The sequence below is a fragment of the Chryseobacterium sp. UYP7 genome (assembly GCF_056279225.1).
In genome coordinates this window covers 173,014-230,684 of record NZ_JBWBQW010000004.1, presented here as the reverse complement: position 1 = coordinate 230,684, position 57,671 = coordinate 173,014, and the positions used below count along the sequence as shown (strand labels likewise).

The 57,671-nt window shown below is 36.9% G+C and carries 54 protein-coding genes and 1 tRNA gene (1 of these 55 running past the window's edge); 33 read left to right on the top strand and 22 right to left on the bottom strand.

From position 1 onward, the window contains the following. Nucleotides 1-111 precede the first annotated feature (111 nt). The gene (gene fbp, locus ACZ9HT_RS10460) at nucleotides 112-1,122 is read right to left on the bottom strand and encodes a class 1 fructose-bisphosphatase (protein WP_476040430.1); all 1,011 of its coding nucleotides are present in this window, start codon (nucleotides 1,120-1,122) and stop codon (nucleotides 112-114) included. 264 nt (nucleotides 1,123-1,386) lie between these two features. On the opposite strand from fbp, the gene ACZ9HT_RS10455 reads away from it, so the two are divergent. The 7 genes from ACZ9HT_RS10455 (at nucleotide 1,387) to ACZ9HT_RS10425 (ending at nucleotide 8,855) form a co-directional block, all read left to right on the top strand. After that, nucleotides 1,387-2,625 carry an aspartate kinase gene (locus ACZ9HT_RS10455; RefSeq protein WP_476040429.1) on the top strand — a complete coding sequence of 413 codons (1,239 nt, stop codon included), beginning with the start codon at nucleotides 1,387-1,389 and terminating at the stop codon, nucleotides 2,623-2,625. 6 nt (nucleotides 2,626-2,631) lie between these two features. Continuing rightward, on the top strand, nucleotides 2,632-4,470 hold the full coding sequence (locus ACZ9HT_RS10450; RefSeq protein WP_476040428.1) for a lysophospholipid acyltransferase family protein: 1,839 nt from the start codon (nucleotides 2,632-2,634) through the stop codon (nucleotides 4,468-4,470). Between the two features lie 86 nt (nucleotides 4,471-4,556). Further along, nucleotides 4,557-4,629 (top strand) — tRNA-Phe (locus ACZ9HT_RS10445). A 300-nt stretch (nucleotides 4,630-4,929) separates the two neighbouring features. Beyond that, the gene (locus ACZ9HT_RS10440) at nucleotides 4,930-5,712 is read left to right on the top strand and encodes an MlaE family ABC transporter permease (RefSeq protein WP_476040518.1); all 783 of its coding nucleotides are present in this window, start codon (nucleotides 4,930-4,932) and stop codon (nucleotides 5,710-5,712) included. A gap of 3 nt (nucleotides 5,713-5,715) precedes the next feature. Next, entirely contained in the window at nucleotides 5,716-6,468 is a 753-nt protein-coding gene (locus tag ACZ9HT_RS10435) for an ABC transporter ATP-binding protein (protein WP_476040427.1), read from the top strand. A 3-nt stretch (nucleotides 6,469-6,471) separates the two neighbouring features. Then, nucleotides 6,472-7,470, top strand: a complete 999-nt coding sequence (locus tag ACZ9HT_RS10430; RefSeq protein ID WP_476040426.1) for an MlaD family protein — start codon at nucleotides 6,472-6,474, stop codon at nucleotides 7,468-7,470. A 35-nt stretch (nucleotides 7,471-7,505) separates the two neighbouring features. Then, complete coding sequence (locus ACZ9HT_RS10425; protein ID WP_476040425.1) at nucleotides 7,506-8,855, top strand: SLC13 family permease; 1,350 nt, start codon at nucleotides 7,506-7,508, stop codon at nucleotides 8,853-8,855. A gap of 662 nt (nucleotides 8,856-9,517) precedes the next feature. Here the strand turns inward: ACZ9HT_RS10425 and ACZ9HT_RS10420 are convergent. The 4 genes from ACZ9HT_RS10420 to msrB form a co-directional block, all read right to left on the bottom strand. After that, a complete protein-coding gene (locus tag ACZ9HT_RS10420) occupies nucleotides 9,518-11,668 on the bottom strand; it encodes an endonuclease MutS2 (RefSeq protein ID WP_476040424.1) in 2,151 nt (716 codons plus the stop codon). Nucleotides 11,669-11,829: 161 nt separating this feature from the next. After that, the gene (locus ACZ9HT_RS10415; RefSeq protein WP_476040423.1) at nucleotides 11,830-12,603 is read right to left on the bottom strand and encodes a molybdopterin-dependent oxidoreductase; all 774 of its coding nucleotides are present in this window, start codon (nucleotides 12,601-12,603) and stop codon (nucleotides 11,830-11,832) included. After that, nucleotides 12,590-13,258, bottom strand: coding sequence for a cytochrome b/b6 domain-containing protein (locus ACZ9HT_RS10410; RefSeq protein ID WP_476040422.1), 669 nt, complete (start codon nucleotides 13,256-13,258; stop codon nucleotides 12,590-12,592). The genes ACZ9HT_RS10415 and ACZ9HT_RS10410 overlap by 14 nt, the downstream gene beginning before the upstream one ends. Before the next feature lie 12 nt (nucleotides 13,259-13,270). After that, nucleotides 13,271-13,810 (bottom strand): peptide-methionine (R)-S-oxide reductase MsrB, encoded by a 540-nt coding sequence (msrB, locus tag ACZ9HT_RS10405; protein WP_476040421.1) that lies wholly within the window; start codon nucleotides 13,808-13,810, stop codon nucleotides 13,271-13,273. A 262-nt stretch (nucleotides 13,811-14,072) separates the two neighbouring features. On the opposite strand from msrB, the gene ACZ9HT_RS10400 reads away from it, so the two are divergent. The 3 genes from ACZ9HT_RS10400 to ACZ9HT_RS10390 all read left to right on the top strand — a co-directional run bounded on the left by ACZ9HT_RS10400 (nucleotide 14,073) and on the right by ACZ9HT_RS10390 (nucleotide 15,888). Beyond that, a complete protein-coding gene (locus tag ACZ9HT_RS10400) occupies nucleotides 14,073-14,501 on the top strand; it encodes a DUF6799 domain-containing protein (RefSeq protein WP_476040420.1) in 429 nt (142 codons plus the stop codon). 142 nt (nucleotides 14,502-14,643) lie between these two features. Next, nucleotides 14,644-15,150 carry a GNAT family N-acetyltransferase gene (locus tag ACZ9HT_RS10395; protein ID WP_476040419.1) on the top strand — a complete coding sequence of 169 codons (507 nt, stop codon included), beginning with the start codon at nucleotides 14,644-14,646 and terminating at the stop codon, nucleotides 15,148-15,150. Between the two features lie 96 nt (nucleotides 15,151-15,246). Further along, a complete protein-coding gene (locus tag ACZ9HT_RS10390; protein WP_476040418.1) occupies nucleotides 15,247-15,888 on the top strand; it encodes a uracil-DNA glycosylase in 642 nt (213 codons plus the stop codon). Here ACZ9HT_RS10390 and ACZ9HT_RS10385 read toward each other — a convergent pair. The 3 genes from ACZ9HT_RS10385 to ACZ9HT_RS10375 are packed head-to-tail and all read right to left on the bottom strand — an operon-like array spanning nucleotide 15,875 to nucleotide 18,168. Next, nucleotides 15,875-16,516, bottom strand: a complete 642-nt coding sequence (locus tag ACZ9HT_RS10385; protein WP_476040417.1) for a hypothetical protein — start codon at nucleotides 16,514-16,516, stop codon at nucleotides 15,875-15,877. The genes ACZ9HT_RS10390 and ACZ9HT_RS10385 overlap by 14 nt on opposite strands. A gap of 4 nt (nucleotides 16,517-16,520) precedes the next feature. After that, nucleotides 16,521-17,012: a DUF456 domain-containing protein gene (locus ACZ9HT_RS10380; RefSeq protein WP_476040416.1), complete on the bottom strand. Its 492-nt coding sequence runs from the start codon at nucleotides 17,010-17,012 to the stop codon at nucleotides 16,521-16,523. Between the two features lie 10 nt (nucleotides 17,013-17,022). Then, nucleotides 17,023-18,168 carry a carboxypeptidase-like regulatory domain-containing protein gene (locus ACZ9HT_RS10375; protein WP_476040415.1) on the bottom strand — a complete coding sequence of 382 codons (1,146 nt, stop codon included), beginning with the start codon at nucleotides 18,166-18,168 and terminating at the stop codon, nucleotides 17,023-17,025. Nucleotides 18,169-18,297: 129 nt separating this feature from the next. Here ACZ9HT_RS10375 and ACZ9HT_RS10370 point away from each other — a divergent pair, with 129 nt between their 5' ends. From ACZ9HT_RS10370 to ACZ9HT_RS10345, 6 genes are all read left to right on the top strand, one after another. Continuing rightward, the gene (locus tag ACZ9HT_RS10370) at nucleotides 18,298-19,557 is read left to right on the top strand and encodes a mechanosensitive ion channel family protein (RefSeq protein WP_476040414.1); all 1,260 of its coding nucleotides are present in this window, start codon (nucleotides 18,298-18,300) and stop codon (nucleotides 19,555-19,557) included. 4 nt (nucleotides 19,558-19,561) lie between these two features. After that, entirely contained in the window at nucleotides 19,562-20,281 is a 720-nt protein-coding gene (locus ACZ9HT_RS10365; RefSeq protein WP_476040413.1) for a pyridoxine 5'-phosphate synthase, read from the top strand. Nucleotides 20,282-20,314: 33 nt separating this feature from the next. Then, entirely contained in the window at nucleotides 20,315-21,103 is a 789-nt protein-coding gene (locus ACZ9HT_RS10360) for an alpha/beta fold hydrolase (protein WP_476040412.1), read from the top strand. 47 nt (nucleotides 21,104-21,150) lie between these two features. Further along, nucleotides 21,151-22,167: an SDR family NAD(P)-dependent oxidoreductase gene (locus tag ACZ9HT_RS10355; RefSeq protein ID WP_476040411.1), complete on the top strand. Its 1,017-nt coding sequence runs from the start codon at nucleotides 21,151-21,153 to the stop codon at nucleotides 22,165-22,167. Nucleotide 22,168: 1 nt separating this feature from the next. Beyond that, nucleotides 22,169-23,932: an AMP-dependent synthetase/ligase gene (locus ACZ9HT_RS10350; protein WP_476040410.1), complete on the top strand. Its 1,764-nt coding sequence runs from the start codon at nucleotides 22,169-22,171 to the stop codon at nucleotides 23,930-23,932. 94 nt (nucleotides 23,933-24,026) lie between these two features. Next, nucleotides 24,027-25,082 carry a diphosphomevalonate decarboxylase gene (locus ACZ9HT_RS10345; protein WP_476040517.1) on the top strand — a complete coding sequence of 352 codons (1,056 nt, stop codon included), beginning with the start codon at nucleotides 24,027-24,029 and terminating at the stop codon, nucleotides 25,080-25,082. A gap of 512 nt (nucleotides 25,083-25,594) precedes the next feature. Here ACZ9HT_RS10345 and ACZ9HT_RS10340 read toward each other — a convergent pair. From ACZ9HT_RS10340 to ACZ9HT_RS10300, 9 genes are all read right to left on the bottom strand, one after another. Next, complete coding sequence (locus ACZ9HT_RS10340; protein ID WP_476040409.1) at nucleotides 25,595-25,789, bottom strand: hypothetical protein; 195 nt, start codon at nucleotides 25,787-25,789, stop codon at nucleotides 25,595-25,597. Nucleotides 25,790-25,800: 11 nt separating this feature from the next. Further along, nucleotides 25,801-26,397, bottom strand: coding sequence for a MarC family protein (locus tag ACZ9HT_RS10335; protein WP_476040408.1), 597 nt, complete (start codon nucleotides 26,395-26,397; stop codon nucleotides 25,801-25,803). 43 nt (nucleotides 26,398-26,440) lie between these two features. After that, nucleotides 26,441-28,183, bottom strand: a complete 1,743-nt coding sequence (locus tag ACZ9HT_RS10330; protein ID WP_476040407.1) for a BatD family protein — start codon at nucleotides 28,181-28,183, stop codon at nucleotides 26,441-26,443. Next, the gene (locus tag ACZ9HT_RS10325; RefSeq protein WP_476040406.1) at nucleotides 28,183-28,917 is read right to left on the bottom strand and encodes a tetratricopeptide repeat protein; all 735 of its coding nucleotides are present in this window, start codon (nucleotides 28,915-28,917) and stop codon (nucleotides 28,183-28,185) included. Before ACZ9HT_RS10325 ends, ACZ9HT_RS10330 begins: the two co-directional genes overlap by 1 nt. 88 nt (nucleotides 28,918-29,005) lie before the next feature. Further along, complete coding sequence (locus ACZ9HT_RS10320) at nucleotides 29,006-30,013, bottom strand: vWA domain-containing protein (RefSeq protein WP_476040405.1); 1,008 nt, start codon at nucleotides 30,011-30,013, stop codon at nucleotides 29,006-29,008. A 204-nt stretch (nucleotides 30,014-30,217) separates the two neighbouring features. After that, nucleotides 30,218-31,222, bottom strand: coding sequence for a vWA domain-containing protein (locus ACZ9HT_RS10315; protein WP_476040404.1), 1,005 nt, complete (start codon nucleotides 31,220-31,222; stop codon nucleotides 30,218-30,220). Between the two features lie 9 nt (nucleotides 31,223-31,231). Continuing rightward, nucleotides 31,232-32,128 carry a BatD family protein gene (locus ACZ9HT_RS10310; protein ID WP_476040403.1) on the bottom strand — a complete coding sequence of 299 codons (897 nt, stop codon included), beginning with the start codon at nucleotides 32,126-32,128 and terminating at the stop codon, nucleotides 31,232-31,234. Nucleotides 32,129-32,361: 233 nt separating this feature from the next. After that, nucleotides 32,362-33,225 (bottom strand): DUF58 domain-containing protein, encoded by an 864-nt coding sequence (locus ACZ9HT_RS10305; RefSeq protein ID WP_476040402.1) that lies wholly within the window; start codon nucleotides 33,223-33,225, stop codon nucleotides 32,362-32,364. Nucleotides 33,226-33,297: 72 nt separating this feature from the next. After that, on the bottom strand, nucleotides 33,298-34,302 hold the full coding sequence (locus ACZ9HT_RS10300; protein ID WP_476040401.1) for an AAA family ATPase: 1,005 nt from the start codon (nucleotides 34,300-34,302) through the stop codon (nucleotides 33,298-33,300). A gap of 348 nt (nucleotides 34,303-34,650) precedes the next feature. Here ACZ9HT_RS10300 and ACZ9HT_RS10295 point away from each other — a divergent pair, with 348 nt between their 5' ends. From ACZ9HT_RS10295 to ACZ9HT_RS10270, 6 genes are all read left to right on the top strand, one after another. Next, nucleotides 34,651-35,121 carry a DinB family protein gene (locus ACZ9HT_RS10295; RefSeq protein WP_476040400.1) on the top strand — a complete coding sequence of 157 codons (471 nt, stop codon included), beginning with the start codon at nucleotides 34,651-34,653 and terminating at the stop codon, nucleotides 35,119-35,121. 84 nt (nucleotides 35,122-35,205) lie between these two features. Next, the gene (gene rlmB, locus ACZ9HT_RS10290; protein ID WP_476040399.1) at nucleotides 35,206-35,955 is read left to right on the top strand and encodes a 23S rRNA (guanosine(2251)-2'-O)-methyltransferase RlmB; all 750 of its coding nucleotides are present in this window, start codon (nucleotides 35,206-35,208) and stop codon (nucleotides 35,953-35,955) included. Nucleotides 35,956-36,038: 83 nt separating this feature from the next. Beyond that, entirely contained in the window at nucleotides 36,039-36,488 is a 450-nt protein-coding gene (locus ACZ9HT_RS10285) for a hypothetical protein (RefSeq protein WP_476040398.1), read from the top strand. A 72-nt stretch (nucleotides 36,489-36,560) separates the two neighbouring features. Next, a complete protein-coding gene (locus ACZ9HT_RS10280) occupies nucleotides 36,561-37,199 on the top strand; it encodes a DoxX family protein (protein WP_476040397.1) in 639 nt (212 codons plus the stop codon). 40 nt (nucleotides 37,200-37,239) lie between these two features. Continuing rightward, entirely contained in the window at nucleotides 37,240-37,749 is a 510-nt protein-coding gene (locus ACZ9HT_RS10275) for a nitroreductase family protein (RefSeq protein WP_476040396.1), read from the top strand. 58 nt (nucleotides 37,750-37,807) lie between these two features. Then, on the top strand, nucleotides 37,808-38,101 hold the full coding sequence (locus ACZ9HT_RS10270) for a TM2 domain-containing protein (RefSeq protein ID WP_476040395.1): 294 nt from the start codon (nucleotides 37,808-37,810) through the stop codon (nucleotides 38,099-38,101). Between the two features lie 53 nt (nucleotides 38,102-38,154). Here ACZ9HT_RS10270 and hemB read toward each other — a convergent pair whose 3' ends face one another. Continuing rightward, nucleotides 38,155-39,147, bottom strand: a complete 993-nt coding sequence (gene hemB / locus ACZ9HT_RS10265) for a porphobilinogen synthase (protein WP_476040394.1) — start codon at nucleotides 39,145-39,147, stop codon at nucleotides 38,155-38,157. Nucleotides 39,148-39,270: 123 nt separating this feature from the next. On the opposite strand from hemB, the gene ACZ9HT_RS10260 reads away from it, so the two are divergent. The 7 genes from ACZ9HT_RS10260 (at nucleotide 39,271) to ACZ9HT_RS10230 (ending at nucleotide 46,960) form a co-directional block, all read left to right on the top strand. Continuing rightward, nucleotides 39,271-39,627 (top strand): T9SS type A sorting domain-containing protein, encoded by a 357-nt coding sequence (locus tag ACZ9HT_RS10260; protein ID WP_476040393.1) that lies wholly within the window; start codon nucleotides 39,271-39,273, stop codon nucleotides 39,625-39,627. 89 nt (nucleotides 39,628-39,716) lie between these two features. Further along, nucleotides 39,717-40,979, top strand: coding sequence for an NAD(P)/FAD-dependent oxidoreductase (locus ACZ9HT_RS10255; RefSeq protein ID WP_476040392.1), 1,263 nt, complete (start codon nucleotides 39,717-39,719; stop codon nucleotides 40,977-40,979). Further along, nucleotides 40,976-41,650: a tRNA (guanosine(37)-N1)-methyltransferase TrmD gene (gene trmD / locus ACZ9HT_RS10250; protein ID WP_476040391.1), complete on the top strand. Its 675-nt coding sequence runs from the start codon at nucleotides 40,976-40,978 to the stop codon at nucleotides 41,648-41,650. The genes ACZ9HT_RS10255 and trmD overlap by 4 nt, the downstream gene beginning before the upstream one ends. A 60-nt stretch (nucleotides 41,651-41,710) precedes the next feature. Further along, on the top strand, nucleotides 41,711-42,673 hold the full coding sequence (locus ACZ9HT_RS10245) for an endonuclease/exonuclease/phosphatase family protein (protein ID WP_476040390.1): 963 nt from the start codon (nucleotides 41,711-41,713) through the stop codon (nucleotides 42,671-42,673). A gap of 10 nt (nucleotides 42,674-42,683) precedes the next feature. Next, nucleotides 42,684-43,154, top strand: a complete 471-nt coding sequence (locus ACZ9HT_RS10240) for an Lrp/AsnC ligand binding domain-containing protein (protein ID WP_476040389.1) — start codon at nucleotides 42,684-42,686, stop codon at nucleotides 43,152-43,154. Nucleotides 43,155-43,307: 153 nt separating this feature from the next. Next, entirely contained in the window at nucleotides 43,308-44,306 is a 999-nt protein-coding gene (deoC, locus tag ACZ9HT_RS10235) for a deoxyribose-phosphate aldolase (RefSeq protein ID WP_476040388.1), read from the top strand. Between the two features lie 260 nt (nucleotides 44,307-44,566). Beyond that, on the top strand, nucleotides 44,567-46,960 hold the full coding sequence (locus ACZ9HT_RS10230; protein ID WP_476040387.1) for an aldehyde dehydrogenase family protein: 2,394 nt from the start codon (nucleotides 44,567-44,569) through the stop codon (nucleotides 46,958-46,960). Between the two features lie 68 nt (nucleotides 46,961-47,028). Here ACZ9HT_RS10230 and ACZ9HT_RS10225 read toward each other — a convergent pair whose 3' ends face one another. Next, nucleotides 47,029-47,358, bottom strand: a complete 330-nt coding sequence (locus tag ACZ9HT_RS10225) for a hypothetical protein (protein ID WP_476040386.1) — start codon at nucleotides 47,356-47,358, stop codon at nucleotides 47,029-47,031. Between the two features lie 120 nt (nucleotides 47,359-47,478). On the opposite strand from ACZ9HT_RS10225, the gene ACZ9HT_RS10220 reads away from it, so the two are divergent. Next, a complete protein-coding gene (locus tag ACZ9HT_RS10220) occupies nucleotides 47,479-48,342 on the top strand; it encodes a glycoside hydrolase family 25 protein (protein ID WP_476040385.1) in 864 nt (287 codons plus the stop codon). A gap of 50 nt (nucleotides 48,343-48,392) precedes the next feature. Here ACZ9HT_RS10220 and ACZ9HT_RS10215 read toward each other — a convergent pair whose 3' ends face one another. Together ACZ9HT_RS10215 and ACZ9HT_RS10210 are read right to left on the bottom strand one after the other, a co-directional pair. Further along, the gene (locus tag ACZ9HT_RS10215) at nucleotides 48,393-49,571 is read right to left on the bottom strand and encodes a thioredoxin fold domain-containing protein (RefSeq protein ID WP_476040384.1); all 1,179 of its coding nucleotides are present in this window, start codon (nucleotides 49,569-49,571) and stop codon (nucleotides 48,393-48,395) included. Nucleotides 49,572-49,729: 158 nt separating this feature from the next. Then, nucleotides 49,730-50,176, bottom strand: a complete 447-nt coding sequence (locus ACZ9HT_RS10210) for a ferritin-like domain-containing protein (protein WP_476040383.1) — start codon at nucleotides 50,174-50,176, stop codon at nucleotides 49,730-49,732. A gap of 242 nt (nucleotides 50,177-50,418) precedes the next feature. Here ACZ9HT_RS10210 and ACZ9HT_RS10205 point away from each other — a divergent pair, with 242 nt between their 5' ends. The 3 genes from ACZ9HT_RS10205 to ACZ9HT_RS10195 all read left to right on the top strand — a co-directional run bounded on the left by ACZ9HT_RS10205 (nucleotide 50,419) and on the right by ACZ9HT_RS10195 (nucleotide 55,490). Further along, nucleotides 50,419-52,299, top strand: coding sequence for an ABC-F family ATP-binding cassette domain-containing protein (locus tag ACZ9HT_RS10205; protein ID WP_476040382.1), 1,881 nt, complete (start codon nucleotides 50,419-50,421; stop codon nucleotides 52,297-52,299). 345 nt (nucleotides 52,300-52,644) lie between these two features. Next, on the top strand, nucleotides 52,645-54,864 hold the full coding sequence (locus tag ACZ9HT_RS10200) for a TonB-dependent siderophore receptor (RefSeq protein WP_476040381.1): 2,220 nt from the start codon (nucleotides 52,645-52,647) through the stop codon (nucleotides 54,862-54,864). Nucleotides 54,865-54,971: 107 nt separating this feature from the next. After that, complete coding sequence (locus ACZ9HT_RS10195) at nucleotides 54,972-55,490, top strand: hypothetical protein (RefSeq protein WP_476040380.1); 519 nt, start codon at nucleotides 54,972-54,974, stop codon at nucleotides 55,488-55,490. Between the two features lie 412 nt (nucleotides 55,491-55,902). Here the strand turns inward: ACZ9HT_RS10195 and ACZ9HT_RS10190 are convergent, their stop codons facing one another. Continuing rightward, nucleotides 55,903-57,671, bottom strand: partial view of a TonB-dependent receptor gene (locus tag ACZ9HT_RS10190; RefSeq protein WP_476040379.1) — the 3' portion only. 388 nt of this gene lie beyond the right edge of the window; only the last 1,769 of its 2,157 coding nucleotides appear in the window; its start codon lies off the right edge, out of view — the gene reads right to left on this strand; its stop codon occupies nucleotides 55,903-55,905.

The window sequence follows — 57,671 nt, the reverse complement described above, 5'->3', positions numbered from 1 at the left end:
TGTTTTTCCGCAGAAAATAAAAAGACTCGCCTGTCGGCAGACAGGTAAAGTGGAGAGCGGGATTAAGCTCCTAAAAAACTGAAACTTATAAGTAAGTTGATCAAGGAAAAACTATTGATTATTTTCCATAAACTCTTCTGCTTTTTCTACCATTTTAATGCTTCCACAGAAAAAAGGAACGCGCTGATGAAGTTCGGTCGGTTCAATTTCTAAAATTCTTCTGAATCCATCAGTACATTTTCCGCCTGCCTGTTCAGCAATCATTGCCATTGGATTGCATTCATATAAAAGACGCAGTTTTCCGTTGGGTGACTGTGATGTTGAAGGATAAATATAGATTCCACCTTTGATCATATTCCGGTGAAAATCTGAAACTAAACTACCAATATATCGCGATGTATACGGTCGGTTATCTTCTTCTTCCTGACAAAATTTGATGTATTTTTTTACTCCTTGGGGGAATTTTGCATAATTTCCTTCATTAATAGAGTAGATCTGCCCTGTTTGCGGGAATTTCATGTCTGCATGTGAAAGATAATAAGTTCCCAGACTCGGGTCGAGTGTAAATCCGTTCACGCCGTTTCCTGTTGTATAAACGATCATTGTGGAGGAGCCGTAAACCACGTAACCTGCAGCTGCCTGATTGATTCCTTTTTGTAAAAAATCTTCGATACCAACGGCAGTTCCAGGCTCTGTAACCCGGCGGTAAATAGAGAAAATAGTTCCTACCGATACATTTACATCGATATTTGAAGAACCGTCTAAAGGATCGATCAACACCACATATTTGCTTAAATGTGCATTAGGACCCGTTTTTATTTCGATGTAATCATCATTTTCTTCAGAGGCGATCCCGCACACCACTTCGCGCTGCGACAAAGCTTCAATAAAAATATCATTTGCCAAGACATCTAATTTCTGCTGCTCTTCGCCCTGAATATTATCGTTACCGGCTTTCCCAATTATATTGGCGATCCCGGCTTTGTTTACTTCGCGGTTTACGACTTTTGAAGCGAGTCGGATCGCACTTAAAAGACTGGAAAGTTCACCTGTCGAATACAGAAAATCTTCTTGTTTATCAATAATAAATTCACCGAGCGTCTGAAAATTTTGTTCTGACATTTTTTTGCTTTTTGGGATTCTTACAAATTTCGGAAATTTCTTTGAATTTACCGGCTTTTCTTTTCAATAAAATCGCGCTTTAAAGCTTTTTTTAAAGTAAAGCAGTTTGTATCAGGCTGTTTTTAGAAATATACATCGATCTAATATTTTATTATTAATTGGACAAGTTTTTTTATTTCACCTTAAAATGATATTTTTGAAATTTAAAACTATTTCTTCCTGAACGGTTTTAAGGATATAAATTATTGAAAATTAAATATTTAGATGAAAGTTTTTAAGTTTGGTGGTGCTTCTGTAAAAGATGCCGAAAGTGTAAAAAATGTCTCTGTAGTTTTAGGATCGGAAGGTTTTGAAAATTGTTTGCTCGTAGTTTCTGCCATGGGAAAAACAACAAATGCTTTAGAAAAAGCCGTAGAAAATTACTTTAACAAAATAGATTACCAAACTGAAATAGAAAAAGTTAAGCTTAATCATTTAGAGATTTCGCATGGTCTGTTTCAGGATCATCATCCGGTTTTTGCAGAGATCTCGTTGTTTTTTAATGATATTGAATCTTTTTTGCGCCGTAACAAATCACCCAATTACAATTTTGTTTACGACCAGGTGGTGAGTTGTGGAGAAATGATCTCCTCCAAGATTGTAAGCGAATATTTAAATGATATTCAGTTTAAAAATCAGTGGCTGGATGCACGGGATCATATTAAAACCGACAGCAATTACCGCGAAGGAAACATTAACTGGGAAGAAACTCAAAGAAAAATTTCTGAGCTCGATCGCGATATCTGTTATGTGACGCAAGGATTTATTGGATCAGAAGCCAATAATTTCACGGTGACTTTGGGCAGAGAAGGTTCCGATTATTCCGCTGCAATTTTTGCCTACTGTTTAAATGCCGAAGCCATGACCATTTGGAAAGACGTTCCCGGCGTAATGACAGGTGATCCTCGAAAATTCGAAGATGTGAATCTTTTGTCTCACATTTCTTACGAAGAAGCGATTGAAATGGCTTATTATGGCGCTTCTATCATTCACCCGAAAACTTTACAGCCTTTAAAACAAAAAAATATTCCTTTTTATGTAAAATCTTTCCTTGATCCCAAAAATCCTGGAACCAAAGTGGGCGTTTCAGAGAAAAATGAGCAGCAGGAAACTTATATTTTAAAGGAGCATCAGCATTTACTGCATATTTCGACGCGGGATTTCTCCTTTATAGCCGAAGAACATTTAAGTCAGATCTTTGCGCTTTTAGCAAAAAATAAAATTACAATTTCTTTAATGCAGACATCTGCGATTTCCCTGGCGCTTTGCATTGAGGATAAATATGATGCGATCGATCATCTTAATCAGGAGTTACAAATCAACTTTAATACAGAAATGGTAAAAAGTGTTTCTCTCTTTACCGTAAGAAATGCTAAATTAGAGGACTTAAATAAATTTTACGCTAATAAAAATATACTATTAGAGCAAATTTCTAAAAAAACGATTCAAGTCGTAACTAACTAATAACCAATGAGTCTCATTACGAAGAGTGATTTAATTAATGCATCGGGTCTAAGCAGGATCGGATTTCTGAAGAATCCTGTGGCGTCCGCAATTATGCGTTTAACAAAAATTACAGAGGTCAATAAGCTTTACGACAGCCTGAAAGACAAAAGTGGCAAAGATTTTTTTGATGCTTTTGTGCGCGAAAGGAAATTAAAGTACATCGTCTTTTCCGAAGATCTGGCAAAAGTCCCAAAAACGGGACCTTTTATTTTGGTTTCTAACCATCCGCTGGGTGGAATTGATGGCATTCTGATGACCAAGATCCTAACAGAGATTCGTCCGGATTTTAAAATTATGGGTAATTTTCTTCTGGAAAAGATCGAGCCTATGAAACCTTTTGTGATTCCGGTAAACCCTTTTGAAGGGCGAAAAGAAGCGCGGAACAATGCTGTTGGAATGCGGGAAACATTAAAGCATTTGCAGAGTGGCGGGTGTGTGGGAATTTTTCCTGCCGGCGAAGTATCTAATAAAAATAATAAGTTCAGCGAAATTTTAGATAAATCCTGGGAGAAGCCAGCTCTAAAGCTGATTAAAATGGCAAAAGTTCCTGTGGTTCCGATGTATTTTCACGCGAAGAACAGTCGGGTTTTTTATCAGTTTTCTAAATTGCATCCCGACTTACAAACGCTGTTGCTTCCTGCAGAAATGATGCACAATAGAGAAAAACCTATTCGGATCCGCATCGGGAAACCGGTTTCTGTAAAAATTCTGGAAGATCACGATTCGATCGAAGAAATGGGCGAGTTTCTGCAGAAGAAAATATACATGCTGAAATCGTATTACGAAAAACGAAGAACGATTGCAGAACAGCTAAAACTCCCTAATTTAAAACTGAATTTCCCTTTAACCAAAGAGGAAAACGTGGTACAAAATATCATCGACGAAACACCACAAGAAGATGTGATCAAAGATATTGAAGCCCTTTACAAAAAAGACAAGATGCTTTTTCGGAACGGTGTTTACGAAGTTTTCTTCGCCACTTATTCCGAAATGCCTTCGATCATGCGCGAGATCGGGAGACAGCGCGAACTTACTTTTAGAAAAATTGGCGAAGGCAGCAACCTTCCTTTTGATTTAGATACATACGATGAACATTATCACCATCTTTTTCTGTGGGATAACAAAGCTCAAAAAATAGCGGGAGCCTATCGAATGGCTTTGGGAAGCGAGGTCATGAAGAAACATGGAATAGAAGGGTTTTATACGAGTTCGCTTTTCGAATTTGATCAGGAGTTACAACCCTTTTTCCGAAAAGTTATCGAGATGGGAAGAGCCTATATTTCGACAGAATATCAGCAGAAACCTTTGCCTCTTTTTCTTTTATGGCGCGGAATTGTTCATGTTTGCCTAAGAAATCCTGAACATAAATTTCTGATGGGCGGTGTGAGTATTTCCGATAAATTTTCTGAATTCTCCAAGTCTCTGATGATCGAATTTATGCGCTCAAATTATTATGATTCTGCCGTAGCGCAATATATTCATCCGAAAAAAGAATTCAAAGTTAAACTGAAAGACCGCGATAAACACTTGTTTTTCGATGAGGTTGAGGCGGATTTAAATAAACTCGATAAGATAATTGATGATCTGGAGCCTGAAATGCGATTGCCGGTTTTAATTAAAAAATACATCAAGCAGAATGCGAAAGTGGTTTCTTTTAATGTAGATCCAAGTTTTAATGATGCGATCGATGGATTAATGTACATTCGAATTAGTGAGCTTCCGGAAAGTACCATCAAGCCTGTTTTGGAGGAAATGAGCGAACAAATCCAAAAAGAAGAAAACAATCACGTTGATAATCAATAATATTGGGGTTTTTTCTTAAAAATCTTTCAGAATGATTTGTGAGATAAGAAGAAAGTTGCTATTTTTGCACCACTCAATTAACGAAAGGTCTCTTAGCTCAGTTGGTAGAGCAATGGATTGAAAATCCATGTGTCCCTGGTTCGATTCCTGGAGAGACCACTTTAATTTAATCACCTGCAATTTTGCAGGTGATTTTTTTGACTGCATTTTTCTGAGAAACTTTACAATTTCACTATTTTCTGCTGTTCCTAAATCATCAAGTTGGAAAGTGATGAAATTCAAAATGTTACCGATTCTACTATTTAACGGATCTGGCCCAAAAAATTTTCAAGAAAGCAATTATCAACCAAACATTTATCAATAGTATAAAGGATAACGATTTCAGGTCCAACTCGATAATATCTCTTTTTTACAACGAATGCCATTTAAATTAGACTACATTTGAGTATTAAGAATTGTATGTTTAATCCATCGTCTTTACTGGCTTCTTCGAAAACCTTTTTCTCCGAAATTGGAGATATTACATTGTTTGGTGCCCGATTTTTTCGGGAAGTGTTTATGCCGCCTTTTGAATTTAAAGAATTGATACGCCAATGTTATAATATTGGCAATCGGTCTTTGCTGTTGGTTTCGGTAACTGGATTTATTTTAGGATTGGTATTTACACTGCAATCCCGACCAACTTTGGAACAGTTTGGCGCAGAATCCTGGATTCCTTCTATGATCAGTATTTCGATCATCCGCGAGATTGGTCCTGTAATAATCGCGCTGATCTGTGCAGGAAGAATAGGTTCCGGAATCGGTGCAGAATTAGGTTCCATGCGAGTTACAGAGCAAATCGATGCTATGGAAGTTTCCGGCACCAACCCTTTTAAATATTTGGTCGTAACTCGAATTGCAGCGGCGACTTTAATGCTTCCTCTTTTAGTAATTATCGGAGATTCCATCGCGCTTTTCGGTTCTGCCATTGTTGAAAATTTAAAATCAGATGTTTCCTATACTTTATATTTCAGTAAGGTTTTTAAAGCAATTGCATTTGGCGATATTATTCCCGCCACCATTAAAACCTTTTTCTTCGGTTTTGCCATCGGTTTAATTGGATGTTTTAAAGGGTATAATTGTGCGAAAGGAACGGTCGGCGTTGGCGAAGCTTCTAATGCTGCGGTTGTTTACACCTCGATGTTGATTTTTATTATCGACTTTATCGCCGTATTTGTAACTGATATTATTTTTGATATTTAAGTAATGGAAGAAAATAATTCAAAAAAAGTAGTCTTAGAACTGAAAAATATCACCAAAAGTTTTGGAGATAATCAGGTTTTAAAAGGATTTAATCTTAAACTTTTTGAAGGTGAAAACTTGACCATCATGGGAAAATCCGGCTCCGGAAAATCGGTGATGGTTAAATGTCTGGTCGGCTTAATTCAAGCTGATGGAGGAAGAATTACCATTAATGGGGAAGATATCACCAAGATGGGACAAAAAGAACTTGATATTCTGAGAACCGAAATTGGATTTCTTTTTCAGGGAAGTGCTTTGTATGATTCCATGACAGTTCGGGAAAATTTAGAATTTCCCTTAAGACGACATAAAGATAAAATTAAAGATTTTACAGGAACTGAAGTATTAGTAAAAGAAGCATTAGATGATGTTGGCTTGGGAAAAACCATCGATTTAATGCCGTCTGAACTATCGGGTGGAATGCAAAGAAGAGTGGCGCTTGCAAGAGCTTTGATCTTGAAACCGAAGATCCTAATGTATGACGAACCTACAACGGGTTTAGATCCTATTACTTCAAAAGAAATTATTGAACTTTTAAGAAATATTCAGTTGAAATATAAAACCTCTTCCATCATCATCACGCATGATGTAGATTGCGCGAGAGTAATTTCTAACCGAATGATCTTATTGGTCGATGGAATTAATTATGCAGAAGGAACTTATGAGGAACTTTTAAAATCCGAGGATCCACAAGTTCAGGCCTTCTTTAAAAATTAAATTATGGAAAAATCTACCTCAAAAAAAATGAATGTCGGCATTTTCGTCGTACTCGGAACAATTCTTCTGGTTACCGCGTTGTATTTTGTGGGAAAACGGCAACATCTCTTTAGCAGGAACATTCAGTTATCGGCCATTTTTACAGATGTAAGTGGTTTGCAGATTGGCAATAATGTGCGGTATTCCGGGGTGAATGTTGGAACCGTGAGTAAAATTGAAATGAAAGCGGAAGGAAAAATTAGGGTGGAAATGGCGGTGGACGAACAAGCCGCCAGATTTATAAAGAAAGATGCAGTCGCTTCGATTGCTTCAGACGGTTTGGTGGGAAGCATGGTCGTTAATATTATTCCGGGAGAAGATAAAGCGGCAAAAAAAGTGGTGTCGGGTGACCAAATTCAAATAAAAACCAAGATCACCGTAGATGAAATACTGGAAACCTTTAGTAAAACCAATGAAAGCGCCGCTTTGATTACTTCGGATCTGGCGACAATTACGCATCAGGTTGTGGGCGGAAAAGGTGCTTTGGGTGCGATATTAAGCGACTCTTTGCTCGAGCATGATCTGCGTAGATCTGTGGCTGCCCTGAAAAGAACTGCGGAAGGAACGAACAGAGCTATGGCGCAGGTCAACGCGATCATCGAGAAAATAAATTACGATCAAAGTGCCGCGGCAGTGCTATTGAGTGATCCAAAATCACGACAACAAATTCAGAATGTTTTTAGCAATTTAGAAAAATCCAGCAACGACATTAATAAAGTTTCTAAAAATTTAGAGGATTATGTGACCGAAATTAAAACCGGAAAAGGTTCCCTGAACTATATAACCAAAGACGAAGGTCTGAAGAAAAATATAGATTCCACCGTTGTTAATGTGAAAGAAGCGACCGATAAACTCAATCAAAATATGGAAGCGCTTAAGCATAACTTCCTCTTCCGTGGATATTTTAGAAAACTCGAAAAGCAGAAAGCAAAAGATCTGCAAAAGGAGGAAGTAAAGCTCTAAACGCCATTCTTTTTCTACACCAATATAAATGAAAAGTGCTGAAGAAAAAAATAAATCTTACTGGCCTCTTTATCGCTATCACAGTTTTTAGTGTCCTCTTATTTTTGCCTGTTTTCGAAAGTCAAAAAGTCCAGCGAGCATTTGCTTTGCTGATCATGATTGCCATTTTATGGATCACAGAATCGATTCCTTTACCCTTAACAAGTTTACTGATTCCTGTCTTCGCAATTTTTTTGCAATTAGTACCGCCTGCAGACGCGTTCACAGAGTTTGCAAATCCCATTCTATTTCTGTTCATGGGTGGTTTTGTACTTGCAGGAGCGCTTTCTCACCATTCTCTGGACAAAATGCTCGCTCAAAAATTGATTAAACTAGCTGGTGGAAATTTTTATCGGTCTGCAATATTTTTAATGCTGGCGACAGCCATTACTGCTTTTTTTGTAAGCAATACCTCTTCCACGGCAATGATGATTCCTTTGGGTTTGGGAATGTTGGTTCTTGTGAACAAGAATACTGTTTCACCTGAATCTAAATTCCTTATGTTGGGAATTGCCTATTCTGCAAATATTGGTGGTATTGTGACCATCATTTCTTCGCCTCCAAACGCGATTGGTGCCGAAATTTTAAATATCGATTTTCTAACCTGGATTAAATACAGTATTCCCATTTTCATTATTACCTTTCCAGTAATGGTTACGGTTCTTACGCTTTACTTTAAACCAGACAGAAAGATGAGCATTGGCGTGATGATTTTCGAAAAAGAAGCTGGAGCGCCACTGAAAACCTTACTTTCTATCTTTCTTGTAATCATAGTTTTATGGATGATGGACGGAATACTTTCGCCACTTTTGCACATCGATAACAGTTTTAATTCTCTGGTGGCGATTTTTGCTATTTTTCTCATATTTATGACGCAGGTCCTTTCCTGGCAAGAAATTTTAAAAAGTATCAACTGGGAAATACTGTTGCTTTTTGGTGGCGGTCTAACTTTAGGATTAGTCATCGAAGAAAGCGGACTAGGTATGTTGCTTATTTCAAAAGTTTCGGGTCTAATAACCGTTGTTCCAATATATGTATTTCTTTTAACGATCGTGGTTTTCAGTATTATTCTCACAGAATTTATGAGCAATACCGCAAGTGCCGCCATGATTTTGCCGCTTCTGTTTTCTCTGGCTATACAAATGGAGATCAACCCCGTCATTCTATTGCTTCCAGCGACCATTGCAGCTTCGTTTGGATTTATGATGCCGGCCGGAACTCCACCAAATGCGATGGTTTTTTCTTCTGGTTATGTTCCACAAAAAGACATGATCAAGGCTGGTTTAATCGTCAATATTCTGGTTTCGATCGTTGTTACTACTTACTTTTATTTCAGTTTTTATTGAGGGAGAAATTTAGATCTATTCAAATCACGGATTCCAACAAAATATTTTTTATAAATTTCATTTCCTAAAATTCGTCTGTTTGATGGTGATTATATCGTCGATAAACAACATTTGTCATTCCTACAAAGGAGGGATTTCTTCCTAATCCGGAAAATGAGGAGATGCTTCGACAAGCTCAGCATGACAGTGTTGGAAAAGTACTGATCAACGAAACCCATTGCTTCGATAACGTTTCCGAACCGGCTTAAACTGCTACATTGGTGGTTATCAACCTGCCTAAAAATAGTTGAAAGACTGAAAAGGCCGAACTTAGAATTTGAAAATATTTTGCATTACCAAAAAAAATGATTGTCGCCCTTTTTGAAACCAATCGTGTAATGAAAGATATTAATAAAGGGGAAGCTCATATAAAATTAAAATTGGAAAATAAGTTTGTCAAAAAACGTTTTCAGGATTAATTTGTTCTCGCAAAGACGCAAAAAAATATATGCAACGATCGCTACCGAATTTTAGTTTTGCATTTCCTTTGCGAAAACTTGGCGGTTTTGCGTAAAAAACAGATTAGAAATTTCATCGATCAAACTACCTCAAAAACCTTATCAAAGTTTCAGACCTTGACAAGGTTAATAAAAATTGAAATTTTTGTTAGATTTATTATTTCTCTAAATCCGCTCCAGTTCATCACCGGAAATCTGCGTTTTGAAAGTTCCGTAATTCACAGAAACTTTCCCGTTCTTCTCAATTTTTTCAATCGTTCCAACACTAGTAGATCCCGGAATTCTTACCCGCTGACCAATCTTCATCCAGACGGCGCGTTCTTTCTGGCGTTTGTCTTCCAGTTTTTCGTGGGTTTCTACGATCTTTTCCTGAACATCAACTTTCCGAAGTTGTTGCGTGATTTTCCGTTTTACGATCTGCAGTTTTTTATTTTCATCTTTATCGGCACCCACTCTTCTGAATTTCTCCTGCTCCAGAATTTTTACAAAATCACCGACCACTAATTTTCTGGATTTCCCTTTTACATAAGCATCAATAAAGGTTTCTACTTTATTTCCGAACTGTAATTTGCGGTGTTCATCTTCATAAAGTTTTTGGAAATTAAAGAGTTTCTGCTGCAATTGCTCATTCAGTTTCTCCAGATTTTCTTTTTTCTCCTGCGTAGAATCCCGTTTTTCTGCTAAATCGGTTTTTATTTTTTCTACTTCAAATTTTTCCTGCTGAAGTTTTACAATTGTTTTATCGAGATTTAAAATATCATGTTCCACTTTTTTCTTCGCGGATTTAATAATATAACTCGGGATTTTATTTTTCTCTGCAACTTCGAAGGTGAAGGAACTTCCGGCTTGTCCGACCTCTAATTTATAAAGCGGTTCCAAAGAATTTTCATCAAAAAGCATGGCTGCATTTTGAGCGTTTGGAAGTTGCTCGATAACGAGTTTAATGTTCGTGTAATGCGTGGTGATAATGGCGAAACTTTTTTTGTCGTAGAAAAACTCCAGAAAAGCTTCTGCTAAAGCACCACCTAATTCGGGATCAGAACCCGTTCCAAATTCATCAATGAGCAAAAGCGTGTTTGCATCAGCTTCCTTGATGATCTTCGCCATTTTTTTGAGACGGGAAGAATAGGTCGAGAGTTGATTTTCAATGGATTGATTATCACCAATATCCGTCATTAAATGATCAAAGAAAAACATCTCAGATTTCGGATGAACCGGCACCAAAATTCCAGACTGAATCATCAATTGCAGCAAACCAACCGTTTTTAAGGTAATCGATTTACCACCTGCGTTCGGTCCGGAAATACAAATGATTCGGTTATGTTCTGTGAAGGTTAAAGTCTGGGAAAAAATTTTCTTTTTCTCTGCTTGATTTCTTAGCCAAAGCAAGGGGTGAAAAGCCTGAATCAAACGCATTGTTTTATGTCGGTTGATTTTTGGCAGAACTCCATTGATCTTCTGGGCAAATTTTGCTTTTGCTCTCGTTAGATCTAAATCGAAAATATAGATTTGGTAATCCGATAGCTGAGGTTGAAATTCTGCAATTTCGGCGGTGAGTTTTCTTAAAATTTTATCGACTTCTTTTTTCTCTTCTTCAATATCTTCGCGAAGTTTAAAGTGATGTTTCACCACAGATTCAGGCTGAATATAGGTGATTGATCCCGTTTTAGAAACGCCTAAAACGCGACCCGGAACTCTTTTTTTATAAGCGGATTTTACGGCAAGAACTCGTTGATCATCCATAATACTTTCGCGGATGTCATCTAGGTAATCTGTGTTCGTCAATCCCGTTAAACTTCTGTTGAAATTTTCCTGAATAGCTTTTCGGGCGTGGGAAATGTCGCTTCTTAATGTTCTTAAAATGGACGAAGCTTCACTTTTCACTTCTCCAAAACGGTTCAGAACTTTGTCGATCCGGTCGATGATTTCTTTTCGGTATTCCAGATCTTTTACGTCATTGTTCAGATTCGAAAATACATCCCCGTAATTAGGAAAAAACTTCTGCAGTCTTGCGATCTGTTCCGTTAAGCTTTTTATTTTGAGAAACGACGCGTTTTCCAGACGGTAATTTTCAATGATCATGACCTTTAACTCGGCTTCAATATCTTCATATTCGTTAAAAGGAATGGCATTATCGCTCTCAAAACTGGATAAAAATTCAGCAACTTTTTTCAAGGAAAGTTCAGCTTCTTCTATGGGAAATGGTCGCAGTTCTGCAATTTTCTCTGCCGTTTTTTTAGAATAAGCAAATGGGGAAATTTCCGCGAGTAATTCTGGAAATTCGAGTTCGTCTAAATCGTCTTTTTGTATATGCACACGCAAATTTAATTATTTTAATAGAATAGTTGCAATTGTTTCTATGCATCAGAACAATCTCAATTTACAACAAGAAGATCTCAATAAAAATCAGAAAAAACGAAATATTTAAAATTAAGAAGTAATTAAATATTTAAACCGGGAATAAATGCATTGTTTACTTACAAACCTGAAAAATAATCGTAACCTCTTTCATACCAGTAATCTTTCGGTCTGCTATTGCTGAAATATAAAACGCCGATTCTTTTAAGACTTTTGATTCCGTATTTTGTAGGAATTATTAATCGTAACGGATATCCTTGATTCATCGGTAAAGGTTTGTCATTCAATTCGTAAGAAAGCAGTGTTTGTGGATGCATTGCACTTGGCATGTCGATTCCCACATAATAATCTCCGTCGGGTGTAATCAAGCCAACGTATTTTTTTTGTGACTGTTCATCTAAATGGTAAGCTTTTACAAAATCACTAAATTTCACGCCGCCCCAATGTGAAACCTGACTCCAGCCTTCAATGCATTTAAAATCAAAAATTATTTCTGTCTTCGGAAGTTTTTTTAGATCTTCTAAAGAAATTCGAAGCGTATCTCCGGAATTTTTAACCAATTGAAGTCTCCAGTTATTCCCATCAACACTATCCTTTAATCCTAACGCGCCATTAACTCTTACATTTTTAGCTGCGGCGCTTTTCGGGAAAGTTTTTGCCAAATGAGTAGAAGACAGGGATTTGCTAAATACAGTTTCGTTCGCATCGAGTACTTTGCGCAAAGGATTTTGTACACCAGTTTTTTGATCTTGAGGCGACTCATTTTTAATTTTAATAAAAATGATTATTCCTGCACCAAAAAGGACGATGAACAGGGAGAAAGCGAAGATAGTTCGTCTTCTAATTTGGGTTTCAGATAAACTTTGCTCTTTTATTAATTTATTTTTTTTCATCACTTTTTTTTAGAATTTCAAAACCCGTGATCATGCTGCTGAAATTTTGCCAACCAGCAAGAGTAACTTGAATAATATGAACAAGGAAAAACAGACAGTATCCAATGGTTAATATAAAGTGGATCAATCTGGAACTCTCGTAACCGCCCAACAACGCACTTAACCACCCGAATTGTACAGGTTTGTAAATTGCTAATCCTGAGAGAAGAGATCCAATTCCCATAACGATGATCGCAGTGTAGGCAATTTTTTGTGCGCCGTTATATTTATTTTGAGGTGGAACTGACTTTCGAATATGCAGATCATGAAGTAAAACTTGCCAGGCTTCTGCAAAAGAAGATTTGTTGGGGAGAAGTAGACGCCATTCGCCAGAGATGAATGTATAGATAACATAAAGAAAACCATTAATAAAAAAGATCCACATAAAAACAAAATGCCAAGCCATTCCTTCGCTTAAGTGATAAGGAACATTTAATGCCTTATAAAAAGAATCGGGGAAAAAGTAAATGAGATCTTTCCCGCCGATCTTTATTTTATAAACATCGTTTGCCCAGTAAATCAACAATCCGCTCCAGATCATAATGGCTAGAACGGGAAAATTAACCCAGTGAAACCATCTGATCGCGAGCGGATGTTTGTATTTAATGATTTTCATTTTTATAAACTGTTATTTTGAAGAAGTTGGTGGTTTGCCACCTTCCGGCACGAAAATAAGTGCTTCAGAATTCATACAGAATCTTTTTCCAGTTGGTTGTGGACCATCATTAAAAATATGTCCTAAATGAGAACCACTTTTACTGTCAACTACTTCTACACGTTCCATTCCCACGCTTCCATCTGTAATAAATTTTACAGCGTCCGGGGAAATAGGCTCGTAAAAACTTGGCCAACCTGTACCGGAATCAAATTTTGCGGTTGAACTAAAAAGAGGTTGCAGCGATGCTGCCGAATAATACGTGCCTTTCTTGTAAAAATGGTCGTACTTTCCGGTGAATGGCATTTCGGTGCCCTGTTGCCGAAGGATTTCAAATTGATCCGGCGTTAACCTTTCTTTCCAGTTAGCCTCCGAAAAATTTATCGCATATTTTGCTGTCGCAGCGGTTCTCTCTACAGGCGAAGACTGTTTATTTTCAGTTTGAGCTTTACTGCAACTTAGTGTAAAAGCGGATATTGCAACAACTAAAATAGGACTGATTTTAATAAACATAATGGATGATTTAATATTATTGTCTAAAGAATATGTTTATTTACGATAATATCTTATAGAAAGTTTTTAAAGAACAGCATTATTTATTAAAATGTGTTGCAGTTTGACTCTCTTTCGTTATAGAATTAATAATGAAATGAGTCAATTGTTTTATTACTGATCAAAAATACGGTAATATCTTAAGAAATTTATGATTAATTTAAGTCTTGAAACATATTTTTAATTACTTTAGCGTAATAATAAATAAACAAAAATCAGCATTATGAAAAAGACTTTCTTAGTAATGGCAATGTTTGCTTTAATGGCATCTTGCGAAAAAAAAACTACCACTGCAGACAGTATGATGAATAATTCAGATACTGCAATGGCTACTGACAGTGCGATGACCAATGACGGAATGATGGACAGCACAAAAATGGGCAGCGATGCGATGGCGGCGGATAATGCAATGATGGATCAAAAAATGATGAGAAATGGGATGATGACGATGACGGATGGTAAGATGATGATGATGAAAGATGACAAAATGATGATGATGGATAAAGATATGACCATGAAGAATGGTAATAAATTGATGATGAACGGCGAAGTGATGAATTCCGACGGGACCAAGATGATGATGACCGATGGAATGATGATGGATGACGCTGGAAACGTGATGGACAAAGACGGAAAAATGATGACCAAATAATAATTCCATTTTATTTGAATGTAAGGTGTCGAAGTTTTTGACACCTTTTTTATTACAAATAATTGAGAAGAGATTCTAATTTAGCGAGAGGTAAGAAGCAAATTTATCGTCACAAAAGCGGCAAATATTCTATCTTTGAAAAATGAAATTTTCGACCGAAAGATTAATTTTAAGACCAATAAATGAAAATGATGCTGTTGAGATCTTAGCAATCAGAAGCAATGCCGGGATCAATAAATTTCTTCACAGAGTTCCGCCCCAAAATTCCTTTGAGGCTCTAGAATTTATTCTAAACATTGAAAGGAAGTCCACAAACAATGAAATTTTATTTCTGGGAATTTCTCAAAAAAATACGGCCAACTTAATAGGAACAATCTGTCTCTGGAAATTTTCTGAAGATCGAAAAATTGCAGAACTGGGTTATGAATTATTACCAGATTATCACGGTAAAGGATTAATGTCGGAAGCTGTTAATTTTATTTTAAATTATGGTTTTCAAAATTTAAAGTTGAATCAAATAGAAGCTTTCACCAATAAGAATAATTTCGACTCAATCAAATTACTCGAAAGATCCAAATTCATTTTAAACGAAGATCGCAAAGATAAAAACTACCCAGAAAATCTTATTTTTGAAATAACTTCAATGTAATCATTACATCATTACATCATTACATCATCACATCAACCAATCAACACATCATCCCATCAACAAATCATCCCATCAACCAAATCATCAAATCAACCAATGACCTGGACCGAAATTCTTGCCCCCATAAAAGAAACCCAATATTTCACAGATCTTTGGGAAAATGTGAAACAGAAATATAACTCTGATCAATGTTTCCCACCAAAAAATCAAATTTTTCGAGCTCTAGAACTAACGCCCTTCAATAAAATTAAAGTCGTGATCATCGGGCAAGATCCCTATCATAACGATTTTCAGGCAAATGGTTTATGCTTTTCGGTTTCTGAAAATGTTGCAACACCACCTTCTTTAAAAAATATTTTTACAGAATTGAAAGATGATGTCGGAATTGAGCGCACCAAAAAAGAACTCGATGATTGGGCAGAACAAGGAGTTTTACTATTAAATTCAACTTTAACAGTGAAAGCTCACGAACCCAATTCTCACAAGGATCTTGGCTGGGAAAGATTCACGAACTTTATCATTCAGGAGATCTCTGATGGAAAAGAAAATGTGGTTTTTGTTTTGTGGGGCGCTTTTGCACAAAAAAAAGAGGAACTGATTGATTCCTCTAAACATTTTATTGTAAAATCTGCACATCCATCGCCATTTTCGGTTTACCGGGGCTTTTATGGAAGCAAACCTTTTTCTGCAATTAATACTTACCTAAAGTCTAAAAATATAGAACCTATTTCGTGGTAGTTCCACCGCGTTGCGTTTTTGGATCAAGCGGACTTCCTTTTTCAAATTTCAATCCAATTTTATAACTTCCTTTTAAGGCGTTGAATCCTCTGGCGGAAGTTGTTTCCGGCGTAACGTCAACGAGTGAAACTTTGTAACCGTTAAAATCCTGACTTGCAAAATATCCTCTTTCGGAATTGTTCATGGTACTCAGCTTAATGGTTGTAGGTCTCGTCGCTAATCCCATTAATTCCACTTCTGCGGTCGCAACTCCTGCCCACACGCAATTAACATCTGTGGGACAACGGCTGTCTTCGGCCATTTTCTTGAAGGTGACATTCATTTCATATTCTTTCAGAAATTTATTTTCACCTTCGCTTAAATAAATAACTCCCGCTTTATTAGAACTTGCAGTGGCTTGCTCTTTCTTTGCAATTTTAACGGCTTCTTTATCCGGCGGCATTCCTGTAGACATTTCTGGCTCTCCGTTTTGAGTGGTTTTCACAGGTGTTGATTTTGATGGGTTTGTCGTGGTATTCCTCATTACCTCGCTGTTTGTTGAGGAATCTGTAGTTTGAATAGCTTTCTGGTTTTGACAGGTCGCCAAAGTTAAAAGTCCAAAAGTTGTAATTACGAGTCTGTGTAACATGTGTTTAATTTTTAAAGATATCTATAACAACAACCAATAACATTGCCAAACCGACAATAAAATTGAATCCTGTCCCGTATAAAAATCCGATAAATGCCCCTTTTGTTGAATTCCACGCTTTTTTCTTATCATTAACATCGTGCAATAATTCCCCGATGAAAACGCCGGCAAACATTCCTATTAAAAATCCAAAAGGCAGAGGAATAAAAAACATTCCCACCAAAGTTCCCACGACCGAACCTACACTTCCCCAACGGGTTCCACCATATTTCCGATTTGTTCGCGCCGGAATTACATAATTTAATACGACTGAAAGTGCTGTAAGAACAACGAAAATCCAAATAAAAACCATTGACAGTGGAGTATCGGTTCCGAATTTATAAATCAACAGACCACAAATACTGAGCAGTAATCCGGGAAGAACGGGAAGAAAAGTTCCCACAATGCCCGCAAGCAGCAAAATGATTGATACGAGTACAATTAAACTTTCACTCACCTTTTTTATTTTAGAAATCTAAGATACAACTTTTAATGATTTTAATGATTTTTTCCTCGTTCCCGGCAGGGTTTAAAGCATCGGAATTAAAGGCACTGTAATAAATAGTTCCACTTTTTGGATTCCCGGTGCAGGATCCGGATTGCGCACCTTTTGCGATTAAAATATCTGCAATATTTTGAGGAACTCTAAGCGTGTAAGAAATGTTTTTCTCTTTAAGACAAACTGTTTTCCAGCCATCATTCGCCGCATTACCAACGTTAACCGCTGGTGCAGAAGGATCTGAGAAGTTTTTTGATTTGATTAAGTGCGTTCTTTGTTCGTCTTTGATCATAGTTTCCCAGTACACGGTATCATAAGAATTAATATAGGAATCGCTGCCTTTTGCCAATACCAAATTGAAATCTGAAAATCCAACTGCTTTCTGCAGTCTTTCATTCAAAATTTGCGAAAAGGAATTTGGTGCAGTGGTATTATACTGCCACTTCACGCATAATTTATCATCAGGTACAAAACCTCCGGGCATGTTGCAGTCTGTAGGATATAATTCGCCACCAACAAGATAACTTGCAGCCCAGTTCGAGGAATAAATATTCCCACCGTTCGCCACAAAAGTTGATAACACGGAGAAAATTGCAGGGCCAAAAGTTTTAATATCGAATCCTACTTCCAGATAAACAACATCGTAATTATTCATGGTGGTGTAATCCTCAATTTTTGTCACATTATATCCCATTCCTGTCAGTACTTCATCCACATCGTCAAAAACCCCTTCCATATAACCCAATTTTGCAACTTGTTGCAGTTTCGTAGTTGCAATGGGAAGTGTCGTCGTTTGATCTGCAGCAATGTTTGCAGAAAAATCGGTACGGAAGTTTGCACCTGTTCCTGTTTGAATATAAATTTTTCGGTTTCCAGCCGGAGCTTTCAAGCTAAAGTTTCCTTCAGAATCGGAAAATGTGGAGTAGATGGAGGAAGCAGTATCATCAAAAGTAAAAATACGCGCACCACCAATAGCCGATGTACCGTTTGGAGAAGTTACTTTTCCGGCAATTATTCCTTCTGGAGCTTTAATATCTATTCCCGGCGAAACATTATCAATATTGGTACATCCGAAAAATGTAACAAGCATCAAATAAAAAAGAATGTTTTTCATAAGGGATTGTTTATTAGTGTTGTTACTTCAAATATACCTAAAATTTCTTATTGAAAATCTAATATTTAGTGCAGAATTTTAGTGATCTAATCTTAGGAGTATCAATTTGAAATTCTTAATTTTGCGCTAATGAATAATGAACTGAAAGGCACCAAAGATTTTTTGCAAACCATTAGTGATATGATTCACTTTTTTGCGAAAGATTATATTCCCGATAACTGGATTTTGCTCGTACAGATCCTGTTGAAATTTGCCCTGTTTGTGGCAATTATTTATCTGGTAGATTTCCTTATGAAATTGCTCATCAACACGATTTTTAAACTGTTTTACGACAACGATAAATTTCCGGTTTTAAAATCCATTTATCAATCCAGAATTACCAATTCCTTTTCGCACCTTATTGCGCTTTTGTTCGGTAGTTTTGCCTTATTCTCTATTTTTTACCGTCATCCGAAGAGTTTTATTTTTCTGGAGAGAATGATCAGTTTAACAATTGTTCTGGTCGTTGCAGGAATGCTTTATCGCGCTTTAAATGCCTTCCGGAATTATTTCATCATCAAACAGGATTACTATAAAATAATCGCCCTGAATGCCGTTTCGCAAACGGTAAAAATATTTGGAATTTTTGTTTCCTCGGTTATTGCGATATGTGTCGTTTTTGGGATCAGCGGTTCTGCCATCGTTGGTAGTTTAGGAGCGATTACGGCTGTTATGGTATTGGTTTTCCGGGATACAATTCTGGGATTTGTTACTGGAATCCACGTGGCGACTTCTAAAAATTTAAAGGTTGGTGACTGGATCGGTATTCCGAAATATAATTTGGAGGGAACTATTGAAGACCTTAATCTTTTAACGACTAAAATTCAGAATTTCGATAAAACCATTTCTACGATTCCGACCTACGATTTACTAACTACAGAAATTAAAAATCTGCAGGTAATGTCGGAAAGTAATACGCGACGGATCAAACGTTCTATTATCTTTAACATTAATTCCTTTAAATTTTTGAATTTAGAAGAAGTCAACCGACTGGCGAAGATCAACTTGATCAAGGATTATTTAAACGAAAAGAAAGAGGAAATTATTAAAGAAAGAGAAACGATTGAAAATTCGGAACTTGTCATCAATGGAAGACAGCTCACGAATATTGGGGTTTTTAGGGAATATGCTTTCAATTATCTTAAAAGGAGTGAGCACATTGATCAGGACGGAACAGTAATGGTTCGTCAGATGGAAAATACACCACACGGCATGCCTTTAGAAATTTACTGTTTCACGAACGATTCGGTTTGGGAAAAATACGAGGTTATTCTAGCAGATATTTTTGATCACCTTTTGGTAGCTTCCAAAGAATTTGATTTAGAAATTATGCAGTTCAATAAAATGTAAGAAAATGACAAAACTCAGTGTAAATATTAATAAAATAGCCACTCTTCGCAACGCAAGAGGCGGGGAATTGCCGAGTGTGACCGAAGCTGCGATAAAATTGCAGGAATTTGGCGCTCAGGGAATCACGATTCATCCGAGACCCGATGAGAGACATATCACGAGAAAAGATGTTTACGATTTAAAGCCTTTGGTTCACACCGAATTTAATATTGAAGGAAACCCGCACCGTTCTTTTATCGATATGGTTTTAGAAATTAAACCCGAACAGGTGACTTTGGTTCCCGATGCAAATGATGCGATAACCTCTAATGCAGGCTGGGATTGTAAGGAACATTTAGGGTTTCTGAAAAATGTGATTTCTGAATTCAAAAATGCCGGAATTCGTACTTCAGTTTTTTTAGATCCAGATCCTGAAATGGTCAAATATGCAAAAGAAACCGGCGCCGACAGAATTGAATTATATACAGAAGCATACGCTACTAATTATTCAAAAAATAAAGAAGAAGCGATTAAATCTTATATTGAAACAGCTCTGGAAGCAGAGAAACATGGATTAGGCGTAAACGCAGGACATGACCTAAGTTTAGAAAATCTAAAATATTTTGCTGATAATATTCCGAATTTGATGGAGGTTTCTATCGGTCACGCACTTATTTCCGAAGCATTGTATATGGGTATGGAAAATACCGTTCAAGCCTATTTAAAGCGGTTGGCGAAATGGTAATCGGATAAATTTGATTCTTAAAAATAACTATTGATGAAAATTCTACACTCAAAAATTTACGGCTCAGAAAAAGCAGGAGTTCCACTTCTGGTATTTCACGGTTTGTTTGGGATGCTCGATAACTGGGGCAGTTTCGGAAAAGAAATGAGCGAATTTTATCCCGTTCATTTAATCGATTTAAGAAATCACGGTAAAAGTTTTCACTCTCCGGAAATGTCGCATGACGATCTGGCTCACGATATTTTACATTACATGGAAGCTCATGGGTTGCAGAAGAGCAATTTATTGGGGCATTCTCTTGGTGGAAAAGCCGTAATGCAGTTTGCCATCAAATATCCTTTAAGAGTTGAAAAGCTCATTGTCGTAGATATTTCTCCTAAGGCTTATCCACCGCATCATCAGGGAATTTTGAAAGCGCTGCAAAGTGTAGATTTAGACACAATAACGACCCGTCAACAGGCGGAAGAAATTTTGGAACAGTATATTCCGGAAAGATCAGTCATTCAGTTTCTCGCAAAAAGCCTCTACTGGACCGATGACAAAAAACTCACCTGGCGTTTTAACCTGAAAACACTTTCAGAAAAATATGCTGAATTTGTCTCAAATGCTATAAAATTTGGAGTTTTCACCGGAAAAACTTTATTTATTTCCGGGGAGAAATCGCATTATATTCTGCCGCAGGATGAATTTCAAATAAAGCAGCAGTTTCCAAACGCTTCGGTTGTCACTATAAAAAATGCGGGACATTGGGTTCAGGCAGAAAATCCGAAAGATTTTAACAAAGTGGTCAAAGATTTTCTTTCAGATCAGGATGTTAAATAAAGAAGAGTACTATTAAAAGTTTATACCTCAAATCTTACCTATAAATAATGGTTTTAGTTACTGGCGCAACAGGAATTCTCGGAAGAGTCATCGTTTTAGAATTACTGAAACGCGGTAAAAAAGTGCGCGCTACCAGAAGAAGATCCAGCAATTTAGAGGAGGTTAAACAGTCTTTTCATTTTTATACAGAAAATCCGGCAGAACTTTTTGATAAAATAGAGTGGGTTGAAGTCGATTTCGAAGATCTAAAATCATTGCAAAAGGCCGTGAAGAATATAGAAGAAGTTTATCATTGCGCTGCAAAAGTAAGTTTTCATCCCGATGACCGAAAGGCAATGTATCATTCTAACATCGAGGGAACAAGAAACGTACTTTATGCCTGTGAGAATGCGACCGTAAAAAAATTCTGTTTCGTGAGTTCCATTGCAGTTTTAGATGGTGTTGATGAAAACGGAGAAATGACCGAAGACTCCAATTACAACTCAAAAATTCATCATTCCGGATATGCGAAATCCAAACATTTTTCAGAAATGGAAGTTTGGCGCGCTTCTGCAGAAGGTTTAAACACCGTCATCATTAACCCTGGAGTTATCATCGGCAGCGGAAACTGGCAGGCGAGTAGTGGAGAGATTTTCGGCACGTTCGAGAAATATCCGTACGCAATGAGCGGTAGTTCCAATTACGTTGATGTTCGGGATGTCGCTAATATCGCGATCACTTTGATGGACGAAAATATTTTCAACGAAAGATTTATTGTAATTGCAGAAAATAGAAAGGTGGTGGATATGGCCAATTTGATCCGGCAGAAATTAGGTAAATCGAAGTCGAAGATCATCTCAAAATCACTTTTGAATTTTGGCTATGTTTTAAATGTCTTATTTGGCTGGTTCATTCGACCGTTAAGAATGTTGAATAAAGTCAATATTGAAGCCGTAACTTCGCATAACATTGTTTCTAATAAAAAAATTAAGGAAAGATTGAACTATACTTTTATTCCAGTTAATGAAAGCGTTGATTTTCATTTAAAAAATTATATTTCAGACCAAAAGAAGTCCCATAATTAATATGAATATTGCAGAATTTTTAAACACAAACGCCGAGAAATTTCCTTCAAAACCTGCAGTGGGTTTTAAAAAGAAGGAAAGCTGGAAAGAAATTCACTGGGCAGATTTCCGAAGAATGGTTTTTAAAACAGCCAATGCTTTGCAGGAAGCCGGAGTTTCCGAACATGATAAAGTGGCAATTTATTCCGATAATTCTGCAGAATGGATCGTTTTTGATTTAGCGATCTTAGCTTTGGGTGCTGTAACCGTACCGATCTATTCCACGAATAATCAGGAACAGGCAGCATATATTCTGAATGAATCGGAATGTAAAATAATCTTGGTGGGTAATCAGGAACAGTACGATGCTTCTTACAAAATTTTAGAAAGCAGTTCTTTTTTAAAGCATATCGTCGTTACAAAGAAATCCATTTGGATCCAGAAGGATCGCAGCCAGTATTTTGAAGATTTCATCAAGTCAACTGCGGAGAAGTTTAATATTGTCGCCAAAGAAGACGATGATTTAGCGACCATTATTTATACTTCGGGTACGACCGGAGTTCCCAAAGGCGTTATGTTGTCTCACGGAAACTTCCTTAAATCTTTCGAGGCTCACTTTGATTTTTTCAAATTTAAGAATTTTGAGCAGGAGACCTCACTTGCATTTTTACCTTTGACCCATGTTTTCGAACGTTGCTGGACTTTACTTGTATTGCACGGTGGCGCGAAAGTTTATTTTTTAGAAAATACAAAACTCATCGCAAACGCTTTAACTGAAGTGAAACCAACTTTAATGTGTGCGGTTCCGAGATTCTACCAGAAAATTTATGCCGGAGTTCATGAAATGGCGAAGAACAGTTCCGAGACCAAAAAGAAAATTTTTAACTGGGCGATTAAAAGCGGAAGTGAAGTTGCTGAATTACGCAGACTAAATAAATCCGTTCCTTTTTCATTACAACTGAAAAATAAGATCGCCGGCGCTTTGGTTTTTAATAAGATTAAAAATAAAATGGGTGGCAAGCTCTGGTTTATGCCTTGTGGCGGCGCTTCAGTTTCTGCAGAAGTTACTCAGTTTTTTGAGGCTTTGGGAATTCATGTCACAGTTGGTTACGGATTGACGGAAACAACGGCTACTTTAACGGCTTTTCCTTTTCATCATTTTGAACATGGCTCGGCCGGAATTCCATTAGGCGATACAAAAATAAAAATCGGGGAGAACGATGAGATTCTTGCAAAAGGAAGCGGAATAATGAAAGGTTATTATAAAAAACCTACAGAAACGGCAGAAGTTTTTACAGAAGATGGCTGGTTCAAAACCGGTGATGCAGGAAAGTTCGATGCAAATGGAAATCTATTTATTACCGATCGGATCAAGGATTTAATGAAAACTTCCAATGGAAAATACATTGCGCCGCAACCGATTGAAAATTTACTTTCTAACAACAATTTTATCAATCAGGCCATGATCGTGGCAGAAGGAAAACCTTTTGTTACTGGAGTTATAATACCTAATTTCGAGGCTTTGATAGAGCAGTTAGAGAAGATGAATATTCCATTTACCAGTTGGGAAGAAATTGTAAATTCAGAAAAAGTAAGAGAATTCTATCGAGAAAAAATTGAAGAAATTCAGAAAGATCTTACGGCATTCGAGAAGGTGAAGAAATTTATTTTGATGCCTTCGGAATTCGAGATTGGTAATGGAGAAATTACGCCGACCTTAAAAGTGAAACGCAACGTTGTTCTGAAAAAATACGAGGCACAGATCGAAAAAATGTATTTACATTAAGATATTATTTATGTTTTAGTGAAGAGGTGGTGAACGCCCGATTTCGGTACAAATACTAATTATTTTAACAGAGCGGCGACACCGCGAGATATTGATTATGGAAGAATTTTTTGGCTCAGATTATTATAAAATTTCAAGCAGTAAGGTTTCAGAATCCTGTCCTTCAAACATTGCATTGATCAAATATTGGGGAAAATATGAAGACCAGATTCCTGCAAATCCAAGCATCAGTTATACCTTAAGTCAGTGCAAGACGAACACAGAAATAGAGTTTATTGCAGACAAGAAGTTCTCTGTCCAAACTTTCCTGGGTGGCAAAGAAGAAGGGAAATTCGCGGAGAAGATCGAGAAATATTTTAAAAATATCGAGCGATATTTACCCTGGATTCTCAAAGGAAAATATAGTATTAAAACTGAAAATACTTTTCCACACAGTTCCGGAATCGCAAGTTCGGCTTCAGGTTTTGGTGCAATTGCAAAATGTTTAATGGAGTTGGATGATATTTTTTCCGGCAGGTCTGATCGTGATTTTAAATTAAAGAAAGCCAGTTTTCTTGCCAGATTAGGGAGTGGCAGTGCATGCAGAAGTCTGTACTATGGATTGATCGTTTGGGGAGAAACCAAAGAGGTTGCGAACAGCTCTGATCTTTTTGCAGTTCCATATCCTCCGAAAGAAATTCATTCCATATTTAAAAATTTTAACGATTGGGTCTTGTTGATCCATGAAGGTGAAAAATCGGTGAGTTCAACGGTCGGACATAGTTTAATGAATACAAATCCTTATGCCGACCGAAGGTTTCAGGAAGCGCACGAAAGTTTTTCAGCTTTAAAAGGAATTTTAAAAAACGGCGATATGAAGCGTTTTATTCAGTTGGTAGAACATGAAGCTTTAACGTTGCACGCCATGATGATGATGAGCGAACCTGCCTTTATCTTAATGAAAACCGGAACTTTAGCCGTAATTAATAAAATCTGGGAATTTAGAAAAGAGACAGATTTACCGCTATTCTTTACGCTGGACGCCGGAGCAAATGTGCATTTGCTTTTCCCACGCAATAAGGGTGAAGATAAGATCAAGGAATTTATCATCAAAGAATTAATACAGCACACCCAAAATAATGGCGTTGTAAAAGATGTGATGAGGTTTTAGGATGAAATTTTCTCAGAGAAAAAATCTATCAAGAAAATCTGAAAGATTTCAAAAATTTGGAGTTTTAAAGAAAATTCCTACCAAAAAGGTTTTTAGAGAAAGTAGTCACCATTTTGGTTTATTGCTTCTTTCAATAATGTTCATAGCAATACTCTCCAAAATATCAAATTATTCAAAGGACCATATTGGAATCTTTATGGCAATGGTTGTGCTTGCAGTTTATATCTTCGGATTTTCAATTAAATTTATTTTGAGTTCATTATTTCCCATAATAAAATTAGACAAAAATGGAATTAAATTTATTGACACTAAGATAATTTCTTGGAATCATATAAAATCAATCAATATTAAAACTAATTACAGTGGAGAACAAGTAATTTGTATTCTTAGAATTGATTCGCAATTAACAACCAAGAATATCCAACATAAAAATTTTAGCCAATTATATATCTATTGTCGTAGTTTTAAAAGAAAGTACACAGAAAAAAGTTATCGTCTTATAGACAGGAAAACTATTTTTTAACAGCCAGCTTACTCATAGTATTAAGCACGAAAAGCACCATAATTCCTAAAATTCCTGCAGACATTGACAAAATAAATTTTGCGTTTTCTTCATCCCAAAATCCTAAATCCCAATCCATTACGTACAGATTAAAACCGATGAATATTACGAAAAGTGCTAAGAATATTTTATAAAAGAGTTGCATTTTTATTGAATTTAAAATTTAACATAAGTAGAGAAAAGTTGAGCGAAATTCGCTGTAAACAACTTAATAGAGATCGCCAGTAATACAATTCCGAAAACTTTCTGTAAAACCTGAAGCGTTCCGTCCCCTAATTTGTTTTCGAGCCAGTTCGACGATCTAAGCACCAAATATACGAAAATTGTATTCAGAATAATACCGCAAATAATATTGATATCATGATATTCCGCACGTAAAGAGAGCGTTGTTGTTAATGTTCCGGCACCGGCAATTAACGGAAAGGCGATGGGTACGATGGAGGCAGACTTTGCTTCTGTATTCTTCTGAATTTCTATTCCCAAAATCATTTCTAAAGCAATGATAAAAATAACGAAAGCTCCGGCGATCGCAAAGGAGTTAACATCAACACCGATTAATTTCAATATATTATTTCCGATAAAAAGGAAACAGATCATTAAAAGTCCAGCCACAACCGAAGCGCGTTCTGCTTCAATTTTCCCAAACTTCTTTTTTAAACCCACAATAATAGGAATAGAGCCTACAATATCGATTACTGCAAACAAAACCATTGTTGCGGTTAATGTTTCTTTAAGGGAAAAATATTCAAACATGAGGTGAAATTATTAATTTCGCAAAAATATAAAAATAAATTGATTATTTTACAATTTCGCCGTACAAAGTGATAATGGATTGTAAAAGCGACTCAATATGTTCGTCGGTGTGAAAGGGTGCATACGTCTCGATCTGAATATTTTCGGACAGAGATCTGTAGGAATCAGCGATTGTTGCGCCTTTGTTTACTTCCAGATACTTTTTGAATTCAGATTCATTTTCCACAGAGAAATAATTTCTGGTATCCTTATTTAGATGCTGATAGGCGGTAAAGAACTTTTCGTAATCTTTATTTTCTACCAGCTTTTTTAAATATTCAATATTTTCGTCGAAGTGATGGCTTAATTTTTTACGAAGAAAATCCTCAGTTTCAGCAATGGATACTGAAGCTGTAGAAGCAGTTTCGGGTGATAAAGTTTTTTTTCTGGTTTTCTTTTTAAATACTAATACTAATGAGAATACAGCGATTATTAAGCCCAAATTTCCCGCGACAACTTTCCAGTTGATGGTTTCTTTATCTTTGATTTTTAAGTTGTGCGTTTGTAAAACAGGCGTATTTACAGTTTCCAAAACCACGTTGGTGTATTCATTTACTTTCTCGATCGTGCTCTTTGCATCTACGATCTGCTCATGCGTTTTCACATTTAAAACTAATGATTTTGCACCAAGATTAACGTATCGTTTTCCATTCGGATCGAAGAAAGAAAAATCTTCAAAATTAATAGAAACAAGACCCGCTTTCTTGGGAATTATAACGTAATCAACCAAAACATCTCCAGACTGGCCATCTTTTTTAAGATTGATATTCGATGTAATTTGAGGCGGGAAAGAAACATAATTCGGCGAGATCATGATGTGAGGCAAATGCACCGTTTCAAAATTTCCTACCCCGGAAAGTCGTAAACTAATACTCACTGGTTTTTCAACTTCGGGAACTTCACTAATATTATTTTGAGCAACAGAAACATCAAATTTACCCACTGCATTCTGAAAATTCAGCGGCATTCCGGCGGGAAGTTTTTTTACGCTCAGCCTTACTTTATTAGAGGAAATTTTATTTGATCTGGAATTATTCGAAACCATCGCTGAAACCGGATTAATATCAATATTTCCACTTTCGTTAGGGAAGATCATATAAGTTCCAATGACCTGAGAAGCCATTCCTGCACTGGTTTCAATCTCGGATTTAGAAAGACTGATTGCTTTGATGCGTGCGTTTTTCTGATGCGGAAATTGAATATTGCTTACTTTTCTAAAATTGCCATAATCTTTACTGTAGGCACGAAGAACTGCAACAACAGGTTCATTTTTATAGGTAACATTATTCTGGAGTTCTAAACTCAAAGAAACCGTATTTCTGCTGCTGTTTGAGTTGTCGGCAAGAGCAGATTTTTTTTCGTTTTCTCTAACATTAATTTCGAACGGCTCGGTTTTATAGATTTTTCCGTTCACCGTAACCAGGACAGATCCAAATTTTACTTTACCAGTTTGTTTCGGACTCAAAACCCATTGATAAACCATTTGGTTCAGGACATCTCCTTTCTTGGCATCTAAAACCACAGTGTTTTGTTCAGAAGCCGATCCAATGATATCAAATTTAGAGAGATCAGGCATCCGGAGTGGCGTTTCCTGCTCCATATTTTCCCCACTAATTTCTAAGATTACGGTGAGGTTAAAACGCTGATTTACTTTCGGATCTTTCACCTCGGTAACTGCCAAAGTAACCTGACCATAAGTGAATATGGCAGAAATGAGAAATAATATGTAGGGTATTTTTTGTTTCATCACCAGTCCTTTTCGTTGCTTTGTGGCATCGAATAGGAGTTTTTGTTAAGGATCCGTTTTGCGGTTTCCCTTTCTTTATTTTCTACACGGTTCAGAATGGAGTTTTCCAGATCTTTCGGCATTTTGCCGGAATTATCGTTTTTATTAGGATCTTCGCCCTCGCCTTCTCCTTTATTTTTCATTCCGCTCCCGGCCTGTTGATCGGGCGTGTTTCCTTTATCCTGACCTTTGTTTTGATCATTATCCTGATCACCGCCACCACCGCCGGATTTATTTTTCTGATTTTTCTGCGATTCTTTTTCCTTTTCTTTCAGCATTGCGATTTCGTAATTTTTACGGATCGCCTCATTATAAGGATCTTGTTTTAAAGCCTTTTTGTATAGTTCTGCGGCTTTTTTAGTATCGTTTTTTTCGAAGTTTGAATTTCCTAAGTTGTACAATGCCGCAGCTTTGTCTGGAAGTGAAGATGCACGCTGTTCCGCTTTTTCATACTCGGCTTTCGCTTCGTCGTACAGTTTTCTTTTGTAGAGGGAATTGCCCAGATTGTAATGTGCCGTGAAATCTTTGTCGTTCAGTTTCACCGCATCTAAATATTTGGAGGAAGATGATTCGTAGTTTTGTTTACCGAAATCCTGATTCCCTTTGAAGACAAGAGTATTATAATTTTCCTGTGCAGAAAAAAAGGTAAAACAAAAGATTGCCAAAACAGCAGAAAAAAGTAATTTCAAATTCATCACTGCAAAATTATCTCTTTATATGTTAAGAGAGATATGAAATATTGTTAAATTTGGGTTAAAATCCTCTGTATTCGGAGATTATGAGTTAAATATTGAAATCCTTTTTGGGATTCAGTAAGAAAATGAGGAGAAATAGGAAAAGCGACACGCCCAGAAAATATTGATAATAATGAATCGCGTTTTGAGATTTCACGATACTTTCAGAAGAGGTAGAAGTTTTATTGAGTCCATCGATAATTTGAGAGGTTGCATTATCTAAGTTATTTCCATCTACATAAGTTCCACCCGTTTCGGAGGCAATATTTTGGAGTGCGTTGACCTGTCTTTTAGAAATAACGGTTTGTCCGTTGATGTCGGTTTTATAACCCATTAATTGTCCGAACACATATTCTGGGATCGGCGCTCCTTCTTCGGAACCGATTCCAACAGTTATTGCGGTAATTCCTTCTTTTTTTGCCAGTTTGATGGAGGCTTTTTCATTGCCTTCATTATCTTCTCCGTCGCTTAAGATCACCACTTTTCGGGAGCCTTTTGCGATGTCTTTGAATTTAAAAGCAACCGTTTTTATTCCTGCTAAAAAATCTGTTCCCTGTAATTTTACAATGTTGGTTTCTACGCCACCAATATAAGTTTCTACGGCTGTAAAATCGGTTGTTAAAGGCATGATGGATGTAGCTTCGCCGGCAAAAACAACAATTCCCACTTTATCATTCTTCATTTTACTCATCGTGTTAATGATGATGTTTTTAGCTTCGTCTAAGCGGTTGGGTTCAACATCCTGGGCATTCATGGAATTGGAAACATCGACGAGAAAAATGACGTTGTTCATTTTCTGTTTTGTTTTTACTTCTTCGCTTCCGCTTAAAATATCGACTATAGAAAGAATAAGGAATAACGCAGCTAATAAATAAAGTAATGGTAAAACTTTAGAGAAGCCGGATTTTTTTTCGAAAAGTTCAGGCTGAAATCTGGCTTCGGCAAAGGCATTTTTTTTACGGTTTTTCCATTTGAGGTAAGTAACCATAATAATTCCGAACAGCGGCAAAAGCAGCAGCAAAAGTAAATACCAATAATTTCCTAAATACCAATTCATGTTTTATGGTGTTGCGGTTATTAATCTAATTCTAAATTCCCGCTTTATTTTTTTTATTTTGAGAGACAAAACTCCTGAAATCCTAGCCCCGATTGCAATGGTATCCTTTTTCTTCCCGATTCCGATCGGGTGAAAAAGATATAATGAAAAGCGGGAACATGCTTCGCAGAAAATAAAATCTTCTTGCTCCTGTACTCTAATCTTCTAACTTAAAAATTTATAAAAAACCCACCGCAAAAGAGCATCGAAAAACAAAACTCCCAAGGCGATCCAAAGAAAGATCCGAAAATATTCCTGATAATTATAAAGTTTGGTTGTTTTAAGTTCGGACTTTTCGAGTTGATTTATTTCATCGTAAACATTCTCTAAACTTTCATTGGAGGTGGCTCTAAAATATTTGCCACCCGTAGTTTTTGCGATCTCCCGCAGCACAGGCTCATCGATTTTAACCTCCGCTTCAGAGAAAACCAAATCTCCAAAAATATCTGTAGAAGTAGGCATAAGAGCGTAACCGTTCGTTCCAATTCCGATAGAATAAACTTTGATCCCGTTTGTTTTTGCAAGCTGGGCGCCAACTTGAGTCGGCATCGCATTTTCGATCGTGTTCACACCATCCGTCATTAAAATAATGATCTTAGATTTGGCTTTACTATTTTTTAAATGACTTACGGCTACGGAAAGTCCTTCGCCAATCGCAGTTCCGGGCTGTAATTCGAGCGGATTCAGATTTTCTAATTCATCGATAACCACTGCATGATCCGAAGTTACGGGAACTTTGGTGAAAGCCTCGCCGGAATAGGTGACGAGTCCAATACGGTCGCCGGGTCTTTTATCTACGAATTTTTTAGCAATATTTTTCAGCGCAGTGAGTCGGTCTGGCTCCAGATCTTTGGCGAGCATACTTAATGAAACATCGACGGAGAGCATAATATCGATCCCTTTACTGTCGTCTTGATCCTGCGAAATGGTAAATGTCCTAGGTCTCGCCATTGCGATAATGAGACAAGTAAGAATAATATATTTTGAAATTTTTAACAGAAAAAGAACCAGCAGAATTCCTTTGTTTTCCTGCATATTCTGGGTGCTGGGAACTTTTATTCCGGCGCGTTTTTTCTTCCGAAGATCCAGAATAAAAAGCGGGATCATTGCCAGAAAGAGCAGCAGAAACCACGGACTGTAAAATTCAAAATTAAAAAGATTAAATGCCATGTTTTCTATTTAAACTCCTGTTCGTAATTGATCCATTTCTAAATCCTTCGAAGATCTTTTTACAAAGGTTTTCATCTCGTTAAAATCTTTTTCCATGGTGCTTTGATCCGGGAATGTTTTAGCAAATTTCACCAAATCTCCGCGTACGAAAATATCTTCGACGATTGATTCATTTTCGGGGGAAATGGCATTGTTCAGTTTCATAACATCGATCAGATCATCCGTTAACAAAACATCTGCCGGGATCTGATATTGTTTGGTGATGAAGTTTCGGGAAATATCGATGAGTTCTACATAAAATGATCTGTAGTCGCCATTTTCGATATACTTTTTCTTTTTCAAATTCTCCAGATCTTTCAAAGTTTGATTCGTCATAACGACTGGGGAACTTTTACGTCGCTTTCCGTACTTGATGATTTGATAGATGGCGAATATTAAAGCCAGCAAAATAAGAATTCCGAGAAAATACCATTTGTACATTTGCCAGTAATCCTTAACATCGAGTTTTACCTCTTTGTTTTTCATAATATCGTTGATCTTATCGTCTTTTTGAGCGGTGTTAACGACCTGAACTTCATAAGGAATGGTATGAAAAAGCTTTCCACCAATACGAAAGTCTAAAGCTGGGATTGTATAATTTCCTTCTTCGAAAACGGCAAATTCAATGATTCTGTCGTAATGATCGGCCTGTTTGCTGATGCTGTCTTTTATTTCCTCAAAATGAAAAGGCAACAGTTCATTCGTTGGCGCAGAGACCACATCTTTACCCTGTAAACTGGAGATGCTCACGCGAAAAACGCCAACTTCGCCCAGAGCCAAGGTTTGTTTGTCTAGTTTGGAACCCAATGTCTGCGAGAATAGGGTGACGCTGAGAAAGGAGAAAATGATAAAAAATATATTTTTCAAAACTTAATTTCTTTTTTTTTTGAATGCTTTATGCATTAATAATAAGGAGGAAACTCAATAATTTTGTTGACCGCAAAAGTTACAAAAGCTTTTATTTCTGATAGATCATTTAAAAGACTGCAAAATTAATTCTTAAATTATTTTATTTTCTAAAATCTACTATCTGATGATTTCTCTTAATTCCTCTGCGATTCTATCACCACCGGTTGATCCTCTTTTGACGTTGCTTTGTTTTACCGCTTTCTAAAATATTGGTAGAGGAATTTTGAGTAATCTTCACCGGTATTAATGTTCATAAAACTTGCCGATGAATTTTCGATATCCTCTTCCAGGTTTTTTACTTTTTGTTTCTGTTTTTCTGCAAATTCATACCGCCATCGGGCACTCGACGTGTTTGCCCAAATTTGTTTGCCGGTTTCTGCATCCTGAAATAGAGTATAGCCAATATCAGGGATCTCGTTGTCTTTATCATCAAAAATACGCATTCCTAAAAGTTGGTGTTTTCTGGATGCGACTCTCAAGATCTTCACATCATAAGCATCTTCAAAATCGGAAAACATAAAAAGCATGGATCTTTTTTTGAAAACATTCATCATGTACTCGAGCGCAACGTGAATTTTCGATTCTGCCGGCACGTAATCCGCGCTTAAGATCGTGCTGATGATTGCGAGAATATGTTTTCTTCCTTTTTGGGGCGGAATTACTTTATACACTTTATCGGCAAATAAAATCAAACCCACTTTATCGTTATTTCCTGCGGCCGAAAATCCTAAATTTGCAGCGATCTCTGCCACGAATTCTCTTTTTAACTGCGTTTTTGTACCATAATCCATAGACGCTGAAATGTCTACCAGAAGCATCATCGTGAGTTCGCGTTCTTCTTCCATCACTTTTACGAAAGGTTCGCGGAAACGCGCGGTTTTATTCCAGTCGATTCTGCGGATCTCATCTCCAAATTGATACGGACGGACCTCCGAAAAAGTCATTCCCTGACCTTTGAAAGCGCTGTGATATTGACCCATCAAAGTAGCTTCGGACTTTTTCTTTGTCCGAATTTCAATCTGCTTTACTTTTTTGATGATGTCTTTGATCTGCATTTTAACTATTTTAAATTTTAAATGATCGAGTTCGAGTCATTTAAAATTTATAATCTATAATTTAGAATTTTTTTAAGGCGCCTGAACTTTTCCTAAAATTTTGTCCACAATATCGTCGGAAGTAATTTCCTCAGCTTCAGCTTCGAAACTTAATCCGATCCGGTGGCGCAAAACATCTTTAGCGATTTCTTTGATGTCCTCAGGAATTACGAAAGCACGATTCTTCAAAAATGCCATTGCTCGTCCTGCGATCGCTAGATTGATGGACGCTCGCGGCGATGCTCCGAAACTGATCAAGCTTTTCAATTCAGATAAGCCGTAATTTTCCGGGAACCGTGTGGCAAAAACCATATCGAGAATATATTTTTCAATTTTCTCGTCAAGATAAATTTGATTGATAAGTTCCTTTGCCACAACAATATTTTGTAGAGAAATGACCGGTTTGATCTCCGGTTGGTGAGATGTTGCCACCATTTTCATGATCTTTCTTTCATCCTCAAAATCGGGATAACTGATCGTACATTTCATCATAAAACGGTCACTTTGCGCTTCCGGTAAAAGGTAGGTTCCTTCCTGATCAATAGGATTCTGAGTCGCCAGAACCAAAAAAGGTTTCGGTAAAGGCATTGTTTCATCACCGATCGTTACTTGCTTTTCCTGCATTGCTTCTAACAAAGCGGACTGTACTTTCGACGGTGCACGATTGATCTCATCTGCCAAAACAAAATTCGCGAAGATCGGACCCCGTTTAATAGAAAAATCATTATCCTTCATATTGTAGATCTGCGTTCCCACTACATCTGCTGGCAAAAGATCGGGCGTAAACTGAATTCTGGAAAAATCACCTTCAACAGCATCTGCCAAAGTTTTAATCGCTAAAGTTTTCGCCAGTCCCGGAACGCCTTCCAGCAAAACGTGACCATTCCCCAAAAGACCGATGAGTAAACGATCTACCATGTATTCCTGTCCGATAATTGCTTTGTTGATTTCTTGTTTTAGGAGGGTGAAAAAATAATTCTGCTCTCTTACTTTTTCCGTGAGTTGTCTGATATCTTCCGCTTGATGTAGTTCTGACATAGTGTTCTAAAATTTAAAGTGTAAATTTCTACTAAATACCCACACTAATCAACACAATTAATGCCAATCTAAAGTTAAAGTTTGTTAAAACACAGGGCTCTATCAGAGCAAAAAGCAGTTTTAGGAGCCAGGAACCTGCTTTCCACTTCTACTCCTCGCGCCCGTGCTTTTCCCCTTTCTGGCTGCGGGGTAACCGTTGCAATCAGGGCTGGTTACAAGTTGAGCTTTCAATCTAGATATCATTCAAAACAAAAAAGACCGTTGCTGCTTTATCCCGAAAAATTGAGTTGTTGTAGTTTTGTCTTTTTCAGTTAATTAACCTATTTTTGGGGCATTAAAAATTGCAAAATGAATTATCATTTTCAGGCACACCGCCAAGTCCGACGTAATCTTCTGGAAATTCTTCAAAATACTTCTCAAAAGGATCTGATGCTCATTCCCGATGGTTTCAATAATAATCTCTACTGGAATATTGCACATACCGTTGCCACGCAGCAACTTTTGTGTTACTATCTCAGTGGGAATCCATTCCGGATCGATAAGTACTGGATCGAAACTTACAAAAAAGGGACGCTCCCGAACTTAAATGTGCAGCAGTCAGAAGTAGATGATCTGGCTTTTCTTCTTACCGAAACATCAAAAATTCTGATGAAAGATTATGATGCAGATTTCTTTGCAGATTACACGCCATATACCACAAGTTTTGGGTTGGATCTAAAAAGTATTCAGGATGCCATTATCTTTAATAATATGCACGAAACATTGCATTTTGGTTACGCCATGGCTCAGAAAAGAGCAATTTTAGGAGAAAGTTTCTAAAAGAGCCAGGCAAAAAAGAGCTAAGAAAGAAGAAGAAATTAGTAAACAAGCAACTGGATTTGCTTCAAAATAAAAATTAAGACATTGAAAGAGAAAGACGATTTTATATTTGGTTTAAGACCCGTAATAGAAGCTTTGGAAGCTGGGAAAACCATCGACAAGATATTTGTACAAAACGCCCTGCAAGGTGATATTTACCATGATCTGAAAAACCTTCTGGCGAAACATAAGATTCGTCCGAACTTTGTTCCTATTGAGAAGTTGAACCGTTTCACCAGAAAAAACCATCAGGGAGTTGTCGCTTTTATTTCCGATGTTCCTTTTGAAAGAATCGAAGACGTATTACCTCAACTTTTCGAAGCTGGAAAAACGCCTTTCCTCCTTATTTTAGACCGATTGACTGATGTGAGAAATTTTGGTGCGATCTGCCGTACTGCAGAATGTGTTGGAATTCACGCGGTAATCCTTCCAGAAAAAGGAGCTGCACCAATTAATTCTGACGCCATAAAAACTTCAGCCGGAGCGATCTACAACTTAAAGATCTGTAAAGAAAAAAATTTGGCGCACGCCGTAGATTTCCTTCAGCAATCAGGCGTTCAAGTATTTTCAGCTACTGAAAAAGCACAGAAATTATATTACGATGTTGATTACACGCAACCTTGCGCCATCGTTATGGGTAATGAAGAAACGGGAATATCAAAAGAAGTTTTGCATCATTCCGATGAGAAAATAAAACTTCCGATCGAAGGAAAAACTGAATCTTTAAATGTATCTGTTGCTTGTGGCGCAATTCTATATGAAGCCATGCGTCAGAAGATCAAAGAGGTTTTATAATCCTGATTTCAAATCACCACCATTTAAAAACTAGATAACGCAATTCAAAAATATTTTTTACATTTATTAAAAAATTGACGTTTATGCTAAATAAGACAGTTTCGAAATCTGATGTTCGGGATTATGTAAAAGAAACCATCATCTCAAAGATCGAGAAACTAAAAAATTTCTTAGAATTCACGCTTGAAGCCAGTCGTGAAATTAAGAAAGCGCCCAAATACGATTCGATGCGCGAAGAAATGCAGGAGGAAATTTACCAGATGCAAAAGCAATTAGCTTCTCTCCACGATCTGCGACAAAAATTAAATAAAGTTTTAAATAATCCTTCGGAACGGGTAAATATTGGGTCGCTCGTTTTCACGAATAAAGCCAGATTTTATATTTCAGTTTCTTTAGGAGAGTTTTTCTTTGAAGGTGATCGTTTTTATGCGATTTCGGAGGAAAGTCCCATGGCTAAGATAATGTTCGGCAAAAAACCAGGCGATTCTTTTGTCCTTAATAATATCCATCAGGAAATTATGGAGATCATGTAAATTTATTACAGAGATTTTTTAAATAGTAAGATAAAACTTCCAATTTTTCAATCCTTAATTAAATGTTGTCTTATGAAATTTGAGCAGTTAAGGAGAAATAGATTGAATAACTGGATCATCATTCATCTGCGGTATTTGGTTGGACTGGCTTTTTTTCCGTCGGGAATGACTAAATTAATGGGACACCGTTTTACGAGCATTTCTACCGATACACCAATTGGATATTTTTTCGAAGCTTTATACCAATCGGGATTTTACTGGAATTTTCTGGGTCTGGCTCAAATTACAGCCGGAATATTGTTGATGACGCAACGGTTTGCGCTTCTTGGAAACTTGATGTTTTTTGCAATACTTACAAATATCTGGATCATCACCATAAGTCTATCATTTACCGGAACCTGGGTTATCACTTCATTAATGATGATTGCAGTTTTTATTTTGCTCATTTGGGATCGTCACAAATTACGTCCCATCATTAGTTATAAAGACGATTTAAAAACTGAATCGTTTCCAGAACCTAATAAAATATGGGTGGTCGCTGGAATTATTTATACTTTGTGCCTCCTCCTTTTGTCAGTATTTAATCCATTGATGGGAGAAACTTCTGGGTTACTGACTTTAATTTTGACAGGATTGATCTTGCTCACTTTTATCGGAAGTAATTACATCAATTATAAAAATCAAAGAAAAGTGTTGAGATCTCAATTCTAAATTAGATTTCGAATGGTTTAACAATGCGTAATTTTGCCGGATGAATGAAGCAGAACTTTTAAGAAAAATTATAGAAAGTAGAAAAAGTATTTTCCCCAAAGATTACAACGATGAAGAAATTGAGGATGAAGTTTTAACGGAGATTTTATCGTCCGCAAATTTTGCTCCGAATCATAAAAAGACAAAACCCTGGCGTTTAAAGGTTTTTCGGAACGAAGAAAAAAATAAGTTGGGAGAAAAGCTTGCAGAAATCTATAAAACAACTGCCAAACCTGAGACTTTTCTCGAAAAAAAGTATCTGGATATTTCTAATAAAATTTCAGAATCAAATATTATTATTACCATTTCCGTAAACTTTAGCGGACTGGTCCCAGAGTGGGAAGAGATCGCGGCAACATCGATGGGCGTTCAAAATATGTATCTTACGGCAACAGCAAATAATATTGGCTGTTACTGGAGTTCACCCGGAATGATCCAACACCTTAACGAATTTCTTGGTTTGGAAGAGAATCAAAAATGCATCGGTTTGTTTTACATGGGAAAAGTTTAATGTAACGTCTCAACCTTTTCACCGACTGATTTTGCAAACTAATATTAAAAAATAAATCATGGAAACTTACGGCTACAATGGCGGTCCTTCGCAAAATCAAAATTCACACAACCACAATTACCGTTCAGAAAAGAAACTCGCGGCAGGTCTTTTAGGCATACTTGCAGGTATTGTTGGCGCAAACAAATTTTATCTGGGTTACATTAATCAGGGAATAATTCAGATTGTTTTAAATATTTGTACTTGTGGCGCGGCAAGTATAATTCCGATTATTGAAGGCATTATTTATTTGACCATGAGCGATGAACAATTCGATCAGACTTATATACAGAATAAGAAAGCGTGGTTCTAAAAAACAAAAGAGCTTCTAAAATTAGAAGCTCTTTTTTTTATTTCAATTTTTTTTTACTGATTCAGAAGGATCGCAGCTTCTTTCGCAGCATAGGTGAAAATCATATCTGCTCCGGCTCTTTTAATGCATGTTAAACTTTCGATAATCGCTTTGTCATTATCGAGCCAGCCGTTTTGTGCGGCAGCTTTCAACATTGCATATTCGCCACTCACATTATAAACTGCGATGGGTAAATCAATAATACCGCGAACTTTTGCAACAATATCCAGATAAGGCATTCCTGGTTTGATCATGATGATATCTGCTCCTTCCGCAACATCTTTTAAAACTTCGTCAATGGATTCCCGGGAATTATGAAAATCCATTTGATAGGTTTTTTTATCTTTCGGAATATCATGATTGTCAACCGGAGCTGAATCTAAAGCACTTCTGAATGGTCCATAAAAAGAACTCGCATATTTTGCGGCGTAACTTAAAATTCCAACATCGGTAAAACCATTTTCTTCCAAACCGGTTCGGATCTCAGCAACGCGGCCATCCATCATATCGCTGGGAGCAACTACATCTGCACCAGCTTCCGCTAGAGAAACAGACATTTTTACCAAAGCTTCATTCGTAGCGTCGTTGTCTATTTTGCCGTTCGTGATAATTCCGTCGTGACCATAAATAGAGTAGGGATCCAACGCAACATCGGGCATGATGATCATTTCTGGGACAGCATCTTTAATAGCTTTAATAGTATTTTGCATTAATCCGTTCTTATTCCACGATTCTGTTCCGCGATTATCTTTTAAATCTTCGGAAACTTTCATGTATAAATTAACTGCTTTTACTCCTAATGAAAATAATTCCTGACATTCCTTCACCGTTAGATCTAAAGTACGCCTGAAAATTCCCGGCATCGATGCAATTGCTTCCTGTTTATTCGTTCCTTCCATTACGAAAATGGGCATTACAAAATCGTTCGTGGTAAGAAAAGTTTCTTGTACTAAGGCTCTCATAGAAGCAGTTGTACGTAATCTTCGGTTTCTTGAATAGATAATCATTTTTGGAATAGTATTTGATTTAACTGCTGCAAATTTAATTATAGTTTTATTAAAAAACTATTGTGTATTTATACGAAATTCTTACATTTGTAGGTATATTTATAAAACGTAAAGCGCTATAAGGTGAAAAAATTATTATTTTCTTTAATATTTATCGGTAGTTTAACAGTTTTTTCGGAAAAAGTTTCCGCTCAATCTGTTGTTAGAGAACCGATTGCAGCTTCTCAGAAATCTGATGATGGCGCATTGCTCGCATTTCCAAATCCGGCAAAAGATTTTATCATTGTAAAATCGAAAGACAGCAATTTAAAAGTAAAATCAGTGACTTTTTATTCCATTCTTGGAATGCAGGTTGCAGAATATGTGGTCAACATGAACTCTGGCGAAATTCGTCTAGATAAATTACGACCCGGAAAATATCTCATGAAGTATACTTTGAGTGACAACACACAGAAAGTCACCCAGATCATCAAACAATAATTAAAATCCTCCTTCGCGAGGATTTTTTTATGTCAATTCCAGATCCTTCTACACTATTTTAACTATAAAAAAATCCGTAATTTTGTGTAATGGAAACACGGGAGAAAATTATAATTATTGGTGGTGGATTTGCAGGTCTTCAATTGGCAAAAGCACTTAATAAGAAGCGGAAAAAAGTTTTGGTCATCGATAAGGTGAACCATCATATGTTTCAGCCTCTTTTTTATCAGGTTGCTTGCGGTCGTATTGAGCCGAGTAATATTTCTTTTCCTTTCCGAAAAATATTTCAGCGTTCCCGCAATATTCAGTATCGAATGGTAAAGGTTCGGGAGATTCTGCCAGAACAAAATAAGATCGTTACCGATGAAGCCGAATTTACCTATGATAAATTAGTAATTGCAACAGGATGTAAAACTAATTTCTTCGGAAATCCTAAAATGGAAGAACTTGCGTATGGAATGAAGAATACGCAACAGGCAATTGCCATTCGAAATAATGTCCTTTCTACTTTTGAGAAATTAATTATCGAAAAAAGAAGATCAGACGATGGAAACTGGAATATTGTGATCGTGGGAAGCGGACCGACCGGCGTAGAGTTGGCAGGTGCGTTTTCCGAAATGAAAAAAGATATCCTTCCCCGTGATTATCCTCACATGAATTTTGATGATTTAAAAATCATTCTCATCAGTTCCACAGATATGCCTTTAAGTGTGATGAGCGCTGAAGCACAGGAAAAATCCAAGCAATATCTGAAAGAACTTGGTGTCAATTTTATGGCAGACGAATTTGTAACGGATTACGATGGTGACAGAGTGTTCATGAAAAGCGGGAAATCTATTCCTTCTAATAACGTTATTTGGGCCGCTGGAGTTACAGGGAATGTGATAAAGGGCTTAAATCCTGCAATAGTATTAAGAAACCGATACAAAACCGACCGCTTTAACCGCGTCGAGGGTTACCCAAATATTTTTGCAATTGGAGATATCGCACACATGGAAACTCCAAAATATCCAGATGCGCATCCACAAGTAGCGAACGTTGCCATCAATCAGGGGAAAAATTTAGCCAAAAATTTACTGAAAGATTCTGAAAAGGATTGGGTAGAATATGAGTATAACGATCAGGGCAGCATGGCTACTATAGGTAAACACAGAGCTGTAGTCGATTTGCCCGGTTTCAAATTCCAAGGTCTTTTAGCCTGGTATTTCTGGATGTTTCTGCATTTAATGCTTATTCTTTCTGTAAGAAATAAGCTCGCTATTTTCTTCAACTGGATGTGGAGTTACTTTAATAAAGATTCTTCGCTTCGTTTAATAATTATTCCAAACAGAAAGAACGATACCGAACAATGAGAATTGATATAATAAGTGTTTTGCCCGAATTAATGGAAAGTCCTTTTAGAACTTCTATTTTGAAAAGAGCGGTAGATAAAGGTTTAGCAGAAGTTTATTTTCATCAGTTGCGTGATTTTGGTTTGGGTAAACACCGGCAGGTCGACGACGAGCCGTACGGAGGCGGTGCCGGAATGGTGATGTTGATTGAACCTATCGATAAATGTATTTCTGATCTAAAATCCAAGCGCGACTACGATGAGGTGATCTATTTAACGCCCGACGGAGAAACTTTAACGCAGAAGATCGCCAATACACTCTCTCTAAAAAATAATATAATATTTCTTTGCGGGCATTATAAAGGTATTGACCAGCGCGTTCGGGAACTCCACATTACAAAAGAAATTTCAATAGGCGACTACGTTCTAACAGGTGGCGAACTCGCAGCTTGTGTTCTCGCGGATTCTATCATCAGACTTTTGCCAGGAGTTTTGAATGATGAGCAAAGCGCTTTGACAGACAGTTTTCAGGATAATCTTCTCTCCCCGCCAATCTACACACGACCTTCAGAATATAAGGGATTAAAAGTTCCTGAAATTTTGCTCAGCGGCAACTCCAAAAAAATAGAAGAGTGGCTACACGATGAAGCCGTTAAGATCACTCAGAAGAAAAGACCCGATATTTTAGAATAATATCAATCATAATAAATTATTTTTGTTAATTTTACATTAAACAAAAAGGAGAAAATTTTAATGATAGATAAAGAAGGTAAGGAGTTAATCGCTTTTTATAATGTTGAGAATTTATTCTTTCCAGATCCACCGCCCGTTCATAAATTGGATCCTACAAAGTCTGGTCTGCGAAACTGGGATGAACGAAAGTACAAGAACAAATTATTTAAAATCGCGCACGTTTTCGAACTTATTCAGGAAACGGAAGGCATTTTACCACTTGTGATCGGCCTTTCCGAAGTTCAGGGACAACAGCCTTTAGAAGAGTTAGTTGCGCTGCCACCATTTAATTCAAATTATGGAGTGGTTCATTTCGAATCTTTGGATGAAAGAGGCGTCGACGTTGCTTTACTGTATGATAAAAATAAGGTAGAAATTCTGGCGGCGGAACCCATTACCTACTTTTTTGAAATTCCAGATAAAAATCCCGCAAACTACGATACAACAAGGGATATTTTGCATTGTCAAATCAAGTTTTCAGGAGAGAAAATTCATGTTTTCGTACTGCATCTTCCCTCTAAACGGGAAAATGATATCAACAAACCAAAACGTCAGTATATTCTGAATGATGTCCGCAAAAAAGTGATCGATCTAATTTCGAGAACGGGCGAAGCGGTGCTTATTTGTGGTGATTTTAACGAAGATCCCGATGATGATATTATACAAAATGTGCTTTATGATGACCAATCAAATAAAATTTTAACAAATCCGTCTCTTGATTTATTTAAAAATGGTCATTTTTCCACCTATCATTACAAAAATGGCTTGCTTTTTGACCAAATGATCCTGTCTAATAAATTTTTTGAGAAGGATTCTACGTTAAAATTTTCAGAATCAAAAGTTTTCAATCATAAAAAATTAGCGAACTGGGATGCAAGATCAAGCGGACGGCCTTTTAGAACCTACGCAGGAACAAGATATTTAGGTGGTTACAGCGACCATTTCCCAGTGCTTACAGAGTTTTCAACATTGGTTAAAAAGTAAAAAAAAATACATGAAAAGTGCAATTAATTCAGATTACCATTTAGATTCAGTCGATAAAGAAATTATATATATGTTGATGGATAATGCTAAAACTTCGTTAGCGCATATTTCCAAGAATGTAGGGATTTCAACTACTGCAGTTCATCAAAGGATTAAAAAATTGGAGCAGGCCGGAGTCATAGAAAATTCAATATCTTTTCTTAATCCCCGAAAAATCGGGTATAAAGTAGTTTCTTATATTGGTGTATTCCTGGAGCAGCCTAGTCATTATCCAGATGCGATAAAAGCTTTAAAAGAAGTAAATGAAGTGGTAGAAGCACATTATACCACGGGAAACTATACTATATTTTTAAAGGTGCTTTGTCGCGATAATGATCATTTGATGGAGATTTTGAACAAACTCCAAAAATTAAAAGGGGTTACCAGAACCGAAACTTTTATCTCCCTCGAGCAAAGTATCAATCGTCAGCTAAAGGTTTAAATCAGTATAATTTTTTTAAAAATTAAAATGCATTCCATTCGGAGTGCATTTTTTTGCTTATTGATAATAGACAATTTTCATTAACAGAATGACATAATCTAAAGAGAATTGGTTAATTTTACACCTCTAATAGACAATAAAATTTTCTGACTTATGACTAAAGTAATGGAAAAAAATCATACGGAATCATCTCAACTTCATACTGAGGAAAGAAACCCCGGTTTGCCTTTCAATACGAAGTATTTCGATGCAATAAATATTAACCGAAGTGCAATTGATCGGCGCGTTGCAACATTGGGTGGAAGACGAAGCGTAAAAAAGGAATTTCAGGCAGCTTGGTTATTGAAAGCAATTTCCATGATCGACTTGACGACTTTGGCTGGAGACGACACGCGCGGAAACGTAATGCGACTTTGCGAAAAAGCAAAAAATCCTGTTCGTCAAGATCTATTGCAAATCTTAGGAATGGAAAACGCAAACTTGACGACAGGCGCAGTTTGTGTTTACCACAATTTAATACCCTTCGCAAAAGAAGCTTTAGAAGGAACAGCAATTCCAATTGCCGCAGTTTCTACCGGATTTCCCGCCGGTAAAATTTCCCTCGAAGATAAAATTTCAGAAATTAAAAAATCCGTTGCAGCCGGAGCAACTGAAATCGACATCGTTATTTCCCGTGCTTTGGTTTTAGAATCAAAGTGGCAGGAATTATACGACGAAATCAGATTGTGCAGACAAGCTTGTGGCGATGCTCACATGAAAACGATTCTCGCAACAGGCGAGATTCCTACGTACACCAAAGTCGCAAAAGCATCTTGGGTTGCCATGATGGCAGGGTCAGATTTTATCAAAACTTCGACTGGTAAAGAATCCGTTAACGCAACTTTAGCCGTGAGTTTGGTCATGATTCGTTGCATTCGTGATTATTACGAATTAACTGGCATAAAAATCGGTTACAAACCAGCCGGCGGAATTCAAAAAGCAAAACAGGCACTCGATTATTTGATCTTAGTAAAAGAAGAATTAGGAAACGACTGGTTAACTCCAGACTTGTTCAGATTCGGCGCAAGTTCCCTATTAGGCGACATCGAGAGGCAATTAGAGCATTTCGTAACCGGAAGATACAGCGCAGGATTCAGACATCCGATGGCATAATCGCCGTGCTGAGCTTGTCGAAGTATGGGCGCCTATTTCCGTCTTCCACTCCCTCCCGATTTTATATCGGGATCCGTTCAAGTCGGGGCGCACTGGGAACTAAAAATAAAGAAAGGTTCTAATGATAAATACTTAGATTTTTAACAGAGTAAATTCACCTTACTTTTTTGCTCTTTTGAAAACTTAAAAAAATAAAAAATGTTGTGACTTTCGTGGTTAATTAACAGATCACCAAATCATCACATCAACACATCATCAAAATGGAAATCAAAGAAATATACGACACCATGGTTTACGGTCCCGCTCCAGAAAGTGCAGCTGCTGCTGTGGAATTTTTAGAAAATCATAACCGAAGTTTCGACTTATTTATTGGAGGAGAATGGATAAAGCCAAACGCTAAAAAATACATGGATTCCAATAATCCTTCCAACAAAGAATTTTTAGCAAAAATTGCCGAAGCCGACGAAACCGATGTTGACAAAGCCGTGAAAGCTGCCAACAAAGCATTACCAGAATGGGTTGCAATCGGTGGATTCGAACGTGCAAAATATTTATACGCAATCGCAAGACAAATTCAAAAGAACTCCAGACTTTTTGCTGTTCTTGAAACATTAGACAACGGAAAACCAATTCGCGAAACCCGTGATATCGATATTCCAATCGTTGCAAGACATTTCTATCATCATGCAGGTTGGGCAAAATTGATGGATACCGAATTCAGAGATTACCAGGAAGTTGGTGTTGTAGGACAAATCATTCCGTGGAACTTTCCATTGATGATGCTTTCCTGGAAAGTTGCTCCGGCTTTAGCAATGGGAAATACCATCGTTTTAAAACCAGCAGAATATACTTCTTTAACCGCTTTGCTTTTTGCAGAGATCTGTGAAAAAGTCGGACTTCCAAAAGGCGTTGTGAATATTGTAACAGGTCGCGGAACAGTTGCCGGAAATGTTTTAGTTAATCATAAGGACATTCAGAAAGTGGCTTTCACAGGTTCTACGAAAGTTGGTAAAATATTAAGAACAAATATTGCCGGAACTGGTAAAAAAATATCACTAGAATTAGGCGGGAAATCACCTTTCATCGTTTTTGAAGATGCAGATTTAGATTCTGCAGTGGAAGGAATTGTTGATGCAATCTGGTTCAATCAGGGACAGGTTTGTTGCGCAGGTTCTCGACTTTTGATTCAGGAATCAGTTTCTGAGGTTTTCTACAAAAAACTTCGTGCAAGAATGGAAACTTTGCGTATCGGCGATCCAATGGACAAAGCAGTTGATATGGGTTCTATCGTTGATCCAATTCAATTAAAAACCATTCAAGATATGGTGAAAATTGGTATAGATGAAGGTTGTACCATTTACCAGCCGAAAAATGGCGTTCCAGAAAACGGCTGGTTTTATCCACCAACATTATTTACCGATGTTCCGACAAGTGCGGTAATTGCACAGGAAGAAATTTTCGGACCTGTTTTAGTTGCCATGACTTTCCGTTCACATTCGGAAGCCGTGGCTTTGGCGAATAATACGAGATACGGTCTGGCTTCAAGTGTTTGGACAGAAAATATCAATTTAGCTTTAGACATCGCACCGAAAATTAAAGCAGGAAGTGTTTGGATCAATTGTACCAATCAGTTTGATGCTGCTGCCGGATTTGGTGGTTACAGAGAATCCGGTTTCGGAAGAGAAGGTGGAAAAGAAGGTTTGTATGAATACATGAAACCTAAAGTGGAAGCAGAATTTACATCAAAACCAATTTTGCCAAAAACTGAAAAACCAAATATTTCCAAAAAAGCAAAAAATATTTTAGCAGATATTGACCGTACTACAAAAATGTACGTTGGTGGAAAACAAGCTCGTCCGGATGGAGGTTACAGTACTGAAATTAAAAATGCTTTCGGAGAATATATCGGTGAAGTTTCAGAAGGAAACAGAAAAGATATTCGTAACGCAGTTGAAGCCGCACACGCAGAAAAAGCTTGGAGTGGAATGACCGGTCATTCAAGAGCGCAAGTTTTATATTATATCGCTGAAAATTTAGCAATCCGTTCAGAAGAATTCGCAGAAAGAATTGTCGAAATGACCAATCAATCTTTAGAATCTGCACAAGATGAGGTTGAAAAATCAATCGAAAGAATTTATACTTACGCCGCTTATGCCGATAAATATGATGGCGCAGCGCATTCTACCGTTCAGAGAATGGTTACTTTAGCAATGCCGGAAGCAATTGGTGTAATGGCAATTATTTGTCCTGATGAGAATCCATTGTTAGGATTTATTTCTACCGTAATTCCTGCGATTGCGATGGGAAACAGAGTGGTAGTTATTCCATCTGAGAAACATCCTTTCTCGGCAACCGATTTCTATCAGATTTTAGAAACGTCAGATGTTCCTGCGGGCACGGTCAATATCGTGACTGGACCAAAAGAAGAATTAGCCAACGAACTCGCGAAACATTATAATGTTGAAGGAATTTGGTATTTCGGAACATTAGAAGGAAGCAAGAATATCGAATTATTATCCACCGATTCAATGAAACGTTCTTGGGTGAATTTTGGAAAATATAGAAACTGGTTGAATCCAGCACACGGAGAAGGTCAGGAGTTTTTAAGACACGCCACAGAAATTAAAAATATCTGGATTCCATACGGAGCCTAGAACCATTAAATTATAAAAATGAAAAACCATGCAAATCGCATGGTTTTTTTATGAAAAGTTAAATAAAACTACTTCGTTTCTTTTTTTACGTAATCTTTGGTGTCTTCATAACCTTCTTTTACTGCTTTTCCGCCCTTCCTAGCGGTTTTGGCGGTCCACCTTGCAGCTCTTTTTGCACTTCTTTTAGTAGCTCTCGCACCTTTTTTAGCGGTTTTTCCTGTCCATTGCGCACCATCTTTTACAGTTTCACCTGTCCATTCCGCGCCATCTTTGACTGCTGTTCCGACTGCTTTTGAATCTTTCTTCACTTCTTGTTTTAAAGTAGGTTTTGATTCCTGTGCAGAAACCGTTACTGCAAATAAAAGTATGGCTGCTAATGATAATAACTTCGTTTTCATCTTGATTAATTTTATTGTTAATACCAGCTTAATTTCACATATTAAGCCAATCAGCATCTGAAAACATTTTTAACTATAAATTAACGCTTTCCCTTTTAAAATTAATATTTTTGCAGATTCATGGCTAAAAGAAAGATTAGAAAAAGAACCACCCGAAAAATTCACAAAAATCGTAATAGACATTTTCTTCTACGACGGGAGATTTTGTTGGTGTTTCTGGCAATCGCTTTATTAGGAACTGGTTTTTATTTAAAAGAAAAAATTTCTTTCTACTATGCCATGTATTTCAATAAGTTTGAGCATAAAAAACTCTCCAATTCTGAAAAGGAAGAAAATAGGATTAATCGCATTATAGGTGATTACGCTGATAAGACTTTTGGGATAGACATGTCGCACTATCAAAGAAAAGAGGATATTACCTGGGATAGTTTAAGCGTCGGAAATCGCACGATTCCTATCGAGTTTGTCATTCTTCGCGCAACAATGGGAAACCGTTCTGCCGATAAACATTTTGATGAGTTCTGGACTTTATCTAAAAAACATGAATTGATTCGAGGCGCGTATCATTTCTACAGAGCCGATGAAGATCCCGTGATGCAGGCGAATAATTTCCTTGCCAATGTGAAATTGGAATCTGGCGACTTACCGCCAATTTTAGATATTGAGAAAATTCCGCGTCGTAAATCAACTAAAAAACTCATCGAAGATTTGAAAATCTGGTGTCGCATCGTAGAAGAAACTTATGGTGAAAAACCCATCATTTACACTTATTACCACTATTACAAGGACTTTTTACAGGGCGAATTTAATGATTACCCAATCTGGTTGGCGAATTATAACGATGTGCCGCAACCTAGCCCCGACGCAGACTGGAAAATCTGGCAATTCACAGAGAACGGAATCGTTTACGGGATCAATACCAAAGTCGATCTGAATGTTTACAATGGAAATCTCTGGTCCCTGAAAAGACTGACTTTAGACTAATAAAAAAGGATGCTCAAAAGCATCCTTTCTACAGTAAATAAAGTGGTTTTCTATTTTACCTTATCTAATAAAGCCTGCGTTTCTGCATATTCTTCATTTTCTTTCTTCGCCAACTCTATCGCTTTTGTTGCCCAGATTTTGGTGTTTACTTTATCTCCGATTTTGAAATAAAGATTAGCCACAGTATCCGTGTTGGCGTATCCTGCATCTAGTTTTACGGATTGTTTGGCCCAAATTAAAGCTTTTTCTAAAGCAACTTTATCGGTTGCATTTTCAAAAAAGTTCCAGGAAATTGAATTCAGTTCATCAGAACTAAAATTAGAAGCACTTCCATCTTTATAATATTCCATGGCCAGATTTTGATAAGCAGTTTTATCTTTTGCTGCGGCGGCAACTCTCATTTTCGATTTCAATAATAAAACTTTCACTTCATTTTCCGACATTGATTTTCTGGCTTCTGAAACATATTTTTTCTCATCGAAAACTTTTGTCGTTTTATCGTAAGACGAATTAAATAAAGCGTTCAGTTTAAAGTTCTCCAGCACTTTATTATAACTTTCTTCCGGCATCACTTTTATGAGTTCAGCTTTGCGGGAAATAAATTCCTGGTAAAGCGGCGAGTTGCTGTCTTTGGTTAATGAAAATAAATAAGAGAAATCTTCCTGAGTCAAAGGTTCTTCTTTTTTGCCAGCGAAATATTTTACTGCTGCTTTAGTCGCTAGATCTGCATCTGAAAAAGCGAAAACTTTAATTACACTTTTCAAAAATTCCGGATCTTTTTCGCCAGCTTCAAATTTGGTTTTTAATGCACCCATCTGTTTTGAAGGATCTATCGCATCTTTTCCAACTTTGATAAAACCTTCTGGATCATAATAAGAAGTAACACGGTGAATTATTTCGCCGTCTCCATTGATGAAAAGATAGGTTGGGTAAGCCCTCACGTTATATTTTTTCGCAAGTTCAATTCCTTCCCCTTTTTCCATATCAATTTTGGAGTTGATGAAATTAGCATTGTAAAACTCACCTACATTTGGTTGAGGAAAAACATTCTTTGCCATCAGTTTACAAGGTCCACACCAAGTCGTGTATGCATCTAAAAATAATAATTTGTTCTCTTTTTTCGCAATTGCCAAAAGATCTTTGAAGGATTTATTTTCCTCAAATTTCATTCCTTGGCCGTAAGTGATCACACTGAAAAATACTAATAATATCAATGATATTTTTTTCATTTATTTAAGTTTATTTGGTCGCTAATTTAAGATTTTCTCTGCAAATGATAGTAAGTCATCTTATTTTGTCTGAAGTTGAAAATTGAAAAACTCAGTGGTGAAATAAAAAGTGGTTATCAATCAAGACAACCACTTTTTAAAATTTAGAATTTTATTAATTAGATCGAAGCGAAACCTTCCATCACTTTTAATGATGCTAAAGCTTTATCAACAGAATCTTTTTGTTTTCTTACCATATCCTTCACATCTTGTGGAGCTTCTGCGTGATCTAAAACTTCTGCATATTCGTTAGAGAAAGACTCTTCTCCTCTAATACATTCATCATAAATTGCCTGGTCTCCATTCGTAAATGCATCTCTAATTGCGATCCATGTTCTGTGTAAATCTCCTGCTACACTTGTTCCTTTATCTGGCTCACCACCGTATTTAGAAATTAGCGCTTTAATTTCATGTCCGAAGTCGTAGCGGTTTTTTGCCTGATGGTCAAAATATGATTTTAATGCCGTATGCTCGATTTTTTCTCCAGCTTCTTGGTATCCTTTTTCTGCGTCGTAATTTTTTGTTAATAAATCGTTTAATAAACTAACTACTTTGTCGTTTTCCATTGTACTATTTTTTAAAATGTTATTAGGGAATTTAATGCAGAAAACATTCCAATATCTTAATTTTAGTAAGAATTAACACAGTTTAACTTACTAGAATGATTTATTCATTTTGGATCAGTTATTTTGAGTATAATGTATTTAATCAAAATTTACTTAGAAGCAAGCGCATATAAAATCGTAAAAAGACCCATTTAATTTCCTTACTTTTGCACCTTCGAAAAATCATATAGTCCAAATACATAATGAATTACATTTCTGCTGAGAATCTTACTAAGTCTTACGGTGTTAAAACTCTTTTCAAAGATATTACCTTTCATATCAACGAAGGTGATAAAATAGCGATCGTTGCCAAAAACGGTTCGGGTAAATCGACTTTGCTCAAAATTTTGATGGGGAAAGAGATTGCAGATTCCGGTACAGTTTCTATTAATAAGGACATACAGGTCGTTTTATTTGATCAGGAAATTGATTTTGAAGGCGAACTGAATGTTGAAGAATTTATGATGACTTTGGATTCTGCTCCAATTATGGCTTTGAAAAATTATCATCATGCACTTTTAAGCGAAGATCCTGATGATATGGATAAAGCGCTGAATGAAATGGAAATTCACGAAGCCTGGGATCTGGAAAATGAAATGAGTCAGATTTTAACTCAGTTGAAAATTACGGATCTTTCTTCTAAAATGAAAACACTTTCCGGTGGTCAAATTAAAAGAGTTGCTTTGGCGAAACTTTTGGTAGAAACCCGCGCTCAACATCGTCATACCTTGATTATTATGGATGAGCCGACCAATCACCTTGATGTTGATATGGTAGAATGGTTAGAAAACTATCTTTCAAAAGCGATGGTCACTTTACTTTTGGTAACACACGACAGGTATTTCTTAGATGCGGTTTGTGATACGATCTGGGAAATTGAAGATTTTAATTTATATGTTCACAACGGAAGTTACGGTACTTATTTAGAAAATAAGATCATTCGCGAAGACAATATGAATTCTACAATTGACAAAGCGCAAAACCTTTACCGCAAGGAGTTGGAATGGATGCGTCGTCAACCAAAAGCGCGAACTACGAAATCTAAATCGAGACAAAGCGATTTTTATGAAACCGAAAAAGTGGCGAAAACCGATACCAGAAAAGAAAAACTGGAACTCGATTTTGAAATGAAACGTCTTGGAACAAAGATTTTGGAATTACAAGACATCAGTAAAAGTTTTGGCGATAATTTATTATTGAAGGATTTCTCTTATCAATTTCAACGCGGCGAAAAAGTCGGAATTGTTGGTAAAAATGGTGCTGGAAAATCAACTCTTTTAAACATCATTCAAGGTTTAGAAGTTTATGACAAAGGTAAAATTGAAACCGGCGAAACCATCAAATTTGGTTATTTCGCTCAGAAAGGTTTAAAATATAAAGAAGATCAAAGAGTGATCGATTTTATTAAAGATATTTCAGAAAATTTCCCGCTGGCAAACGGAAGAACTATTTCTGCTTCTCAGTTTTTACGTCTGTTCTTGTTTGATGATCAAACACAGTATGCACCCATCTCAAAACTATCAGGTGGTGAAAAACGTCGTCTTCATTTGATGCATGTTTTGTATCAGAATCCCAACTTCCTTATTTTTGATGAGCCGACGAATGATCTGGATCTACCAACATTAACGGTTTTAGAAAATTTCCTATTGCAGTTTCAGGGGAGTTTGATCATCGTTTCTCACGACCGTTATTTCATGGATCGTATTGTTGATCACGTTTTAGCTTTTGAAGGAGACGGAGTTATTAAAGATTTCGTGGGAACTTTCTCGGAATATCGAGAAAAGAAATCTCAGGAAAAGAACAAAGAGGTCGCTACTCCGGTTGCTGAAACTCCGAAAAAAGTTGAAATAGTTCAGCCTTCTACAACAGTTGTATCAACAAAGAAATTATCTTTCAAGGAACAGCAGGAACTGAAGGATATTGATAAGGATATGCCTAAGTTAGAAAAGGAGAGAAGTGAGATTTTAGAAAAACTGAATAACGAGACTGAGTACGAGAAAATTGCGATGTACTCCAAAGATCTGGAAACGATCGCAGAAAAACTTCAACATCTTGAGATGCGTTGGTTAGAACTTCAGGATTAATCAATTCAAAGTTCCTCCTCTCAAAGAAATCTCCTTGTTGCAAGTATTTTCAATTTTATTTGAGATAACAATTTCCATTCAATATCGTGGTAGAGCCGAGTTGCAGATGGAAGTATGTAATAAATCAGTAGTTTTTCTTTTCATCTAAAGATAATTAATCGCCCTATATTATAGTCAAATATTAAAAACTGACAAAAATCAGTTTTCTATGATTTCCCTCATATTCAGTTAATTAAACTGATCTACTAGTTTTTATTTAGAATAATTCAAAATAGACTTGTCTGTTTGCGAATCGTTTTTTACTTTTGCGCTGTTATTTTAATTCAGTCTAAATAAAAACGTCCTATGAAAAAACAGATAATTTCAATTGGAGCATTGTTGATCGTTGCGTCGGTAAGCGCGCAGATGCAGTTCAAGCCCGTAAGTGATACTATTCGCATTCAGCAAATCGAAGATATAAATCTTCATAAGACCGGTAATCCAAATACCGCAAAGGCACTTTCTTCCAAATCGAATTTAACGATAATGGAAAATCCACAACCTATTGCCATCGTTACTCATGAAATCATTGAACAACAACAGGCGAAACAGCTAAGTGATGTTCTTCAAAATATAAACGGTTTATATATCACTTCTTCCCGTGGTAATTCGCAGGATAGTTTTGGTGGCCGGGGATTTAACTTCGGAAACGATAATATTTTTAAAAATGGCGCAAGAGTTAACAGTGGTGTTTTCCCAGAAGTTTCCGGCTTAGAAAGAGTTGAGGTTTTAAAAGGGGGTAATGCAATGTTATACGGAAATGTTGCCGCAGGTGGCGTTGTAAATTTAATTACAAAAAAACCGAGATTTGATTTTGGCGGAAGTGTAGGATTCAGCGCCGGAAGCTGGAATTCTTATAAGCCAACCGTAGATTTTTATGGCCCACTTTCAAAAAATGTGGCGTTCCGTGTAAATGGAGCATATGAAACTGCCGACAGTTTTAGAGATGTGGTAGAATCGCAGAAATATTATTTCAATCCTTCCTTTCTATTCAATATTGGTGAACATTCTCAGCTGATCGTTGAAGCAGATTATTTAAAAAACGACTTTACGCCGGATTTTGGAATTGGATCAATCACGAACAAAGACGGATCGTACGGCTTGAATACTTTCTTAGACCGAACTGATTTTGTAGGAGCCGACTGGCAATTTCAAAATGTAGAGCAGGCAACAACCGGAATTACTTTTAATCACCAGTTTAATGACGTATGGACTTTAAATGCAGTTGCTTCTTATCAAAATTATACGAAAGATTATTTTTCTACAGAGAGGGTACAATGGGGTTATGCATCGCCTGCAGCGACTCGCTTATCCTGGAAAAGACCTATAAACAGAACTTATGCAGAGCAAAATTATACCTCTTTGCAGATGAATTTAAATGGTGAAGTAAAAACGGGAAGTATTAATCACAAAATATTGATAGGTACTGATGGTGATTACGGAACTAATGATTCGTACACGTACAATATTTCTCAATCGCAATACGGAACAAATGGCAGCACAGATGGAACGATCTATTTAGATGATCCTTCGACCTGGGCTTCCGGAGCAATACCGACCGCTGAGAAAAAAGATAGAAACCGGATTCCGACGCAGCGGTTTGGGATTTATGCACAGGATTATATCGAACTTTCGAGCAAGTTTAAAGTGTTAGCCGGCTTAAGATGGTCTTATATTGAAAATAAAGATTCGGAAAAGAAAACGTTTGCCACAGATGAGACTGTAAATTCCTCCGGAACAGTTAATCGGGCATTTTCTCCAAAAGCAGGTTTGGTTTATATGCCGAACGACAATCTTTCTTTATTCGCAACGTACACCAATTCTTTCTCTGCAAATACAGGAAGAGATCTTAATGATCAGTCTTTAAAGCCTTCTATAATCGACCAGTTTGAAGTGGGAATGAAAAAGAATTTCTGGAATAATGCGGTTGCTTTGAACCTTTCCTTATATCAGATTGAAAACAGAAACTTCTATCAAATGGCTGAAAAAACCCTCAACGGAGGTGAAAATTCCGACAAAGATGTAAAAGAATTTGCGGGTAAAATGAGAAGCCGTGGTGTTGAATTAGATATCACCGGAAATCCTTATCCAAACTTATCTATTATCGCAGGTGCTTCTTACAATCATTCGGTTTATTTAGACACTCCTGCAGATTTTGGTTATGTAGAAAATCAAAGATTGGTGCGAACTCCGGCGACTACTGCGAATGCTTCAGTTTTCTATACTTTTACTGATTATGTGAAAGGGTTAAAATTAGGCGCAAGTGTTTATTTTGTGGGCGACAGAATTGCAGGCTGGAACGATACAAAAGCCACGAACGATGCCCGAGGTGGCGTTTCCAGACTACTGGAAGTTGAAAATTTTACAACCGCAGCCTTGTCAGTAGGATACGACTTTAAGAAATTCTCTGTCATGGGGAAAGTTGGGAACCTGTTTGATACTGTAAGTTACAACTACCACGAAAATTACTCTGTGAATCCGATCACGCCTAGAAACTACTATGTTACATTAACTTACAAACTCTAGTAAAATTTTTATCATATCAATTAAATTCATTAACATAAACAGTGGAAATTTCGGTTTCCGCTGTTCTTGTTGAAAGCAACAAATCTTTTACAAAAAAACAGAAAACGATGGCAGCAATTAAAGATACAAAGTCCTTCATGCGGATCACGCACCGTTATTTAGGGTATTTCGCAGCAGGAATTATGGCAGTTTATGCAATTAGTGGCGTAATGCTAATTTATCGCGATACTAATCTTTTAAAGAAAGAAAGCAAAACAGAGATCGTGCTGAAACCGAACATGAATGAAAAGGAGCTGGCGAAAGAAATTAAGATGCGGAATATAGAATTTAAAGCAAGTGATGGCGATCTTAAAACCTTTGAAGATGGAACCTACAACGTAAAAACAGGAGAAGCAAAATATACCAAAATGAAATTGCCTTTCGTACTGGAGAAATTTAATGAATTGCATAAATCTACATCGAAGCACCGGTACGCCTCTTTGAATACGATTTTTGGGTTAGTCCTTTTTTTCTTTGTAATATCCTCTTTCTGGATGTTTAATTTTAAGTCAAAAGCTTTCCGGCGTGGAATGATTTACGCAGGAATAGGATTTATCCTGGCTTTGATCATGGTGTTTTTCCAGTAGTTTTTTTAATATAATTAAGTGTTCAACTCTGAGTGCTTAATTTTTTTTGAATACCCATTTGATGCTAAGTATTATGGTGTCATTCGTGAAAACATTCGTGTCATTTGTGGTTAAGACTGTAAATTCACAAGTAATTTTTCCATTATTGAGAGGATGATAATTTCCAAATCTTAAGAAGGAAATGTTTGCGAATCTTCACCAACTTTCAATGATTAATTCCCTCATAAAAATCTATAATTAATTACAAATCGAGATTCTAGTCCTGATCGCAGCGGCATCCTTTTATGGAACTTCCGTGGAATAAAAGATAGAGTGGAGAGCAGGAACCCCGATTCGAAAAAAGGTAAATCTTCTTACTCCAAAAAAAACCGCCTTAAAAAATAAATTTTAAAGCGGTTCTGATAAGTTTTAGTTAAAAGTGAAATTTAACATTTACACCTCCGAAAAAGTAGGCTTTGCTTGGTCCGGGATTAATATCCGTTTTCTGGCCGGGATAATTTGAACCCGCATCACTGTCATTAATACTGTTCCCCAAGAAGAGAAAAGTGTAGTTGATCTGGCTGGTTAAGTTGTTTCCAGCAGCATAAATATCAAAATCGAATTTGCCTAAAGATTTTCTTAAGCCCAGTTTCGCATTGTACTGTGTAAATCCTTTGACCAAATTGGTGTTCTCAAAATCGGTATAAACGCCACCCAAATAAGTAAATGTGTTATTCAGATAAAGGCCGGTTTGTGACTCGAAATCCAGTCCCACTGCTACTTTATTTCGCGGCACACCTACGACGGTTTTATGGTCGTAGTTCTGAAGTTTTTTATCGATCACGGTTTTAAAATCGGTGTATTTAAAATCGTAATAAGACCAGTTCGCAAACGGACGAATGCTTTTCAGAAATCCGTTACCGGCATTGTAAACATATCCAACACTGGCTTCTAAGCCTTGATTTCGCTGGGCACCCGTGTTGGCGAAGTAAGAGTAAGCAGCATTGTTTGCAACGCTGGAAAGCTGGGTCAGTTTGTCTTTGATATTTAATCTGAAGACCGAAATCTGGTAATCAATTTTGGTGTGTTCTATCAATCCATGCACACTAAAATCCCACATTTTTGCACGCTCCGGTTTTAAATCGTCGTTAGCAGCCTGCAGGTTGGAGATAAAAGAACTGCTGGAAGTTGGTGCATTATAACCTTCGCTGTAACTTAAATTAAAGATCTGATTTCTGTAGGTTTTCTGTAAAGCAACGTGGGGCGTGAAAACTGTTTCGTATTCTTTGTTGAATGAAAAATCCTTATTATAACCGGGTAGTAAACCAGGTAAAGCCAAAAGATCTTCGCGGTCATATTTTGCGTTATTGCCACTTAATCCTGCGATCACAGTCAGATCCCAGGGTGTATAAGTCAAACGATCAACGGCAAAAAAGCTTAGACCTTGATTATAATTTTTGAAATAAGAACCTTTTGTAAATGGAGAAACCTGATTCGGAATATCATCATCGGCTCCCGTAAAGCGGTAGTTTGAAAGCAGGGAACGCGAAATGATATATTCGGCGCCAAATTCGATCCCGTTTTTAAAGTTTTCGTTGATGTCATTTTTTAAATTAAATGTTGACCGAAAACCGTAGTTCGGACTTTCGCTATTTTCCAGCGCACCTGCAGCAGCACGTTTTGCATCTAAATTAGAATAAAATAAAGACGTCGTATTAGAAAAATTGGGTAAGATCTGAAAATTATGACCGATTGAAACGCGAGAAGTAATGAATTTATTTCCGGCATTTTTCTTAGCGTAAGCGAAGTTTCCAGGATCAACTCCGGCATAATAATCTGCGTAGGAAATCTGACCAGAAACGCCTTCATTACTGTAATTTTGACTGGCATAAACCGTCATGCTCTGTTTGGTATTCAGTTTAAAATTTCCGAGAAACGCGTAATCATTCCGTAAACTGGAACCTCTCGGCCTGTAACCATCACTTTGGGTATGACCGTAATTAAACATGATAGAATAATTGTCTCCAACAGCATCAATCCGTGTGGCCGACTGCAGAAGATTGAAAGATCCGCCTGCAATTTTTTGGGAGAGAGTCACTCCTTTTTCGGTTTCGGGACGCATGTAAAAACGAGCGACACCACCAACGCCACTTCCGTACAAAGTTCCGGCAGGACCTTTAATGACTTCGATATTATTGATGA

Bases quoted from the DNA above. Each gene is read 5' to 3' on its own strand.
- ACZ9HT_RS10215 (WP_476040384.1), bottom strand. From the start codon at position 49,571: ATGAAAAAAATATCATTGATATTATTAGTATTTTTCAGTGTGATCACT.
- ACZ9HT_RS10370 (WP_476040414.1), top strand. From the start codon at position 18,298: ATGAATAATGAACTGAAAGGCACCAAAGATTTTTTGCAAACCATTAGT.
- ACZ9HT_RS10355 (WP_476040411.1), top strand. From the start codon at position 21,151: ATGGTTTTAGTTACTGGCGCAACAGGAATTCTCGGAAGAGTCATCGTT.
- ACZ9HT_RS10410 (WP_476040422.1), bottom strand. From the start codon at position 13,258: ATGAAAATCATTAAATACAAACATCCGCTCGCGATCAGATGGTTTCAC.
- ACZ9HT_RS10375 (WP_476040415.1), bottom strand. From the start codon at position 18,168: ATGAAAAACATTCTTTTTTATTTGATGCTTGTTACATTTTTCGGATGT.
- ACZ9HT_RS10295 (WP_476040400.1), top strand. From the start codon at position 34,651: ATGAATTATCATTTTCAGGCACACCGCCAAGTCCGACGTAATCTTCTG.
- ACZ9HT_RS10320 (WP_476040405.1), bottom strand. From the start codon at position 30,013: ATGAATTGGTATTTAGGAAATTATTGGTATTTACTTTTGCTGCTGCTT.
- ACZ9HT_RS10350 (WP_476040410.1), top strand. From the start codon at position 22,169: ATGAATATTGCAGAATTTTTAAACACAAACGCCGAGAAATTTCCTTCA.
- ACZ9HT_RS10275 (WP_476040396.1), top strand. From the start codon at position 37,240: ATGAATGAAGCAGAACTTTTAAGAAAAATTATAGAAAGTAGAAAAAGT.
- ACZ9HT_RS10270 (WP_476040395.1), top strand. From the start codon at position 37,808: ATGGAAACTTACGGCTACAATGGCGGTCCTTCGCAAAATCAAAATTCA.
- ACZ9HT_RS10440 (WP_476040518.1), top strand. From the start codon at position 4,930: ATGTTTAATCCATCGTCTTTACTGGCTTCTTCGAAAACCTTTTTCTCC.
- ACZ9HT_RS10340 (WP_476040409.1), bottom strand. From the start codon at position 25,789: ATGCAACTCTTTTATAAAATATTCTTAGCACTTTTCGTAATATTCATC.
- ACZ9HT_RS10210 (WP_476040383.1), bottom strand. From the start codon at position 50,176: ATGGAAAACGACAAAGTAGTTAGTTTATTAAACGATTTATTAACAAAA.
- ACZ9HT_RS10430 (WP_476040426.1), top strand. From the start codon at position 6,472: ATGGAAAAATCTACCTCAAAAAAAATGAATGTCGGCATTTTCGTCGTA.
- ACZ9HT_RS10455 (WP_476040429.1), top strand. From the start codon at position 1,387: ATGAAAGTTTTTAAGTTTGGTGGTGCTTCTGTAAAAGATGCCGAAAGT.
- ACZ9HT_RS10205 (WP_476040382.1), top strand. From the start codon at position 50,419: ATGAATTACATTTCTGCTGAGAATCTTACTAAGTCTTACGGTGTTAAA.
- ACZ9HT_RS10415 (WP_476040423.1), bottom strand. From the start codon at position 12,603: ATGAAAAAAAATAAATTAATAAAAGAGCAAAGTTTATCTGAAACCCAA.
- ACZ9HT_RS10360 (WP_476040412.1), top strand. From the start codon at position 20,315: ATGAAAATTCTACACTCAAAAATTTACGGCTCAGAAAAAGCAGGAGTT.
- trmD (WP_476040391.1), top strand. From the start codon at position 40,976: ATGAGAATTGATATAATAAGTGTTTTGCCCGAATTAATGGAAAGTCCT.
- ACZ9HT_RS10220 (WP_476040385.1), top strand. From the start codon at position 47,479: ATGGCTAAAAGAAAGATTAGAAAAAGAACCACCCGAAAAATTCACAAA.
- ACZ9HT_RS10300 (WP_476040401.1), bottom strand. From the start codon at position 34,302: ATGTCAGAACTACATCAAGCGGAAGATATCAGACAACTCACGGAAAAA.
- hemB (WP_476040394.1), bottom strand. From the start codon at position 39,147: ATGATTATCTATTCAAGAAACCGAAGATTACGTACAACTGCTTCTATG.
- ACZ9HT_RS10240 (WP_476040389.1), top strand. From the start codon at position 42,684: ATGAAAAGTGCAATTAATTCAGATTACCATTTAGATTCAGTCGATAAA.
- ACZ9HT_RS10385 (WP_476040417.1), bottom strand. From the start codon at position 16,516: ATGTTACACAGACTCGTAATTACAACTTTTGGACTTTTAACTTTGGCG.
- ACZ9HT_RS10400 (WP_476040420.1), top strand. From the start codon at position 14,073: ATGAAAAAGACTTTCTTAGTAATGGCAATGTTTGCTTTAATGGCATCT.
- ACZ9HT_RS10285 (WP_476040398.1), top strand. From the start codon at position 36,039: ATGCTAAATAAGACAGTTTCGAAATCTGATGTTCGGGATTATGTAAAA.
- ACZ9HT_RS10200 (WP_476040381.1), top strand. From the start codon at position 52,645: ATGAAAAAACAGATAATTTCAATTGGAGCATTGTTGATCGTTGCGTCG.
- ACZ9HT_RS10335 (WP_476040408.1), bottom strand. From the start codon at position 26,397: ATGTTTGAATATTTTTCCCTTAAAGAAACATTAACCGCAACAATGGTT.
- ACZ9HT_RS10450 (WP_476040428.1), top strand. From the start codon at position 2,632: ATGAGTCTCATTACGAAGAGTGATTTAATTAATGCATCGGGTCTAAGC.
- msrB (WP_476040421.1), bottom strand. From the start codon at position 13,810: ATGTTTATTAAAATCAGTCCTATTTTAGTTGTTGCAATATCCGCTTTT.
- ACZ9HT_RS10330 (WP_476040407.1), bottom strand. From the start codon at position 28,183: ATGAAACAAAAAATACCCTACATATTATTTCTCATTTCTGCCATATTC.
- fbp (WP_476040430.1), bottom strand. From the start codon at position 1,122: ATGTCAGAACAAAATTTTCAGACGCTCGGTGAATTTATTATTGATAAA.
- ACZ9HT_RS10390 (WP_476040418.1), top strand. From the start codon at position 15,247: ATGACCTGGACCGAAATTCTTGCCCCCATAAAAGAAACCCAATATTTC.
- ACZ9HT_RS10315 (WP_476040404.1), bottom strand. From the start codon at position 31,222: ATGGCATTTAATCTTTTTAATTTTGAATTTTACAGTCCGTGGTTTCTG.
- ACZ9HT_RS10195 (WP_476040380.1), top strand. From the start codon at position 54,972: ATGGCAGCAATTAAAGATACAAAGTCCTTCATGCGGATCACGCACCGT.
- ACZ9HT_RS10280 (WP_476040397.1), top strand. From the start codon at position 36,561: ATGAAATTTGAGCAGTTAAGGAGAAATAGATTGAATAACTGGATCATC.
- ACZ9HT_RS10225 (WP_476040386.1), bottom strand. From the start codon at position 47,358: ATGAAAACGAAGTTATTATCATTAGCAGCCATACTTTTATTTGCAGTA.
- ACZ9HT_RS10230 (WP_476040387.1), top strand. From the start codon at position 44,567: ATGGAAATCAAAGAAATATACGACACCATGGTTTACGGTCCCGCTCCA.
- ACZ9HT_RS10255 (WP_476040392.1), top strand. From the start codon at position 39,717: ATGGAAACACGGGAGAAAATTATAATTATTGGTGGTGGATTTGCAGGT.
- ACZ9HT_RS10365 (WP_476040413.1), top strand. From the start codon at position 19,562: ATGACAAAACTCAGTGTAAATATTAATAAAATAGCCACTCTTCGCAAC.
- ACZ9HT_RS10245 (WP_476040390.1), top strand. From the start codon at position 41,711: ATGATAGATAAAGAAGGTAAGGAGTTAATCGCTTTTTATAATGTTGAG.
- ACZ9HT_RS10325 (WP_476040406.1), bottom strand. From the start codon at position 28,917: ATGAATTTGAAATTACTTTTTTCTGCTGTTTTGGCAATCTTTTGTTTT.
- ACZ9HT_RS10305 (WP_476040402.1), bottom strand. From the start codon at position 33,225: ATGCAGATCAAAGACATCATCAAAAAAGTAAAGCAGATTGAAATTCGG.
- ACZ9HT_RS10395 (WP_476040419.1), top strand. From the start codon at position 14,644: ATGAAATTTTCGACCGAAAGATTAATTTTAAGACCAATAAATGAAAAT.
- deoC (WP_476040388.1), top strand. From the start codon at position 43,308: ATGACTAAAGTAATGGAAAAAAATCATACGGAATCATCTCAACTTCAT.
- ACZ9HT_RS10435 (WP_476040427.1), top strand. From the start codon at position 5,716: ATGGAAGAAAATAATTCAAAAAAAGTAGTCTTAGAACTGAAAAATATC.